The organism is Bacteroides stercorirosoris (genome assembly GCF_900142015.1).
Classification (GTDB): Bacteria; Bacteroidota; Bacteroidia; order Bacteroidales; family Bacteroidaceae; genus Bacteroides; species Bacteroides stercorirosoris.
Map to the genome: position 1 here is coordinate 346029 of NZ_FQZN01000001.1, position 57671 is coordinate 403699.

General features: G+C 46.1%; 37 protein-coding genes and 1 pseudogene (2 of these 38 cut by a window edge). 25 read left to right on the forward strand and 13 right to left on the reverse strand.

The window, feature by feature from the left end; all coding sequences use genetic code 11:
- The 8 genes from BUC01_RS01140 to BUC01_RS01175 all read right to left on the reverse strand — a co-directional run.
- A protein-coding gene (locus BUC01_RS01140; RefSeq protein ID WP_073312450.1) for a RagB/SusD family nutrient uptake outer membrane protein crosses the window boundary here: on the reverse strand, window positions 1-1630 show its 5' portion. It extends 386 nt beyond the left edge of the window; only the first 1630 of its 2016 coding nucleotides appear in the window; its start codon is at window positions 1628-1630; the stop codon falls past the left edge of the window.
- Between the two features lie 24 nt (window positions 1631-1654).
- A complete protein-coding gene (locus tag BUC01_RS01145; protein WP_073312507.1) occupies window positions 1655-4819 on the reverse strand; it encodes a SusC/RagA family TonB-linked outer membrane protein in 3165 nt (1054 codons plus the stop codon).
- Window positions 4820-4989: 170 nt separating this feature from the next.
- Window positions 4990-7422 (reverse strand): glycoside hydrolase family 2 TIM barrel-domain containing protein, encoded by a 2433-nt coding sequence (locus tag BUC01_RS01150; RefSeq protein WP_073312452.1) that lies wholly within the window; start codon window positions 7420-7422, stop codon window positions 4990-4992.
- 154 nt (window positions 7423-7576) lie between these two features.
- Window positions 7577-11506, reverse strand: a complete 3930-nt coding sequence (locus BUC01_RS01155; RefSeq protein ID WP_073312454.1) for a hybrid sensor histidine kinase/response regulator transcription factor — start codon at window positions 11504-11506, stop codon at window positions 7577-7579.
- A gap of 58 nt (window positions 11507-11564) precedes the next feature.
- Window positions 11565-12683 carry a DNA-processing protein DprA gene (gene dprA, locus BUC01_RS01160; protein WP_073312456.1) on the reverse strand — a complete coding sequence of 373 codons (1119 nt, stop codon included), beginning with the start codon at window positions 12681-12683 and terminating at the stop codon, window positions 11565-11567.
- Between the two features lie 93 nt (window positions 12684-12776).
- A complete protein-coding gene (locus tag BUC01_RS01165; protein WP_025830480.1) occupies window positions 12777-13178 on the reverse strand; it encodes an acyl-CoA thioesterase in 402 nt (133 codons plus the stop codon).
- A 121-nt stretch (window positions 13179-13299) separates the two neighbouring features.
- Window positions 13300-14583: a peptidase U32 family protein gene (locus tag BUC01_RS01170; protein WP_025830479.1), complete on the reverse strand. Its 1284-nt coding sequence runs from the start codon at window positions 14581-14583 to the stop codon at window positions 13300-13302.
- Window positions 14584-14634: 51 nt separating this feature from the next.
- Window positions 14635-15099 (reverse strand): DUF2059 domain-containing protein, encoded by a 465-nt coding sequence (locus BUC01_RS01175; protein ID WP_025830478.1) that lies wholly within the window; start codon window positions 15097-15099, stop codon window positions 14635-14637.
- A gap of 90 nt (window positions 15100-15189) precedes the next feature.
- Here BUC01_RS01175 and dusB point away from each other — a divergent pair, with 90 nt between their 5' ends.
- The 6 genes from dusB (at window position 15190) to BUC01_RS01205 (ending at window position 29045) form a co-directional block, all read left to right on the forward strand.
- Window positions 15190-16170: a tRNA dihydrouridine synthase DusB gene (gene dusB / locus BUC01_RS01180; protein WP_073312458.1), complete on the forward strand. Its 981-nt coding sequence runs from the start codon at window positions 15190-15192 to the stop codon at window positions 16168-16170.
- Between the two features lie 131 nt (window positions 16171-16301).
- On the forward strand, window positions 16302-18122 hold the full coding sequence (locus BUC01_RS01185; RefSeq protein ID WP_025830477.1) for an LPP20 family lipoprotein: 1821 nt from the start codon (window positions 16302-16304) through the stop codon (window positions 18120-18122).
- 434 nt (window positions 18123-18556) lie between these two features.
- A complete protein-coding gene (locus tag BUC01_RS01190; RefSeq protein WP_243462202.1) occupies window positions 18557-21166 on the forward strand; it encodes a hypothetical protein in 2610 nt (869 codons plus the stop codon).
- A 7-nt stretch (window positions 21167-21173) separates the two neighbouring features.
- On the forward strand, window positions 21174-25268 hold the full coding sequence (locus tag BUC01_RS01195; RefSeq protein ID WP_244895722.1) for a leucine-rich repeat domain-containing protein: 4095 nt from the start codon (window positions 21174-21176) through the stop codon (window positions 25266-25268).
- Window positions 25269-25345: 77 nt separating this feature from the next.
- Window positions 25346-26725, forward strand: a complete 1380-nt coding sequence (locus tag BUC01_RS01200; protein WP_025830475.1) for a PEGA domain-containing protein — start codon at window positions 25346-25348, stop codon at window positions 26723-26725.
- A gap of 22 nt (window positions 26726-26747) precedes the next feature.
- Entirely contained in the window at window positions 26748-29045 is a 2298-nt protein-coding gene (locus tag BUC01_RS01205) for a hypothetical protein (RefSeq protein WP_025830474.1), read from the forward strand.
- A 284-nt stretch (window positions 29046-29329) separates the two neighbouring features.
- Here the strand turns inward: BUC01_RS01205 and BUC01_RS01210 are convergent, their stop codons facing one another.
- From BUC01_RS01210 to BUC01_RS01220, 3 genes are read right to left on the reverse strand one after another with little or no spacing between them, the layout of a single operon-like run.
- A complete protein-coding gene (locus BUC01_RS01210; RefSeq protein WP_025830473.1) occupies window positions 29330-30295 on the reverse strand; it encodes a phosphatase PAP2 family protein in 966 nt (321 codons plus the stop codon).
- Window positions 30286-31293 carry an NAD-dependent epimerase/dehydratase family protein gene (locus BUC01_RS01215; protein ID WP_073312460.1) on the reverse strand — a complete coding sequence of 336 codons (1008 nt, stop codon included), beginning with the start codon at window positions 31291-31293 and terminating at the stop codon, window positions 30286-30288. Before BUC01_RS01215 ends, BUC01_RS01210 begins: the two co-directional genes overlap by 10 nt.
- Complete coding sequence (locus tag BUC01_RS01220; protein WP_025830472.1) at window positions 31294-32196, reverse strand: cation diffusion facilitator family transporter; 903 nt, start codon at window positions 32194-32196, stop codon at window positions 31294-31296.
- A gap of 72 nt (window positions 32197-32268) precedes the next feature.
- On the opposite strand from BUC01_RS01220, the gene BUC01_RS01225 reads away from it, so the two are divergent.
- The 9 genes from BUC01_RS01225 (at window position 32269) to rnr (ending at window position 47154) form a co-directional block, all read left to right on the forward strand.
- Window positions 32269-32829, forward strand: coding sequence for an RNA polymerase sigma-70 factor (locus tag BUC01_RS01225; RefSeq protein ID WP_243462226.1), 561 nt, complete (start codon window positions 32269-32271; stop codon window positions 32827-32829).
- Between the two features lie 49 nt (window positions 32830-32878).
- Window positions 32879-34027 carry a FecR family protein gene (locus BUC01_RS01230; RefSeq protein ID WP_073312462.1) on the forward strand — a complete coding sequence of 383 codons (1149 nt, stop codon included), beginning with the start codon at window positions 32879-32881 and terminating at the stop codon, window positions 34025-34027.
- A 151-nt stretch (window positions 34028-34178) separates the two neighbouring features.
- The gene (locus tag BUC01_RS01235; protein WP_025830470.1) at window positions 34179-37766 is read left to right on the forward strand and encodes a SusC/RagA family TonB-linked outer membrane protein; all 3588 of its coding nucleotides are present in this window, start codon (window positions 34179-34181) and stop codon (window positions 37764-37766) included.
- A gap of 20 nt (window positions 37767-37786) precedes the next feature.
- A complete protein-coding gene (locus BUC01_RS01240) occupies window positions 37787-39343 on the forward strand; it encodes a RagB/SusD family nutrient uptake outer membrane protein (protein ID WP_073312464.1) in 1557 nt (518 codons plus the stop codon).
- A gap of 14 nt (window positions 39344-39357) precedes the next feature.
- Window positions 39358-40230 (forward strand): zinc-binding metallopeptidase, encoded by an 873-nt coding sequence (locus tag BUC01_RS01245; protein WP_025830469.1) that lies wholly within the window; start codon window positions 39358-39360, stop codon window positions 40228-40230.
- Between the two features lie 13 nt (window positions 40231-40243).
- Window positions 40244-41542, forward strand: coding sequence for a DUF4302 domain-containing protein (locus BUC01_RS01250; RefSeq protein WP_073312465.1), 1299 nt, complete (start codon window positions 40244-40246; stop codon window positions 41540-41542).
- A 45-nt stretch (window positions 41543-41587) separates the two neighbouring features.
- Entirely contained in the window at window positions 41588-43162 is a 1575-nt protein-coding gene (locus BUC01_RS01255) for an SUMF1/EgtB/PvdO family nonheme iron enzyme (RefSeq protein ID WP_025830466.1), read from the forward strand.
- Window positions 43163-43181: 19 nt separating this feature from the next.
- Window positions 43182-44771: an SUMF1/EgtB/PvdO family nonheme iron enzyme gene (locus tag BUC01_RS25715; protein ID WP_025830465.1), complete on the forward strand. Its 1590-nt coding sequence runs from the start codon at window positions 43182-43184 to the stop codon at window positions 44769-44771.
- A gap of 241 nt (window positions 44772-45012) precedes the next feature.
- Window positions 45013-47154, forward strand: a complete 2142-nt coding sequence (gene rnr / locus BUC01_RS01265; protein ID WP_073312467.1) for a ribonuclease R — start codon at window positions 45013-45015, stop codon at window positions 47152-47154.
- A gap of 194 nt (window positions 47155-47348) precedes the next feature.
- Here the strand turns inward: rnr and BUC01_RS01270 are convergent, their stop codons facing one another.
- Complete coding sequence (locus tag BUC01_RS01270) at window positions 47349-48155, reverse strand: AraC family transcriptional regulator (protein ID WP_025830464.1); 807 nt, start codon at window positions 48153-48155, stop codon at window positions 47349-47351.
- Window positions 48156-48593: 438 nt separating this feature from the next.
- On the opposite strand from BUC01_RS01270, the gene BUC01_RS01275 reads away from it, so the two are divergent.
- A complete protein-coding gene (locus tag BUC01_RS01275) occupies window positions 48594-49301 on the forward strand; it encodes a YczE/YyaS/YitT family protein (RefSeq protein WP_025833233.1) in 708 nt (235 codons plus the stop codon).
- A complete protein-coding gene (locus tag BUC01_RS01280) occupies window positions 49264-49740 on the forward strand; it encodes a pyridoxamine 5'-phosphate oxidase family protein (RefSeq protein ID WP_025833231.1) in 477 nt (158 codons plus the stop codon). Before BUC01_RS01275 ends, BUC01_RS01280 begins: the two co-directional genes overlap by 38 nt.
- A gap of 22 nt (window positions 49741-49762) precedes the next feature.
- Here BUC01_RS01280 and BUC01_RS01285 read toward each other — a convergent pair whose 3' ends face one another.
- On the reverse strand, window positions 49763-50485 hold the full coding sequence (locus BUC01_RS01285) for a LexA family transcriptional regulator (protein WP_025833229.1): 723 nt from the start codon (window positions 50483-50485) through the stop codon (window positions 49763-49765).
- A 369-nt stretch (window positions 50486-50854) separates the two neighbouring features.
- On the opposite strand from BUC01_RS01285, the gene BUC01_RS01290 reads away from it, so the two are divergent.
- The 8 genes and pseudogenes from BUC01_RS01290 to BUC01_RS01325 all read left to right on the forward strand — a co-directional run.
- Window positions 50855-51166, forward strand: coding sequence for a hypothetical protein (locus tag BUC01_RS01290; protein WP_025833227.1), 312 nt, complete (start codon window positions 50855-50857; stop codon window positions 51164-51166).
- 139 nt (window positions 51167-51305) lie between these two features.
- Window positions 51306-52295 (forward strand): DUF4373 domain-containing protein, encoded by a 990-nt coding sequence (locus BUC01_RS01295; RefSeq protein ID WP_073312469.1) that lies wholly within the window; start codon window positions 51306-51308, stop codon window positions 52293-52295.
- 156 nt (window positions 52296-52451) lie between these two features.
- Window positions 52452-52949, forward strand: coding sequence for an HU family DNA-binding protein (locus BUC01_RS01300; RefSeq protein ID WP_025833222.1), 498 nt, complete (start codon window positions 52452-52454; stop codon window positions 52947-52949).
- A 159-nt stretch (window positions 52950-53108) separates the two neighbouring features.
- Window positions 53109-53300 (forward strand): annotated as a pseudogene (locus BUC01_RS01305) (N-acetylmuramoyl-L-alanine amidase); the annotation flags it as partial.
- A gap of 80 nt (window positions 53301-53380) precedes the next feature.
- The gene (locus BUC01_RS01310) at window positions 53381-55060 is read left to right on the forward strand and encodes a recombinase family protein (RefSeq protein ID WP_025833221.1); all 1680 of its coding nucleotides are present in this window, start codon (window positions 53381-53383) and stop codon (window positions 55058-55060) included.
- A gap of 61 nt (window positions 55061-55121) precedes the next feature.
- Window positions 55122-56132, forward strand: a complete 1011-nt coding sequence (locus tag BUC01_RS01315) for a hypothetical protein (RefSeq protein ID WP_025833220.1) — start codon at window positions 55122-55124, stop codon at window positions 56130-56132.
- A gap of 218 nt (window positions 56133-56350) precedes the next feature.
- Window positions 56351-57253, forward strand: a complete 903-nt coding sequence (locus BUC01_RS01320) for a ParB N-terminal domain-containing protein (RefSeq protein ID WP_034524481.1) — start codon at window positions 56351-56353, stop codon at window positions 57251-57253.
- 68 nt (window positions 57254-57321) lie between these two features.
- On the forward strand, window positions 57322-57671 hold the 5' portion of the coding sequence (locus BUC01_RS01325) for a hypothetical protein (RefSeq protein ID WP_025833218.1). Its footprint extends 82 nt past the window's final position; the window shows 350 of its 432 coding nt (coding positions 1-350); it begins with the start codon at window positions 57322-57324; the stop codon falls past the right edge of the window.

Here is a 57671-nt window from a genome sequence, read left to right on the forward strand (position 1 = left end):
ACGCAGCATAGCACTCTGCCAGATTCAAGTAAAGCTCAGCCATACGGAGGAACGGACGGCGGATGGCAGTATGCGTCCGTGTGCCGTCTGAACCATAGTAGATGTTAGGGTCGATAAACTTCTTTGTAAGATAGCCGGTTCCTACGCAGTTACGGGCATTGCCTGTATTGAAGCCGTTGGTATTGGTGTTCTTCAAATTCAGCCACAGCGGTCCGCCGTTGTTAATCTTCGGGCTGTACTGCCCACCATCGAACGCAATCCATGCATAGAAGCGGGCTTCGCGCTTGGCATTCAGCTTGATGATGTCGTTCTTCACATCCTCTCCGTCCAACCGGTCGGTAGCCAGTGCCGGGCTTTGAGTGCCTTCGTAGAAGCGGGTGTACCATTCATCTTCGGAAAAGAATTCGGGGTCTTTTGCCGGTAACTTACCGTTTTCGGTATAGAAATGCTGCACGGAGTACAACGTCGGGGCATCACCTGCCCATCCTCCTACAAAGATGCCATTGCTTCTCTTCACTACTTTGTTCGGCAAACGCCATTCGGTAGATTCACCACTGTTGTTTCCGTCAATCGCGATGCGTTGTCCCCAGATGAGTTCCTTATTGTTGTCGCCTTCATTAGCCGAAATCAAATATTGGAACATACGTACACGCTCCTTGAACAAACGATTCTCTTCTGTGTCTTCTTCACGTCCCGGAATAAAGGGAAGACTCAGGTTGTCACGGTCGGCCTTCCTATTGGCTGCATCGATATCGAAGAGTTCGTAACCGGCCTCCTTAGCAGCTGTCAGGGCTTCCTGGCAGGCAGTCAGGGCGCGTGTCCATTTGTCTCGGCTATAGGTGCTGCTTACCAGTTCGTTTCCGTAACCCGGAGTTTCATAGTTTTTGTTCTTCCAGTCCTGGCGGGGGAACGAACCGTTCCACAACGGAGAAGCGGCATACAACAGCACGCGAGCTTTCAGTCCCTTGGCCATGGTAGAGGTGGCCCGTCCCAGATAATTGGTGGGACGTGTTGCAGGAAGCACCCTGGCTGCATCATCCAGTTTTCCCACAATGTAGTCTACGCAATAGTCGAAATGCGAACGTCCGGGGATTTCATCATTCGTGATGCCCGGATCCACCTTTTCGGTAATAAGCGGGCAGGGACCGAAGGCTTGCAACACGCGGAAGTGATAGTAAGCCTCCAAGAAATAACATTCGGCTTTATACTCTGCCTTGTCTTCCGCCGTCACGCCAATGGGTTGCAAGTCGTCTATCAGGCTCAGGAAGTGGTGTACATAACCCAAACTATTATAACTGGGAGTCCAAATGTTCTGGTCATCACCACCCCAACTACTGTAGAATGTCGGAGAGATGGTTCCCCAAGCCATTTGTTGTTGGTAGTTGGAATATTCGTAAGGAGCGGCAGATTCATCCGCCGACAGTTCGAAAGAGTGATACTGGAACGGGGTTGAACGCGGAACATTGATATAACAGGAGTACAAGAAGCTCAACGTGGCTTCCTGGTCTTTCATTGTGTCTTTAAAATCAGCCTGTGCGGGCGGAATGACATCCAGATAATTGCATGATGCCAAGCAACAGGAAGCTATCAGTACCTGTGCTGTTCGGGTTATTTTAGATGTAAGTTTCATATCTCGAAATTGTATTAGATTGTTTTAGAATGTAAATTGAACACCCAGATTAAAGGTGCGTGAGAACGGATAAGCATTCCATGCCAGCTCCGGGTCCCACAACTTGAAAGGGCTGAATACCGCCAGATTGTCTCCGCTGAAGTAAATGCGGCAATAAGGTAAGCGGTAGCCGATTTCCAGTGTCTTGAAGCGGAGGAAGTTTCCGTTGCGCAACCAGAACGTGCTGGACTGAATGTTATTGTTGATGTCCGTCTTGCTGATACCCAGACGCGGATAGGCGGCATTGGGGTTCGGGTTGTCCACCGACCAATGGTCGTTCGCAATCCACTCCATCAGGTTTCTTTCCAGTGTTTCACCTTCTTCACCGTCTCCACCACCCGACAGGAACGGAGCCACACCACTGTTAATCATAATCTTGCGCTTAGCCGAACCATTGAAGAACACGCCGAAATCAAAGTTCTTGTAAACCAAGTTCAGACCAAAACCATACTGAATACGAGGCACATGATTGTAAGGCGAAATCATCACCTGGTCTTCTGAGGTAATCTTGCCGTCACCGTTGACGTCGCGATACTTAATATCACCCGGCATAATGTTAGCACCCAGCTGTGACTGGTCCGCAGAATTAGCGATTTCCTCTTCACTGGCGAAAAGGCCTTCGGCAATGTACCCTTTATGGGTATTCAGCGGCTTGCCGGTATTGGTCTGCCAAACATACGGATAGTCGGGTTCGTCCACATACTTCTGTTCGTTCTGGTTGTAAGTGAAGTTACCACGGAAATCTACCGTCAGGTCTTTCCCGAATTGCTTTGTCCAGTTCACACTCAACTCGACACCCTGATTCACCACCTCGCCAATGTTGCTCCAAGGAGTTGAACCCCAATAGCCCAACATGCCAGGCCAGGATGCACGCGCCATCAGAATACGGTCGCGTACGTCGTGGAAATAGTCGAATGTAATATTCACCTCGTTGAACAGCACCATATCGACGCCGATATCGAATTTCTTCACATGTTCCCATCCGGCATTCTGTACAGCCAATACCCAGAATGCAGGACCTTTCTTATTGGTTTCATTTGACGGAAGGCCGGTCCAGAAATCGGATGCACTGCCAATGCCGATATTATTCTGATAGAGAAAGTGCGGAGCACCACTGGCAAACGCATCACTACCTACAAGACCGTAGGAACCTCTGATCTTGAAATGATTGACATATTTGCTGACCGGCTCCCAGAACTTCTCCGAGCTAACCACCCAACCGGCAGATACAGCCGGGAAGAACTCAAAACGCTGACCGGAAGCCAGACGCTCGGAACCGTTGTAACCGAAGTTGAATTCAATCAGATATTTGTTGGCATAATCATAGGTCACACGTCCCGAATAACCCTGGTTACGGTTCGGCAACTGGTCTTTACGATATTCACGCATCATGTACATGGCCATAGCCGACAGGTTATGGTCGCCGAAACTGCGTCGCCAATCCAGGCGGGCATCAAAATAGAAAGTCTGGTCCGAATTACGACTTATATCAGACTGGCTAAGGAATTGGTCGCCGGTTTGCAACAGTTGCATTTCATAAGTACCGGTCTCAGGATCCCACGAACCGTCCTTCACCTTATACATATTGGATCTGATAGAACGGTTATAAGATGATTCCGACCAGTTTTTGAAGTTCACCAATGCTTTGAAGCTCAATCCTTCGGTAATCACCTTCAGATCCTGATTCAATGCGATGGAAGTATTCAGTGTATTGAAGTTGGTTTCCTTGAAAGAACTCATCATATACTCATAGGGATTTTTTCCAAGGACACCCGGTTTCATTTCCGCTCCACCGAAACGGATGAAACCGTCATCGCCGTCTTGCTGAGGGAAATAGGCGGGGAATGCCACCGGATTGGTACGCATCACCATATTATACAAGTCGGTGGTCTTATAGTTAGGACCTTGCATATTACCTATCTGAGCCATCATACGCATATCAATGGTAGTAGTATTGGTCAACTTATAAGAGATGTTGTTCTGGAAGTTATACTGCCAGTTGTTGATGTTAGGATTATAGTAATAATCCGGTGCATCAAGAAGTCCCGTATCATGGTTGGCCTGAAGGCTCATATAGTAAGTCACACGCGAGCCACCACCCGATACATTGACATTGGCGCGCTGATTGTAATTACCGTCCCTGTAAATCATATCGAACCAGTCCACATCAGGGTATACATAAGGATTGGTACCCAGTTCCGTATTCAGTATCTGCTCTTCACTGAATTTGGGAGACGTAATCGGAGTCAGACTTCTGGACTGCGCCGCTTCATTGTAAGTGCGCATATAAGTGGCACCGTCAGCAAACTTCACCACCTTCGTAGGTTTGAAGTAAGAAGCTTCCAAAGATACGTTGACAATAGCTTTCGTATTCTCCTGGCCTTTCTTAGTGGTCACCAACATTACGCCGTTTGCACCACGGTTACCGTAGATAGCAGTTGCCGAAGCATCTTTCAGCAAAGAAAAGCTTTCAATGGATTCTGCGGGAATACGGTTCAGGTCGGCAGACGAAATCTCAATACCGTCCAACAGAATCAACGGAGACGCAGAACTGCCGAATGTATTGATACCGCGGATATAAAACTCCGAAGTAGAACCCGGCTCACCGCTGTTCACCATAGATACCACACCGGCCAGTTTTCCGGCCAGCGAACCGGTGAGTGAAGAGGAAGGCGCTTTCAAGGTGGCTCCTTTCACTGTGGCGATGGCTCCGGTGACAGATACCTTTTTCTGTGTACCCTGTCCCACGATCACTACTTCGTCCAGCATCTCATTGTCCGATTCCATTTTCACGGTCATCACACCCAAGTCTCCTACCATCAGCGTCTGTGCTTTATAGCCAATGTAAGAGAACTCAAGTTCCGTCTTACTGGTTACGGCAATCTGGAACTGGCCATCGACGTTTGTAATGGTACCCCCTTCTTCGCCCTTCACCTTTACATTCACACCAATCAATGTCTCTCCGGTAGAGGCATCAACTACAGTTCCTGTCAGAGTGCGTTTCTTAGGTGTTGTACTTTGATTCGTTATTTGCACTGAAGAATTATCCGGTTCCGCCATGGCAGAAGATGGATAACTGCAAATAAAACCAGTGCAAAAGAGTAGTCCGGTAATGACCCTCCGATTGTTTTTCAATAATACTGATTTCATCATCTTATTAGATTAAAGTTTTAATAATTAAGTTAGCTTCTTTTATTCTCTTTTTCATTTTTTCATTTGTTCTATGCCATCTGTGTATAATAATATCTATGATAAAGAAATCACAGATACCTGCAAAGGCAGAATACAAACCTTGCTGGGCAGATTGTATATCGCTGAAGTTACTCGGCTTCTATCAGAATGAACGCATCTTCCAGTCCTTCAGCAGAGACTTTCACCTGTATTTCGCCCTTTTCCTCATTGGGTTGGACAATAGCGATAGCTCTTCCACGGAAAGTATCAGGTGTAAGCGAGCGGAAACTCTTCATATCATCATAAGCGGCATTACCACCGGCTATGACACGCCCTTTGCCTGAACATTCAATCTTGACGGGTAGGGAAGTGTCGGGAACTACAACTCCATCCTTGTCCACCAACTCTATCTTCACATAAGAGAGGTCGTTCATGCAGGCTTTGATTTTATTCCGGTCTGCAGTCAGACGAATGGCGGCAGGCTCCCCTGCGGTCTTTAATATGAATTCTTCCTTGCCTTTTGAATTTATGGCTTTCAGAGTTCCCGGCTCATAAGCCACTTCGAAGGTGGCTGTATAATTCTCTTTGCCGGTTTCTTTCTCACCTATCAGTTTGTCATTCAGATAGAGCTTCACTTTCGGGGAACGGCTGTATACATTGACTAACATCGTTTGTCCTTCACGACCTTTCCAGTTCCAGCTCACAAGCTCATTGGGCCAGCCCCAACCGTTTACCACTTCCTGCTTGCCGGGAGCGACGGGAGCATGCACCGCCATGGTGATCGGACGCTCACGCCAAAGCACGTCACGATAGTAGGATTGTGGTTTCTTATCGCCACAAAGGTCAATATCTCCGCACCAACCATTATACCAGGGCCAACCCATGAATTGCGGATTATGTTCACCGGGAGCAAGTTCAAGGGCATGGGCAAGTCCGGCCTCACCGAGATAATCAATGGCAGTCCATACGAAATCACCTATTATATAAGGATGCTTCTCCACAAGATTCCAGTTCTGCGCTGCTTCTTTCGGATAGGATTCACTGCCGTAGATGACACGGTCGGGGTAGGCGACATGGTCACTTTCGTATTTGTGCCACACATAGTTGTAACCTGCCACATCCAGGTTCCGGAAGATCCGGTAAGAGTCTTTATCCCAAGTAAAGTGGCGTCTGTCCCAAAAGTCATTCGAGCCTATAGTGGTGAAACGGGAGGTATCGTATTGACGGATTGTGTTAACCAGTCTTTTGGAAATGAGGTCTCCCTCGGGTTCATCAGCACGTTGTTCCACTTCATTCCCGATGCTCCACATGATGATGGAAGGGTGATTACGGTCACGACGGACAGATGCAGCCAAGTCATAGTCACTCCATTCATCAAAGAATTGGTGATAGTCTTGTTCGCGCTTTGCCCTCTGCCATTGGTCGAAGGTTTCGTGAATCACCAGAATACCATGTTTGTCGCAGGCATCAAGGAAGTGTTCGGAAACCTGGTTGTGCGCACATCTCACGGCATTGTATCCGTTGGCTTTCAGCAACTCCACCTTCCGTTCTTCGGCGCGGTCGATAGCTGCGGCACCCAGCAGTCCGTTGTCATGGTGAATACAACCGCCTTTCAGTTTCATCGGTTTGCCATTCAACAGGAAGCCTTTATCAGCAGAGAAAGAGATGGTCCGGATGCCGAAAGGAACAGTAATCTTGTCGTATTCCTTCCCGTCCGAAGAGAGTGTTATCTCCGCTGTATACAATACGGGAGTATCTACCGACCATAATTGGGGTTTCTTAATGGAAAAAGAGATTGCCGCCGGCGTCTCCGCAGTGAGTTCCACATCCTGTGAAGTAGTGAACACCTCTTCACCGGCGGGTGAATATATTTTAATACCTATTTTGCCTGATTGGCTTTGCAGACCCTCGTTATGTACAATAGTAGAAAGTTTAACGACAGCTTCCCTCTTTTGAAGTTCGGAAGCATCAACAAACGTATCCCATGCGTCCAGATAGAGCTTTTCCGTTTTTATCAACCACACGTGGCGGAAGACTCCCGAACCGGCATACCAACGGCTGTTACGTCCGGCATTTACCACCTTCACGGCAATTATGTTCGGAGTGCCGGGAGCATTCAGATAAGGAGTGATGTCTACCCGATAAGAAGTATAGCCGTAAGCGTTGAAGTTGGCTTTCTTGCCGTTTATCCAAAGTTCGGATTGATTGTATGCTCCCTCAAAATAGAGAACAGTGCGTTTATCAGCATCGCCTGCGGAAAAGGTGAATGATTTGCGATACCATCCTTCGCCACCCATAGTCTGGCCGGTATCAACGTCACCTGGGCTCATACGCGAGAAGGGACCTACGGTAATGCCCTCTCTTTGCATAGGAAGCGGTTCCACGCTCCAGTCGTGCGGAAGATCGAGCACGCGCCAGTTATTATCGTTATATTCCGGTTGTTCGGCATTGGCAACAATACCCCGATGGAACTTCCAGTTTTTATCGAAAAGGATTTTACGGTCGGATGCATGAATCAAGACATCCGGCAGTAATGCGAATAGCATCACGCAACATAAAAGTAATCTGCTCGTAGTTCTCATAATATATGATTCCAAAGTTTATTTATCCACAGGCAAAGTAAGGCATATGGAATAAAACTGAGGTCCAAAATAAGACTACTGAGGGGATAAAAATCTTTCATGACACGATTGAATACCCTGATGAATGATTTTTATCCCCCCGACGTTCCAGACGCTACTGGTCACTCTTTTGCAAATACTCGCTCGGTGTGACTCCAAATTCTTCCTTAAAGCATTTAGTAAAGTATTTCGGGCTATTAAATCCCAAGGCGTACGCCACTTCCGATATATTCTGCTGACGGCTGAGCAACATCATACAGGCACGCTTCATCTTGACGTTCCGTATCAGATCCAGAGCCGACATTCCGGTCATCGTTTTTATCTTGCGATAAAGTGTAGACTTGGACATATTCATCTCCGTCGAGAGTTGTTCTATATCATAGTCCGACTCAGCGAGATGCTGCTCTATATTGTCAATGATAGATTGCAGGAACTTCTTGTCTGCCGAAGGATATGCCAGACTTTCCAGACTGACATTCTCTTCTTTACGGAAAGCTGCCTGACGCATCTTCGAAGCCTTGATAAGATTGTCCACCCGCGCGAAAAGTATCTTCATCTCAAACGGCTTGGCTATATAAGCGTCCGCACCCGCCTCATAACTGGCCACACGGTCGTCGATGCCATTACGGGCGGTGAGTATAATAACCGGGATATGATTGAAACGCAAATCGCCCTTTATACGGGTACAAAGTTCCCATCCGTTCACATCGGGCAGCATCACGTCGCAGATAATCATATCCACTTCATTGTTCTTCAGTTTATCCCAGGCTTGTGCCCCATCCACAGCGGTCAGCACGCTATATTTCTCCTTGAACATTTCTTTCATGACAGACAGTAACTCAGTATTGTCGTCAATCAACAGCAAGGTGGACTTTTCCGTATTGTCATCCGCCATGCCGGTTTCCGCATCCGGCTCATCAGCTAAGGCTATTTCCTGCATCTCCGCAGCGTCTTCCGCCAATTCATCGGGTGTGTAACTCTCTTTATCGACAGGCAGTTTCACGGTGAAGCAGGTACCCTGCCCCAATACACTCTCCACAGTAATGTCGCCATGATGCAAACCTACCAGGTCTTTCGTCAGTGAAAGGCCGATTCCATTCGAATCGATACCCCGATTCTTCCTGCTGCTGTAGAAACGGGTGAAAATATGTTCTATTTCTTTAGCCGGAATGCCTACCCCTTCATCCCGTACTTTCACCATCAGCGTTTTATGTTCCGCCTCTTCAATAATCTGCGCGTAAACAATGATCCGTTTGTCCTCCGGCGTATATTTGATGGCATTCGACAGAAGGTTATGCAATATCTTGTCCAGCTTATCGAAATCAACATATCCCTGCATTTCTTCTGTTTCTATATGAGCTTCCAGTTCAATATTCTTTTTCCGGGCAAGCGGCAGGAAGTTTATCCGGCAGATATTCTCGATAAACTCGCGGATATCCCCTTCCGATACATTCAGCCTCAGCTTACCCACATCCATCTTACGGAAGTCGAGCACTTGTTGTATCAGCCTCTTCAGCTTCTCCACATTTGCCTTCAGCATAACGGATTGCTGCCGCACCGTCGGTGCTTTCTGGTCCAGATAATCGGAGATACAGGATATGACGGTTAGCGGAGTCAGCAATTCATGTGACACATTGGTGAAGTAGACCAGCTTTGTCCGCGTCAGTTCTTCCTGCAACTTCATCTCACTCTTCAGTTTGATGCGACGCATATAGAGCCTGACTACCGTATAGAAACATAACGCCACAAGAAGCGTATAAAGAAAATAGGCAAACCAGGTTTCATAGAAAGCAGGCTCTTTCACAATTGTCAGCAACACTTTAGCCTCCGTCCACTTGCCCCGTTCATGTTCCAGCTTCACATAGAACTTATAGGTTCCCTTCGGCAAATGGTTATAAAAAGCGGAAGACTTGCCATAATCCAGATAAATCCAGTCCCGGTCTGCTCCTTCCATCCGGTAAGCCACACGGTATTTGGCATTCAGCGAATACAGAAGCGGAGAAAAAGAAAGTTCTATGTTACGGTCACCCGGATTCAGATGGATTCGGTGTATCGTATTCTTTTCCGAGGCATCATCAAAGAAGACACTCTTATCTTCTACCCTCACGTCAGTGACATGCAACTGCGGCCTGACTTTGCTTGCCGGAGGCATACCGCCGGAACGGATATGTACAAATCCGCGATGTCCGCCTACATAGAGCCCGCCTTGTCCGTCCGTACTGATGGCTTTATTTCTGAAGACATCTATCCCGATATTCTCGTCGGCGGTAGAATAAGTGAGGAAAGTCTGCGTCCTGAGATTATATTGAAGTACTTTCTTGTTGGTAACAATCCATACTTTCTCTTCGTCGGAAATCAGTCCCAACACAGTACAATCATCCAATGCGTTATCCAACGGTACGCTCGCAAACGTCTTTACCGTCTCGTCCGATCTGAAAATCCTTCCCCAGGAAGTGTACAGCCACATACAGCCTTTTCCATCGATACAAATGCCATTTACCGCTTCTTTATCCGAAAGTGCTGGAATACTGTCTTTCGATTCACATACAATCTGTCCGTCGACATACTTTAAGCGATTGATGAGCTTGCCACCGGAGATGCCCCACACTCCTCCTTTTGCATCTTTCACCAATGAAGTCATTCCGGGAAAGCCCTCACTCGAAACGACCAGTCCATCATTGTCCGGACGCTTCACCTGTACATTCCACCAGGTAGATATCCACAGGTTACCGTCTTTATCTTCTACCAGATCCGCTACTCCGCCTACGTTGATATCCTCCTCCACCTGCATTTTCATATCACGCTGTGTCACCCGCATCACATGCGGAGAATAGTTGGAGTTGACCCACACACCCGGTTTATGAAGTGACTCCTTTATGATATTGACTTCTCCCAACCCGCTGTCCGCAAAGCGGTCCCGCGATAAATCGTACAGGCACAGCCCGTATCTGTCCTGCCTGAACCACATAATGCTGTCCCGGCTCTGGCAGAGATTCAGGATGTTGGCATCCCAGCCCATCTGTTCCTTGAGTTGGGGCAAGAGATAATTGTCTACATTGGAGTTATCAAAGAAGATAGTATAGGCCATATCATAAGAAGGCAGCCACAGGTTACCCTCCCGGTCTTCGCAGATTCGGGTATACATCATGTGTGTATCTACCAGATCATGTATATCCACTTTTTCCAATATCCCTTTATCAGTATATCTGAACACATGAAGTCCGGCATAAGAGAGCATCCACAGATAGCCGAACGTATCATCCTGTTCTATACTGAAAACGACCATTTCGGAACCACTCTTGCCTATCTCGCGTCTCTTATAGTACCCTCCCCCTTTCAAAGCGTCCGGAAAGAACTGCCACAGCCCTTCTCCCCAGGTTCCTATCCAGTAGTTTCCACTTCTGTCCTGATGCATGACGTAGGCCGAATGTCCGTTTCCGAGCGGCGGATAGCGGAAGAAGGAATCACTTTCCGGTTCATAGCGGTATATACCGCACGAGCCCACCGCCCAAAGGCGTTTCGAATGGTCTGTATAGATAGAACTAATGGCATATCCTGTCCCGGGATCACCAAGCTCGTATTCTCTTATAATATGTGCAGTAGAGTCACACCGGTATACCTTGTTGCCGGAACTGACCCACATCTCTTCATGCTCACCGTTTGCTATGGCATCAATGCCTCTACCCCCGAATTCCTCTTCGGGAGCAGGTATAATGCGGCAGGTTTGTTTATCAAAGAGATTCAATCCCCTCCAAGTGCCAATCCATACATAAAGATTATTATCGCCTATAAAGGAGATATTATTATCCATCAGAAGATTCGGATTCTTATAGCCGGAACGAAAAGTGCGCAACTGGGTTTCATCATAGCGGGCCAAGCCATTCGTCGTACTAATCCAAAAGTAACCTTCCCGGTCCTGATGAAGATTAAAAATCTCATTGGAGGAAAGCTGGTTGAAGAATGGAAACGGCTTGGAGAACATGTGCTGTGCATTGGCAGACAGTACTCCCAAAAACAAAAATAGACAGGAAAGCAGATATCTCATAGCACCTTGACTGGTTATGGCTACAAAGATATGAAAAAAAACTCTTTCTGCCGGTAGTCTACATTAACAAATGATACATTCCCCCTACCATTGCCTTTACCACTCCTTTCATCTCCAACTCAAAAAGCAAGCTCGTCATCCGGTTCACAGGAATGTCAGCCTCTACCACCAGGGCATTGACATGCAAATCTCCCTGACGGGTGAGAATACGGACAATACTTTCTTCTTCCTCGGATAACTCCGGGAAAAGGTTACGCTGAATACCTTCCGGTTTGGCGGACTGTCTTTCGGCACTCCAGCCCATAGACTGCATGAAATCTTCGGCAGACTGGATGAGGGCTGCTTTGCTGTCGCGTATCAGCAAATTGCAACCTTTTGAAGAAGCATCGGTGATGCGTCCCGGAACGGCAAAGCAATCACGCTGGTAGCCTACAGCCAGGTCAGCGGTGATGAGGGAACCGCCTTTGTCGGCAGATTCAACAACAATGGTTGCGTCACTCATACCTGCCACAATGCGGTTGCGGCTTACAAAGTTATGTCGGTCGGGATTGGTTCCGGTAAGAAATTCGGTAAGCAACCCGCCATTTTCCAACATGTCGATGGCTGTTTTGCGGTGTACATAGGGATAAATACGATCCAGCCCGTGGGCAAGGACGGCTACGGTGGAAAGGTTATTGGCTAAAGCGGCACGATGGGCATGGATGTCGATGCCATAAGCCAGACCACTGACAACTAACACATCAGGGCAAAGGGCAGATAGGTCGCGCAGGAAATCAGCACAAAACTGTTTGCCGTATTCCGTAGCATTACGGGTGCCGACCACATCAATCACACGGAGACGGTTGAAATCGACATTACCTTTGAAAAAGAGCATCACCGGGGCATCTTCACATTCACGAAGGCGGGAAGGATAGGCTTCGTCTTTCAAGGTGAGACAAGTCAGGCGGTTCTTTTCCACGAAATCCATCTCGCGTTCGGCACGCAAAAAGGCGGCCGGATTATCAAGTGCCGCAACTACGGCAGGAGCTACACCGGGAAGAAGTTCGGGCAGCTCATGGCGCCGGCAAAAGACTTCGGCGGCACTACCCATGCCCTCTATCAAACGCTTTGCCCCGATATGTCCAATACCGGGGCAAAGTGTAAGGGCTATACTGCAAATTCGTTCGTCGTTATTCATGGTTGTACTTATTCAAGTCACCACAGATTACACAGATTAACACAGATGCTTCTTCTTGATCTGTATTAATCTGTGTAATCTGTGGTGAAAGTATTAGAGGTATGCCTCAAATATCTCATCAAAAAGCTGACTGTCACTTAGTCGTCCATTCACCAGACACACTGTTTCGACGGTTGCTTTTATGACCACTTTATCGTCACTCTTCCGAAAGATGTCCTGATAGAAAACATACTTGATGCCTTCCTTCTTCATATAGAGTTTGGAAACGAATTCATCGCCACTTTTCAAAGGAGTCTTAAACGCCATATTGATGCGCGCCACTACCGGGTCTACTCCCTGCTCGTGCAATCCGGCAAAACTGACACCGGTAGATAGCAGAAACTCATGACGGGTATGCTCCAGATAGTGCTGGTAATTTGCGTTATTCACAATGCCTTGCAGGTCGCACTCGTAATCGCGCACCTTCATCTCCAACTCATAGATATACTTTTCCATAATAAAACTTAAATGACACACTTATGACACACTTTCTTTGAAAATGATACACTTGTGACACACTCTATCTGAATTATTTTACAGGTATAGCTTTGCAATTATAAAGTGTGCCAGAAGTGTGTCATCCCCGCTTCTTTTCAATATCCAGTCCCTTAAACTTCTTCAATTCCTCCGTAGAAACCAGCTTGTACAACTTGTCGCTGGGGCGTATTTTATCCGCTTTCATCGAGAAATGCTGTCCTTTCTTCACCGTTTGCACCGGTTCCAGGTTGACGCGGGCTTCGTCGAGCGTCATAAACACCGCACCCGTAGTAGGTCCCGTAATCAAAATCTTGTCTCCCACATTCAGTTCGGCAGCTTCTACCAGGAACTCGGCAACACCGATATTGGAGAAATACCTGATGCCTTTGCCTACATAGATTTTCCGTTCCGTAGCTGCCGAGCCATAATTCTTCGTCCATTCGCCCAAGCGCTGTCCCAGATAATATCCATCCCAGAAACCACGGTTGAAGACCGTCTTCAGACGTTCATCCCAAGCAGCAATCTTTTCATCGGTAAACGTACCGTCCAGATAGGAGCGGATGGCATCTTTGTAGCACTCCACTACCGTACGTACGTACTCAGGTCCGCGGGCACGCCCTTCTATCTTGAACACACGCACACCTGCGTCCAGCATCTTGTTCATGAAGTGAATGGTTTTCAGGTCTTTGGGCGACATGATATACTGGTTGTCCACTTCCAGCTCCACATCCGTCTCCTTATCGCGCACGATGTAAGAGCGGCGACACACCTGCATACAAGCTCCCCGGTTGGCCGAGTGATTCATCTCATGCAATGAAAGATAGCACTTTCCGGACACCGCCATGCAGAGCGCACCGTGACAGAACATCTCGATACGGATAGGTTCACCACTGGGGCCGCAAATATTCTCTTCGCAGATATGGCGGTAAATCTCCGCTACCTGTTCCAGATTCAACTCGCGCGCCAGCACTACCACATCGGCAAATTGCGCGTAGAAGCGCAGGGCCTCCACGTTAGAGATATTCAGCTGGGTACTGAGATGCACTTCCTGGCCAATCTGCCGTGCATAACTCATCACAGCCACGTCTGCCGCAATCACGGCGGAGATGCCGGCAGCCTTTGCCGCATCCACGATGGTGCGCATCAACGCAAGGTCCTGGTCGTAAATAATGGTATTGACGGTAAGATAGCTTTTCATCCCGTGCTCATCACACGTCCGCGCAATTTCCCGTAAGTCTTCGACAGTGAAAGTATTCGCCGAACGGGCGCGCATATTCAGATTCTCGATACCGAAATAGATAGAGTCAGCTCCCGCCTGGATGGCCGCCGCGAGTGATTCGCGCGAGCCGACGGGGGCCATGATTTCAAAATCCTTTAAATCCATAAATCAATCATATAGTTTATAACTGTGCAGAAATGAAGCGAATGCTAACCATTACTTATTTCCCTGTGCCTGCAATTCCTGTTGCAGTTCCGTAGCAATTTCCATACCCAGCTTTTGCCCGATTTGCATACCCTCGGCCATCATGGCGGGAGTAGAAGCACCCAGTTTCTTTCCGACGGGTGACTCATAGAAAGCAACGATCTTCTTCAAATCATCCAATGTCAGATATTTCTGATAAACAGGAGCGTAAAGTTCCGCTAATTTATTTCCAAACTTTCCTTCCCACTTTTTCTGGAAACCATCCCAGAAAGAAGCCGAAGCCGAAGGTGACTGTTGTTTCAACATAGCAATCATCTGCGGCACCATAGCCTTTGCCGATGCCATAGAACCGGATAGTTCCAGCATTTTCTCCAATGTAGCCTTGTACTCGTCACTTGGCGCCTGTGCCGATACCGAAGGTGCGGCAGCAAACAGCATAGCCACACACATCACAACTAAAACCAAACCTTTTTTCATAATTCCATATCAGTTAAATAAATGAATGATACAAAGGTAGGCTTTTTTCCGTATTTTTGCAGCGAAATAACCATTTAGTTCAATTTGTCCATGAAGATAGGCCACATAGACCTGGGCGAACGCCCTATATTTTTAGCTCCGATGGAGGACGTCACCGACCCGGCATTCCGGCTGATGTGCAAGAAGTTCGGTGCCGACATGGTGTATACGGAATTCGTATCCGCCGACGCCCTGATACGCTCCGTCAGCAAGACCGAGCAGAAACTGAATATCAGCGACGAGGAACGTCCCGTAGCCATACAGATATACGGAAAAGATACGGAAACCATGGTGGAAGCCGCACGCATTGTGGAAGAAGCCCGTCCGGACATTCTCGACATCAACTTCGGCTGCCCCGTAAAGCGCGTGGCAGGCAAAGGTGCAGGCGCGGGTATGTTGCAGAATATACCCAAGATGCTGGAAATCACCCGTGCCGTGGTGGATGCCGTGAAGATTCCCGTCACCGTAAAGACCCGCCTGGGCTGGGACGCCAACAACAAAATCATCGTAGAACTTGCCGAACAACTGCAGGATTGCGGCATTGCCGCCCTCACCATCCACGGCCGCACCCGTGCGCAGATGTACACCGGCGAAGCGGACTGGACGCTTATCGGCGAAGTGAAAAAGAACCCGCGAATGCACATTCCCATCATCGGGAACGGAGACGTCACCACCCCCCAAAGGGCAAAAGAGTGCTTCGACCTTTACGGAGTGGATGCCATCATGATAGGCCGTGCCAGCTTCGGCCGCCCGTGGATATTCAAGGAAGTGAGACACTATCTTGAAACCGGCGAGGAACTTCCTCCGTTGAGCGCCGAATGGAGACTGAACGTGCTGCGCCAGGAAGTGGAAGACAGCGTCAACCTGCTGGATGAAAGAAGAGGAATACTGCATGTGCGCCGCCATCTGGCAGCAAGCCCACTATTTAAAGGAATACCTAATTTCCGGGAAACACGCATCGCCATGCTGCGTGCGGAGACGAAAGAGGAGTTGTTCCGCATATTCGGAACAATTGAAGAATACTTGTTTTAATCCAGCTTGCGACGCACAAACGGAAAAGACTTTCTACAATCAGAACAAAAAAATAGTTGTCCGAAAAGTTGCATTACAGAAAAAAACTCTACTTTTGCAAGGAATTAAACAATTGGAAAACATACAACAACATGAAAAGGAGCGCATTTGCTATTATCACATTCTTATTTATCGCTTTTGCCGCAAAGGGACAATCCATCGAGGAGATACAAACGAGCAAAGACTACATCTGGGGTACGGGCAACGCCTCCACCCTTAAGAAAGCCGATAATGAGGCACTCGCCGCACTTATCAGTCAGATTTCCACCAACGTATCCTCCAAGTTCGAGCAACTGACCGAGGGCGGAACAAACGGCGACCAGGCAACCGTCGACGAAACCTTCAAGTCCGTCATCAACACCTACTCGCGTGCAACGCTGAACAATACCCGCCGCATCGTGATTCAAAACGAACCGGAAGCCGTTGTCATGCGCTACATCAAAGTGGCTGAAATACAACGCATCTTCGACGGACGCAAGACAAAGATACTCGACTTCGCCCAAGAAGCCACCCGCGCCGAGAAGAAAGCGCAAGTAGCCGACGCCCTGCGCTACTATTACTGGGCGCTCGTCCTGCTGCAAAGCTATCCCGACGGCAACTTCCTCACCCTGAAAGACGAAGACGGCAAAGACCTGCTGCTTTCCACCTGGATACCCAAACAGATGAATGACATCTTCTCCAACCTGAAAGTAAGCATGGAGAGCACACATCTGGACGGCGACCTGAAAACCATCAACCTCCGGGTGCTCTATAAAGGACAGCCCGCCCGCAACTACGACTATACCTACTTCGACGGTCGCGACTGGTCCAACATCTTCTCCGCCAAAGACGGCACCGGCATCGTGGAACTGCCCGTACTTGCTAACGCCCGCAACCTGCAACTCCGCACAGAGTATATGTTTGAAGGCGAAGCCAATATCGACAACGAACTGGCAGAAGTGATGGGAACCGTCAACCCCATCTCCATGCGCAACTGCGCCTTGAAGCTGGAGGGCGAAGAGCCCAAACCCGGCGAAGAGAAAACCGAAGATGTGCAACTGGCAAATGCCGACAGTGCCGCCACAACGAACAGCGGCATGCGTTTCCTTTCAGCGATGGAATCGGCAGCCTACGAAGACGCCATGAAGAAAGTGGAAAGCGCCATCCGCACACGCAACTACGACGGCATACAATCCCTCTGCACCGAAAGCGGTTACGATATGTTCAACCGCCTTATCAAGTACGGACAAGCCAAAATCGTCAGCGAACCGCAGTTCAAGTTCCTGGAATGCAACGGTGAAGTGACTTGCCGCAGCCTGCCCATGAGCTTCAAGTTCAAGAGCAACCAGCGCACCTTTGTAGAAGATGTCGTCTTCACCCTGAACAAGGAAGGCAAGATAGACTGCCTCTCTTTCGGCCTCAACAAACCTGCCGTGGACGACATCATGAACCAAACTTCCTGGAACGACACCGTGCGCAACGTGCTCATCAACTTCCTGGAAAGCTACAAGACCGCTTACGCCTTGAAACGGTACGAATACATCAACAGCATCTTCTCGGATGACGCGCTGATTATCACCGGTTCGGTACTGAAACACACCGCCGCCAACGAGGGACAGCCCATGAGTAAACAAGCCGTGAAATATACCCGCCAGACAAAATCGGAATACATGAAGAAGTTGCAGCACATCTTCCGCAGTTCGGAGTTCATCAACCTGCGATTTGCTGACAACCAGGTTCGTAAGTCAGGCGTAGGCGGCGAAATATACGGCATCCAGATCAAGCAGGATTACTTCTCATCCAGCTACGGAGATACGGGATATCTGTTCCTGATGGTGGATTTAAACAACCCCAAAGAACCTGTAATCCATGTACGTACCTGGCAACCGGAAAAAGACCCGAACTTCGGGCTGATAGACTTAAGCCACTTCTAAACAGCCCCTTTAGACGGACACGTAGCACCTATATATCCAACGTGAAGGATATATAGATGCTGCGCGTCCGATATATATATCCTGCACGTCCCATCTATATATCCTGCACATCCCATCTATATACCCGCCGACAGACAAAGTATGCAGGTACGTTTTGCAAGTGCCCAACCTACTAAGCCACTACCTGCCTCTTCGTTTTTTTTATTTCACTATAAGGAAGCAATAAAATAGTTGGACAAGACAATCTTGTCACGGAAAACAGTGACAAATAAAAGAATTTACTAACATCTTTTAATTATTAGGATGAAAAAAGAATAACAGGACAAAAATTATATATATATTTGTAACGAAGAACGTTAAACAACATTTTACACACTTAATTTATGGGTCAACAATACGCATTTGGGCATGCGCATGTATTAAGACATGTATGTATGCTATTGTTCTTGTTGCCGTTTGTGATGGGTTGTGAAGAGGACAAAGAGCCTTCTGTCTATTCGCCGACACTGACTACTAACAGTGTTACGGGTTTAAGCCGTTTCGGAGCCACCTTCCAGGGCACGGTTACGAAACACCCCGATAGTACCGGGGATTTGGCAATAGGCTTTCTCTATTCTACCTCGACCAGCCTGAGCAACGCACAAGAAGTGAACGCTACCCCGGTAGACGGCAACAACTATACTGCCGCAGTCGTAGGACTGACACCCGGAGAAAAGTATTACTATTGCATCTTTGCCCGCAGCGGTAAATCCGTTGTCAAGGGAAAGACCAGCAGCTTCAACACCGAAGACGCCATTCCGCCTTCACTAAGCATTGCCGAAGCCACCGAGGTGACCGAAAGCGGCGCCACCCTCACAGCCACCATCCTGGATAATGGCGGCTACGAACCTACGGTACGTGGGTTTGCCTATGCCATGTATGTGGAGAATGCCGGCGATCCAACCCTCGACGACAACACCAAACTGGTGATTGGCGATAAGTTTGAAATAACGTTATCGGATCTGGCAGCCAACACTACCTACATCGTTCGTCCTTATGCCACCAATGATGCAGGGACAGGCTACGGTGAGTCGGTAAAGTTCACCACCAGCCAACAGAAAATCCCAATGGTCATTGCCAACGGCTCGGGCAGTCTTGCCAACAAGCCGGTGGAGGTCGTTGCATACGAAGCCGTCTGCATGGGCGCAGTCACGGAAGACCACGGTTTTACGGTTACTGAATATGGTTTCTGCTACAGCACCGAAAGCCGCCAGCCTACCATCGAAAGCAGCCAGCATATAAAGGCACAAGACGGTGCCAAAGGATTCTCCGCTACTCTGAAAGGGTTGACAGCCAGTACCAAATACTACATGCGGGCGTATGCCAAAAGCGAGAAAGGCGTAGGCTACAGTGCAACGGTAGAGTTCACCACCGACAAAGAACAGGTGGTATCACTTACACAGGCTACTGTCACAGACCGTACTTCTTCTTCAGTTACTATTACTGCACAGATGGCTTATGAGTCTTTCAGTACGATAAAAGAAAAAGGCATTTGCTACGGGCAAACAGCGAATCCATCAGTAGACGGAACCAAAATTTCGGACAGCAGTACGGAACATAAGGTAACCGCCACCATCACCGGTCTGAAAGAAGGAGATACCTACCATGCCCGCGCGTATGCCATCACCCGCGACGGTACTTTCTACAGTGGCGACATTGCGTTCACTACCGAAACCACGTATGCTCCTTCCGTCAGCAAGCCTTCGGTATACGATAAAACGGAAACAGGTGCTAAAGTACGCGCAAGCATCCGCACCAATGGCGGACTGGAAGTGACAGCAAAAGGTATCTGTTACAGCAGCACGAATGCCAAGCCGACACTGGAGGACCTGGTAGCCATATCTACGGAAGCTGATAACAGCATTCTTGTCAGCCTCAGCGATTTGCAGGGTGGTGTTACTTATTATGTCCGTTCGTATGCCACCAATGCCAAAGGCACGGGATACAGCGAAGAAGTGGAACAATTCACCACGACGAAGCACACCGAACCTACGCTGAACGGACTGAATGTCATGAATATCAAGGATGACAATGCAGAGGCAAGCGCTTCCATCGCCAATATCGGTGGAGAAGGAGAGACAATTGAAGAACGGGGCTTTGTGGTTTCCACTTCCGGCGATCCTACAATTGACGGCTATAATACTACCAAGTTCGTTTCATCAAGCACAGAAGACGCATTCAGTACTAAATTAACAGGGCTTAGATATAATACATTATATTATATACGTGCGTATGCCGTAAATAAAGTAGGCACGGGTTATAGTAAGACACTCTCTTTCGAGACCGGAAGCAGTGAAAGAGCCACATTGGGCGAACTGAAATGCACCAAGACGGAAGCACACAGCCTCAGTTTCTCTTTTGAAGTTACAAGTACCGGAGGTGCGGAACTGACATCACAAGGCTTTATGTGGAGAAAGTCGGGCGAAAGCGAATATACGAATGTATCAGGCAAACTAACCGGAAACACGGTAACAGGAACAATTACGGGATTGACGGAGAACACCGGATATTATGTATATGGGTATGTAGAGAATAAGAATGGAGAAACAAGCACCGGATATAATACCTTCAATACGGCTAAACTCCCTCCGGGCGAAGGCGATAATCCGACACCGGGAGATGATGACGGAACCAAGAAGCCGACAGTAGGCTATACAAACGTATCCGAAATATACGCAACAACAGCCTGGCTCAGTGCCAACATTGAAAGTGATGGCAAACTGACCATTACCGAGAAAGGCTTCCTTTGGATGGTAGATGACGGAACAGAACTCACAATCGAGAACGGGACAAAAATCATCGTCACTTCCGGAAGCACATCCATGCGCCACAAGTTGACCGGACTGACAGGTAAAACCCGTTATCGCGTGCGTGCCTATGCCATCAATGCCAAAGGTATCAGTTATGGCGGCTACAGTACTTTCACGACTGAAGATGCGGATAAACCAAATCCGGGAGAAGGTGACAACCCGACACCGGGACCAAATACCCGCAGCAATAAATAAACTTCCAATGAAAAATAATAATAAAAAATATACGACTATGAAGCTGAAACATTTCTATGTAAGTGTATGCATGGTGCTGGCAAATATTCTTAGCATTCACGCTACTGTAAAGAATATTACTCTAACTGAAGCCGGAACTCTTTCTGTTCAAATACCAGAAAGTGAACAAGAACAAGTTACAGAACTAACCATAACAGGTCCGCTAAACGGTGCTGATATCTTAACCATTCGTACAATGGCAGGTAATCTGAAAATACTTGATTTGAAAAATGCCAATATTATAGAAGACAAGAAGACCAGCTACTACGGAACAGGGTCTAATGCAAACTATACCCAAAACAATGTTATCGGCGACCGCATGTTTTATGGTATGGCAGCATTGACGAAGATAGTACTTCCCAAAAATGTATGGAGTATCGGTACTTGGACGGAAGATAATCCGTGGAATACGGACAAGACAAAAGTAAATGGCAACCCGAAAAGCGACTATGCCAGCAGTGATGATGATACAAGTTATCCCGGATGCTCTTCTTTTGCCCGTTGTGTGAACCTAAAAGAAATAGAGTTCCCTACTACTTTATTGTGGATTGGCCCCAAAGCATTTAGCTATTGTATTAAACTAACCACCATTATCATCCCTGAAGGAGTAGAGGGCATGGGGGCTTATACTTTCAATCACTGTCAGGAACTGACCAATGTATCAATTCCTGCAAGTTTGGGAATCGGCAATAAGTTAACATGGTATTATCTCTCTGCTGATGGTAGTAATTACAACAGTAACAGCAATTATTTAGGTTATAACTTTTATGACTGCACAAAATTATCCAATATAACCATTTCTGAAGGTATCAAACGTCTCGCACCTTTCATGTTCAATAAATGTACCGGTTTAACCACTATTACATTACCTGCCGGTATATTACGGCTAAATAGTGCTTTTTACAACTGTTCCGGACTAACCACATTGACGTTACCGGAAAGCTTAACTGAAACAGGAAGTTTCAGTGGATGTAGCGCACTCACTTCTATAGTGATACCTAACGGAGTCAGTGACTTTAATAATTTAAGTTTTAACAACTGTACTTCGCTTAAATCTATCACATTACCCAACCAAATAGCTATTATACCAAGAAGCTTTTTCCTAAATTGTACAGCTCTCACATCTGTCATTATTCCCAATACTGTAACGGAAATAGGAGAATCCGCATTTCAGAACTGCAAAAATTTAACCCAAGTAACTCTTTCCACAGAAACTGGAAGCATTGGCAATAATGCATTTATGGATTGTACATCTCTTAAATCCATTAGTTTACCTAATAAGCTAATCATTATTGGACAATATGCTTTTGCCAACACGCCTTTAAAGAGCGTACAGCTTCCGCGAAGTTTAGCAGAAATCAATGCTTATGCTTTCCAAAATTGTGTGGAAATGGAAAGTATCAATTTCCCTCCTAATGTCACGGATATCCGTTCTTATACATTCCAAAACTGTAAAAAGCTGAAAGACATTGTTCTTCCCAGCGGCCTCATGACTATACAGAATTATGCATTCGATGGATGTAGCTCTTTAGGAAAAGTTACAATCCCCGGTGGTGTACAAACAATCAACGAAGGAGCATTCCAAAACAGCGGTCTGACAGAAGTTATCCTAAGCGATGGCGTTGTCAGCCTTAGCAATAATTCTTTCAAAGGTTGTAATCTATTAAAAACCGTTACTTTCCCGCCAAGCATGAAAACCATTGGTGGCTTCAGCAATACCGGTGTTAAGAATATACTCTTTGCAGAAGGAGCTGCACCGGAAGCTATCAGCGAGGGCGCTTTTGCTAATTGCGACAGTCTATTAACTGTAACCCTGCCCAATACTATTAAGAAAATCGGTAAAAAAGCATTCTACAGCTGCGATACTTTGCAAAGCATCACCCTGCCCACTGCTATAGACTCTATCCTTACTTCTACATTCTACGGATGTAGATCATTAAAAAGTATTTCCATCCCTTCGGGTGTGAAAGGTATTCAAAGCGGCGCCTTTGCCCGTTGCACCAAATTAAAAACCGTAACATTGCCTTCTACCCTCTCCTATATTGGAGATAACAGTTTCCGTGAAACGGGTATTACATCTATCAATTTGCCCGAAGGACTGAAAGAACTACATTTTGGGACATTTGCTAATTGCGACAGTTTAGTAAGCATTAAACTGCCCAACTCCTTGACTCAAATAATTAATACAGTGCAAAACAGCTTTAATCTTGAAGGGCAGTATTATGACAGTGCAGCAAGAGGTGTGTTCTACAATTGTAACAAGTTAGAAAGCATTGACATGGGCAAAGCTGCTCTGACAGCACTCGGCTTCTGTACATTCTATGAATGTCAAAAACTACGTAATATAGATTTATCAAATTGTAAGTTTGAGGAAATTCCTGATTATGCTTTCTATGATTGCGATAGCTTACGCAACGTTAAGTTCCCTGCCACCTTAAAGACTATCAGCAATTATGCCTTTGCAGAGAATTATTCATTGGCTTCATTAACCCTGCCTGCGGGTTTCAATACAATTAAAGATAATGCTTTCTCCAATTGCAGAAAAATAAAAAGTATCGACCTTTCCGCCACTTCACTAACTACTATCAAAAACTGGTTTGCAGATACTGATAGTTTGTATACTGTCAAACTACCCGAGACAATAACTTCATTAGAAGACGAGGCTTTCAGAAACTGCCCCATCCGGGAAATCAATCTACCGGCAGCTCTGACTTCCATAGGTAGAAATGCTTTAAACAAAAGTCAGATCAACAATCTGACAATACCATCTAAAGTGACCAGCATTGGAGAATCCGCTTTCTATTATGGAACCTATAATCAGGTAGTGATACCAAGCAACGTAACTTCCATAGGCAATAGTGCATTTTATAACGCTAACATAAAAAGCTCTCTGGAAATAACTCCTGCTGAAAGTATACAACTCGGGAACTCTGCTTTCCGTTGTTATGGCAGTTATTATGAAAATGGAAGTAACATCTATTATCATTTATCCAACGTTTATTGGAATTCTTCCGCACAGTTCCCCAAAGATAAATTCGGCCAGATAGACAACCTCTATTTACCGGCAGACGGAACTGTAAGTAGTAAAGACAACATAGGATATATCTTCTTCAATGGCATGACGGATTCTATCGCCATTGCTTACTCAAACAACCGTTATTCTGTTAACAAGGCAATGAAAACGAAGAAAGTCACTTATACCAGAGACTTCAATCAGACAAGTGGCTACGGTGAAGCTGCCGGTTGGCAAACAATTGTGTTACCTTTTGATGTCAAAGAAATCACCTACTCCAGACGATATAGTCAGGAACAGGAAACCATTTCACTGGCACCCTTCGGAAGCGCAGCTTTAGAAACAGCCGGAACATTACCTTTCTGGCTCTACGAATTAGGAACAGATGGCAAGTATAAAGCTGCCACCGAAATTAAAGCGCATCAGGCTTATCTGATCTGTATGCCGAACAATGACAAATACCCCAGTGAAAACAACATCAACGGTGAAGTGAAATTTGCCGCATCCGATGCAACCAACGGTATTACCCTCGGAACAACTCAGGGAGTTTTGAAACGCAGCAAAGGTACTAAATTTGACCTGGTGCCGACCTATGAGGGAGTGCTGCAACACGATACGGTATATGTATTGAATGAAAATAGATGGTATTCCGGTAATGATAAAGAATACCCTGCCGGTAGTGTATTCGTTAAAAATTATAATGATGGCTGGAACACCTATGCCGTCTATCCTTTCCGTGCCTACCTCGTCACCAACGAAGGCAAAACCGCAGCAGCCAGCGCCCCCATGCTCTACAGCATCGGCGGCGGTGACGGCACCATCACCGGCATCGAAGACATTCCATTCGCCACCCCGGACAAAACCACGAAAGCCTACAGCCGTGACGGCGTGCTCTACATCAACACCGATGCCGACCGCACCATCCGCATCTACGACGTCACCGGACGTACCGTACGCATCATCGAAGCCCGCGAAGGCGTGAACGAAGTGCACGGACTGGACAGTGGCATCTACCTGTTGGAAGGTCAGAAAGTGGCTGTCGGACGATAAGCAAGATTAGTCAGAACCAGAATGATTAATCCAGAGAATCAGAAACGGAATAAAAACGTGAATAAACGAACAATAGAATGAAATCAAACAAACTGAAATGCTGGTTGGCAGCGGTTGTGGTAGCAGTGATCTGCTGCCCCGCCGCACTGGCGCAGCAAAGCAAAATAGCCGTCGCATCGTTCAGCCGCATGGAAACGGACATCACGGCACGCGTAACCGCCCCGAAGAAAGACCAGAACGGTGAAATCTGTGCCCTGATCCGCATCGTAACCAACGTAAAGGACCTGACGTTCGAACCGGACGCGCTCGGCATCACGGCACGCGAAAACAAAACCGGAGAAATCTGGCTGTACGTCCCCCGTGGCGCACGCCGTATCTCCATTCTGCACGACCAACTGGGCATCATGCGAAACTACTTCTATCCGGACATCATCGAAAAAGGTACCGTATACGAAATGGTGCTGAACACCGGCGACAGCGAGGACAAGCCCGTTGTGGAAAACAACATGCAGTTCTTCGTACTGCGCCCCGAGCCTGCCAACGCCAACGTATATGTGGACGATGAACAAGTGCCTATCGAAAACGGACTCTTCTCCGCAACCATGCCCAAGGGCGAACATACCTACCGCGTAGAAGCCCCCATGTATCAGCCGGATGCCGGAATCGTCACGCTGGGCAGCGAACAGGTAATAAAGAGCGTCACCCTGAAACCCAAGTTCGGCTACATGGAAATCTTCTCCCTGCCCGAACAGGATGCCGACGTGTATATCGACAGCGTTCTGGTAGGAAAGACCCCCTATCGCAGCGACCGCATGGCCATCAAGGAATATAAGGTACGCATTGAGAAGCAGACTTACTTCCCCATCGACACCCTGCTGAACGTGACCGCCGGAGAAACCGTGCGCCCCACCTTCCACATGGAGTCCACCATCAAGCCTAAAGTGCCGATGAACACCCTCATCATGCTTCAAGCCGGTTACAACCCCAACGGAACCACCTTTGGCGCCATGCTGGGCTTCGGCCGGAAAAACGGTTTCTATGTAGGTTTCCGCAGCGACTTCGGTTCGGCAAGCGGCGAACTGGAATGTAACGGGGACGGTATCGTAGAAGGTGTCGATGCCACGACTCCGCCTTTCTATAAAGAAGGTGTGAAAAACAAATCGCGCATGTCCATCACAGGCGGTTATTTCCGCCAGCTGGGCAAGAAGTTCTACCTCTATGCCGGCGCCGGTTACGGTACACGCACGCTGACTTACGAACTGGCCGCCCCCATGACCATAGGCGAGAAAGAATATGCCGAAGGCACACAGGTGAAAGATATGGATAACTCCGCCACAGGCGTAGCCGGTGAATTGGGCGGCATCCTGCGTTTCGGCAAGTTCTGCATCTCGGCAGGTTTCCACACCGTGAACTTCAAGTATCATGAAGTGACCGGCGGTCTGGGATTTGTATTCTAACCTACTAAACAAGCGAATCACAATGAAAATAAATCAGATAAAGAACGTGGTTCTCCCCTTGCTTCTTCTATTCTGCCTGATAGGTTGCAGCGAGGACAAAGAACCGCAAACATACCCGCCAACGCTGGTGACCAACAGTGCCGCAGACATGACCCGCTTCGAGGCGCTCCTGTCCGGCAGTGTTGTAGAGCACGCCAACAGCATTGCCAAGGTGGAGGTCTTCTTCCTTTTCGCCAAGGGAAATTCGCTGACGGACGCGGAAGAATTTGCAGCCACACCGGACAACACCACGGAGGGCAGATATACCTGCCTCATCGACGGATTAAGTCCGGGAAACGAATATTGTTATAGCATCTGCGCCCGCAGCGGAGGCAGTGTAGCCAAAGGAGAAGTCATCCAGTTTGAAACTCTCTCAAGCACCTCTCCCGTAGTGGCAACCACCGTTGCCACCAACGTCAACGAGAACGGAGCCTTGCTGAGCAGCGACATCACCGACAACGGTGGACAGAATGTTACGCAGCGAGGATTTGCTTACAAGGTTTATCAGGAAGGCATGCCCGAACCTACTACTTACGACAAGACCCGGACAGTCAGCATGGAAGCCGAAAACTTCAGTGCCCAACTTTCCGAGTTGCAGCCTCTGACCAAATATATCGTCAGAGCCTATGCCATCAACAAAGCAGGAACCGGCTACGGCGAAGCGGTAACCTTCACCACCGAAGAGCTGAAGATTCCTCAACTGACCTGTACGATGGGAGACGTCACGGCCTTTGCCGCCACTCCTTCTGCGGCTATCAGTACAAACGGAGGATTCAAGGTGACGGAATACGGTTTCTGCTGGAGCACCGAAAGCCAGGTGCCTACCACCGAAAACCTGAAAACCGTGACCGGCAAAGATGAAACGCCCAACTTCAGTGAAACCATTGAAGACCTGAACCCTGAGACTACTTACTACTTGCGTGCGTATGCCATCAATGAAAAAGGAACAGGGTATAGCAATATCCTCACGTTCACGACTGAAAAGAAGCAAGTCGCCACGCTCACGACTCCCGTAGCAAGCAACATCGAGGTTACTTCCGCCACATTAAGCAGCTCCATAGAGGTTCCTGCAGGCGTAGAAGTGACGGAGAAAGGTATCTGCTACAGCATCTTCTCCACCAAACCCGCAACAGACGGGCCGCACGTCACTGATAAGAACCAGGGAAATACGATTCATGTAAACCTGCAGGATTTGAATGAAGGTGCATCATACTATGCCACTGCTTATGCCGTGACGCGTGACGGTACATTCTACAGCGAAGCCACTCTGTTCACGCTGGGACGTACCTACGAACCCACTGTCACCATCTCCGAAATAACCGGAATAGGTGAGACAGAAGCGACCGTAAATGCCGGTATCACTACCGATGGCGGACGTGAGGTAACGGAGAAAGGTATCTGTTGGAGCAGCACTTCTTCTACCCCTACGTTGGAAGCCGACAGCTGGATGAAATCGGAAAGTAGTGGAAACAACTTCAGCCTGAAACTGACTTCTCTGGAGAAAGGTCAAAAGTACTATGTACGTGCCTACGCCAAGAACGTGAACGGAACAGGTTACAGTCCTGCCTTTGAGTTCACCACGGCGCTGACCAAAGCCCCCGAAGTGGTAAATATGGAGATGACTGCCATCCACGATGACCACTCTACCGCGCAAGCCGTAATTTCCGACAAAGGCGGACTTGAAATCACAGAAAGAGGATTTGTATACTCCACCACTGTTGTCAGCCCCACCATAGGTGCGGCAGGAGTCGTCAAGGTTGCATCCGGTTCTAAGGATGATACGTTCACAGCAGAACTGAAAGGGTTAGCATACCGGACCCGTTACTATATCTGTGCCTATGCCACCAATGCCAAAGGTACCTCTTACAGCTCGCCCACCAACTTCGTCACCTCTTACTCTTCTGCGCCAAGTACTTTCGTCCAGATAGAGGAAAGCACCATAGGCAGCACTACCGCCACCATGAGCGGCAAGATTACCAATGACGGTGGCGACGGAAGCGAGGCAATCGGAATCGATGAGGTAGGTTTCTGCTGGAGCGAAAACAATTCCGAACCGACCATAGAAGAGGATAATCACACCAAGGTGACGCTGAATGCCGATAAGACATTCACCCTCAATGCTACCGGTCTGAAGGCATACACTTACTACTATGTACGTGCTTATGCCAAAAACAAGAATGGTGTAGGATATAGTTATTACACAACTTTCCGCACGCTGCGTACCACACCGGGAGGAGACGATAACGTTCCACCGGGAACTGCTACAAAAAGCGTCAAGTAAGCCTTTGCAACAGGCATATAGACTATTGCTATAAATTATTCAGCCCTTGCTTTATGAGAATAAGGCAAGGGCTGATTTTTTAAAGATAACTCATGAAATAAATGAAGTTTATGTGTGGCTGACAAACCGCTTAGGATGTTCCGCTCTGTTCCACCGCATTGAAACAAAAGATTCTTGCCTAAGGAACTGATGTTTCTTGCCTAAGGAACATCAGTTCCAATACGGTGGAACAAAAGTGTCACTTCTATGAAACAAGATTGGAACTGTAATGTACCGGACAGGGGCTACTTGAACATCGGCTGTGCAAACCATCTCTTGAACATCCACGTCACCACCACATACAAACCGAAAGCTGAAACAAAGCCTACAATCGCATCGATAAGGTAATGCGCCTGGATATACACCGTGGCACCGCAAAGCAACAAATAGAAAGGCAGCAGGAAAGCAAACAACCAACGGCTGCCGCGCCATGCCATAATCATCAATATAGTGGAAATGCCCACATGCGAACTGGGAAAAGCCGCCGTAGGACGCTCGCCGATCTGCTGAGAACCCTCTACCAGATTATAGAAGAATCCGTGATCGTATCCCGGTCCGGGCAGTAATTCCTGATTATGATTGAAGTAATCTCCAATGGCAGGGAACACTCCCTGCGCCACATTATCATCTCCGATAGCCGGGAAATAGAACTGCGGACCTGCCACCGGAACAAAGATATAAATCAGATAGTAAATAAAGAAAGAAGTGACCAGCACGAACGATAACTTCTCGAAGAATTCGAAACGGTAGATGAAGTACCAGACCACCACGATCAATATCATCGGATAATAGAAGAAGTAGCCCATATTGAACGGCTCGCTCACCCACATATGCGGGAAACGGAGGCAGAACCACACCGCCGGCTGACCGCCAAACATCCACTGCTCCACCGAGGCGAAGACGTGGTCGAGATTCGGGAATATCCGGTTAAACTCAAATGTATCGGGATACCAGTAAGAAAGCAGGGACATCTGGATAGCAATACGCACAAAGGCGGAGAACTTACAGGGTGCCAGCCGGTAGAGATACATCAACAGGAAAGTCATGCCGGCAATCATCGCACGGTCAATCAACATCTGTGCAGGATGATCCATTTCCTGGAAAAGGAACAAAATCAAGATAGAAGTCAACAAATTGTATATAAGTGTTATCTTCTCTACTGCAAACAACCCTTTCCGGGTTTCTACTTTTTTAAATAAATCTAAAGCCATCCCTCGTTCTTATACCACGCAATGGTTTCCTTCACACCCCTTTCCAAATCGTACTGGGGCGCAAATCCCAACTCTCGGATAGTCGGGCCGATATCACATTGCCAATTGCGTTGTTTCATTATGTTATACTTATCCGAATTGAGAGTGCTGGGCTTCTTGCTGCGCATCGCCCAGAATTCAGCGAGCAAAGATACAACTTTCAATACAATTAATGGGCATACTACCCGAATTACAAACGGATTACCCAATTCTTTCCTTATCAGATCAGAAAAAGCACGGCTCCGGTAAACCTGTCCGTCCGCCAGGAAATAGGAACGGCGGCATACTTGTTTCTCGATTCCGAGGAACACAGCCTGCACAATATCTTTCACATAGACAAACGTCAGATCCTGCCGGCGGAAGCCTACGGCAAAGTCCGTATGCTGCTTGATGGACTTCGCCATCAGATAATAATCCTTCTCGCGCGGACCGTAAACTCCCGTAGGACGATAAATGACGTAAGGGAAAGCGGGTATGCTCTGCAAGTAGAGTTCAGCCTTGAGTTTGCTCAGCCCGTAAGCGGTATTGGGCAGAGGTGAATCTTTTTCCGTAATAGGCTGGTAAGTCTTCTCCTGCACAGGGCCGAAGACACTCAGCGTACTGATGTAAATAAACTGTTTCGGTATCATGTTCAGTTCGCGGAGGGTATCGACGAAGTACTTCGTCTGCAGATAATTCACCCGGTCGAACTCCCGTTTGTCCGTACACTTGGTGACACCGGCACAATGGATGATGTAATCGAACTTATTGTAGGTTCCCTTATGCCCTGAGAGTTGTGCCCGCAGTTCGTTGGGATGCGCAAAGTCCAGTTCGAGAATGTGTATCTTACGGTTGCGCAGGTATTCACGGCTGCTGCTCGAACGGATACCCGCCCACACACCGAACTTCTGCTTCAACGCTTCTTCCACGATGAAACTTCCGATAAATCCACTGGCTCCTGTAATCAATATACTTTCCATCTATTTCTTGGGTTCTACATGAATATTAATCAGCGTTCCTTCGCCAAGCATTTCTTTTAGTTTATTTTCAATGGCCGTAGCCGTAGTATGAGCTTCTTCCAGCGTAATCCTTCCATCCATGCGCACATGCACCTCGATGGCGCAATAACTTCCGATGCGCCGCGTGCGGAGGTGGTGCGGCTCACTGACTCCGGGGAAAGAGAGCAACGCTTGTTCAATATCTTTCTCCACTTCATCCGGCAGGGACTTTTCGAGCAGCTCGTCAATGCAAGGAACCAGCAATTGGATGGCTACCTTCATTATAAAGAGGCTGACAATGACAGCGGCTATCGGATCGAGTACCCGCCAGTGCTCTCCCAGCAAGATGGCGCCTCCGATACCTACAGCGGTCCCTATAGACGAAAGGGCGTCGCTCCGATGATGCCAGGCATTGGCTACTACCGCCTGTGAATTCAGGTTCTTTCCCTTTATAACCGTGTAACGATACAGTATTTCCTTGCACAAAATAGAAACAAGGGCGGCAATCAAAGCTATCATCCCCGGCGCTTCCAGCTGTTCTCCTTTGATAAATGCGTAAATAGAAGAGACGCCGTTCCACAAAATACCGAAACCGACGAATAATAGCAGTATTCCGATAATAGCCGTAGCCAATGTTTCGTATTTCCCATGTCCATAGTCATGCCCCTTGTCCTGAGGCTTATTGGAAATGCGCACAAACACGATGACAATGACATCCGTCACAAAATCAGATAATGAATGAACTGCATCAGCCAGCATAGCCGCACTATGCCCCAGGACACCTGCCACAAACTTCAGTACAACTAACACAAAATTAACGATGCTGCCGGCAACCGTCACTTTGTATATCCCCTTCTCACGGGAAGAAGCAGTTTTCACATCCATTTAATACTTACTTATTTATTAAGAAAAACCTGCCGCAAATATACTAAAATAAAAGCTATATTGCATTTCTCAATTATTATTTGTTTATTTGCACATCGATTTATTTACTATTCAATACTTTTACGTGTGAAAGATAAAACCGGCATTGATATTCTTTTCAAAGAATATTATCCTCAACTATATTATTATGCTTATCATCTGATAAACGATATAGAGGCTAGTAAAGACATCGTAAGCGATGCTTTCGAGTTTCTGTGGAATAACTATGACAAAGTGAACAAAGCAACGGTCAAGTCCTATTTATATACATACGTGCGCAACAAAAGTATTGATTATCTCCGACATCAAAATGTGCATCAGCAGTTCGTACAATTATATACTGACCTTACCCAAGACTATGTAGAAACCGATTATCAAGAATGGGACGAGAAAATGTTGGCCATTCAGAAAGCAATGCAAAAACTCACTCCACATACCAAACATATTTTAGAAGAATGCTATGTGGAAAAAAAGAAATATCAGGAAGTGGCCGAAGAATTGAATATCAGTGTAAGTGCAGTCAGAAAGCATATCGTGAAAGCACTGCAAGTGATACGTAAAGAATGTTTAATAAATCATAAAGAGGGTGTCTGATTGTAAGGCAAAAACGATATAAAATAATATACCAAAAACCAATGACACTATGAGTAAAGAAATTGATAACATAAAGTTGGAAGCCTCTATTGAGAAGGCAATTGATGCTATGGAGCCTTCTACAGATATCACAGACGAACAATTACAGGAGATGCTTCTGGACGAGGAAAGTAGACAGGCAGCCCAAGATATTCTAGATACCCAGTTTTTTCTGCATACCGGAAAAAAAGGCATGCAACTGAATGTAGAAGCCGAACTTGCCCGCTTCAAAAAAAGACATCAAAAACAAAATATACATACTTTTTGGAAAACAAGTATCAGTATTGCCGCTTCCATTACCCTTTGCATCGGGATTTATCACTACATCAGTCATCAGCAGGAGACAACAAACACAGCGCCCGTTATTGTATTCACTGCCGACAACTCACCCCAACAAGTGATTTTAGATAAAGGAGATGGAGAAAGAATCGTACTGGCAGAACATCAGGCCAATACTCCTCAAAAAGTACAATCCGCCTCTAAAGAACTTAGTTATCCTACCAAAACGAAGGATGTAATATTGCACACACATACCCTCACAGTGCCCAGAGGGGAAACCTTTAAAATTACCTTATGTGACGGTACCGAAGTATGGTTAAATGCCAACACCCATTTCGTTTATCCTACCACCTTCGTAGGAAAAGAACGCACAGTAACCCTAAACGGAGAAGCGTACTTTAAAGTGGCTAAAGATGCAGAGCACCCGTTCATCGTCAAAACGCCTCATGTACAAACCCGGGTATTGGGAACAGAGTTCAATATACGAAGCTACTCACCCGAAGACACCCACATTGTTCTGATTAGCGGAAAAGTGGAAGTAAGCAATACAAAAAATAATGCCTATACACGTCTGGCTCCCGGAGAAGACGCCCATCTGCAACCTGACGGAAATTTCATTATGAATGAAGTGGACTTAGATTCATATATCTATTGGAAAGACGGATTCTTCTATTTCGATGATGTCACTCTAAAAGATATTATGGAAAATATCGGGCGATGGTACAACGTAAACATCGAATTCAGAAATCCGGATGCAATGAAATATAAAATGCATTTCGTTTCTGACCGTACTAAGCAGTTGGAGCATACTTTAAAGTTACTTAATCAAATGAAAAAGGTAACGGCTACTATAAGAAACAATACAATAGTTATAGACTAAAAATACATATCATAAAAACACTCAATAAGGCAATAACCAAACAAAATAATACCTTTTTCTAAAAAAAATCAGCAAAAGGGGTGTCCTTTTTTTATTCTCATACGAACTAATTATATAACGAAAGAGAATTTGTGTTATAAAATTAGAATATATGAGAAGAAAATGGTATTTATTTATCACTTGTATTGCATGTATTTGCCTCTTGTCCCCCCAAGCAAATGCACAAACAACTACAACTAAAACAGAGATTACAATTGAGTTCAATAATGAACGTCTGCCTTCTTTATTGAAACGTTTGGAAAAGGTGTCGGGATATAAAATCCTGTTCACGTATGATGATGTCAAAAAGTATACCGTATCCGGTTCTGTCAAGAATAAAGGTATTAAAGAGGTACTGGAGATTATCTTAAACGACAAGCCTTTGGAGTATCATATCGAAGACCAATTTATCACCATCACTTCCAAGCACTCCAAACAACCTAAAATTTTTGATGTCACAGGAACCGTTATTTCACAAGACGACGGATTACCATTGATCGGTGCAACCATTCTGATTAAAGGAAGCAAAACGGGAGTCCTGACAGACATTGACGGACGATTCCATATAGAGAAAGTAGCCAGCAATTCGGTTCTGCAATTCTCTTATATCGGTATGGTGCCCCAAGAAGTAAAGGCTTCCCCTAAAATGAACATCACACTGGTATCTGACGTACAGACACTGTCGGAAGTAGTAGTTACCGGTATGCAAAAGATGGATAAACGCTTATTTACGGGTGCCGCCACAAAGCTCTCAGCTGAAAACATCAAGCTGGATGGTATACCCGAAATCAGCCGTGCATTGGAAGGACGCGCTGCCGGCGTATCCGTCCAGAACGTATCAGGAACTTTCGGTACCGCCCCTAAAATCCGTGTACGCGGAGCGACTTCCATATACGGTAGTTCCAAACCGTTATGGGTAGTGGATGGAGTCATTATGGAAGATGTAACCGAAGTAGATGCAGATAATTTGTCTTCGGGAGATGCCGTCACACTCATCAGCTCTGCCATTGCCGGATTGAATGCAGATGATATTGAAAGTTTCCAGATATTAAAAGATGGTTCCGCTACCTCTATTTATGGAGCCCGGGCTATGGCCGGGGTAATCGTTGTCACTACCAAAAAAGGAAAAGCCGGAAGCAGCAAAATCACCTATACCGGAGAATACACAATGAGATTAAAGCCCAACTACAGGCATTTCAACATTTTGAATTCGCAAGAGCAGATGGGAGTTTATAAAGAGTTGGATAATGCGGGATATTTGAATCTTGCCGATATGTACCGGGCTTCAAACAGCGGTATATATGGAAAAATGTATCATCTGATCAACGATTACGATGCAAAGACCGATTCATATGGACTGATGAATACAGAAGAGGCGCGTAACCAGTATCTGCAGGAGGCAGAATTCAGAAATACAAACTGGTTCGACCTGCTGTTTAATAACAGTATCTCACAAAACCATGCCATCAGTTTCTCTACCGGTACTGAAAAAGCATCTTACTACACTTCATTAAGCATCATGAATGACCCGGGATGGACTAATAAGAGCGAAGTAAAGCGTTATACCGCTAATGTAAACGCATTATACCATATCAGTAAATCCTTATCACTCAATTTAATCAGCAATGCTTCCTACCGTAAGCAGAAAGCTCCGGGAACATTAAGTTCTTCTGTCGACCCTGTCAGCGGCGAGGTGAAACGTGACTTTGACATTAACCCGTACAGTTACGCCCTGAACACCTCACGCACACTGGACCCTGATGCTTACTATGTGCGCAACTATGCACCTTTCAACATCCTGCATGAGCTGGATAACAATTATATCGACTTAAACGTAACCGATCTTAAATTCCAGGGAGAACTGAAATGGAAACCTATCAATAAAATCGAGTTATCCGCTTTAGGTGCCTACAAAACTTCCATGACCACACAGTCACACACCATCAAAGATTATTCGAATCAGGCATGGGCTTTCCGCGCTATGGACGACGCTACGATGCGTCAGGCCAATCCATGGCTGTATACTGATCCGGAAAATGCCAACACACTGCCTGTATCTGTGCTGCCAGTGGGAGGATTTTACAGAGAGACAAAATACTCAATGGACAGTTATGATTTCCGTGGAACAGCCAGCTACAATGACGTATACAACGAAAATCACATCTTCAATTTCTTCGGTGGTATGGAAGTCAACGCTGTGAATCGTCAAAGGACCTGGTTCAACGGAGTCGGCATGCAATATGAAATGGGGATGCTTCCGGCCTACGAATATCAGTACTTCAAACAAGGCAGTGAAGAAAACGCCCAATACTATACCGTAGAAAGAACCCGTCAACGCGAAGTGTCATTCTTTGGCACGGCAACCTATTCTTACCAAGGCAAATATACCCTGAACGGTACATTACGGTACGAAGGTTCCAACAAACTGGGTAAAAGCAGATCGGCGCGCTGGCTTCCCACCTGGAACTTGTCAGCCGCCTGGAATGCCCATGAAGAGAAGTTCTGGCAGCCTCTGCTCAACTACGTTTCAAACATGACTCTGAAGGCCTCCTACTCTCTGACTGCCGACCGTGGACCGAGTTCGGCCAGTAACTCCCGGGCTATCATTCAGAGTTACAACGCTTGGCGTCCGTTCACTTCCATCAAAGAGTCCGGTCTGAGAGTTGTGAATATAGAGAACCAGGAACTTACTTACGAGAAAAAGCATGAGTTGAACATCGGAGCTGAGATAGGCTTTCTGAATAACCGCATTAATCTGGCTGTAGACTGGTACAAACGTAACAATTACGACCTGATAGGTATCATCAATACTAAAGGAACCGGCGGACAGCTCACCAAACTGGCCAATGTAGCCAGCATGAAATCACATGGTATTGAATTCACCTTGTCTACACAGAACATCAAGAAGAAGGATTTCAGCTGGAATACGGATTTCATCTTCTCAAATACCAAAAATGAAGTAACCGATCTCCAGTCCAATTCTTCGGTAATCGAGATGATCAGTGGAAGCGGATTTGCATTGGAAGGCTATCCTGTCCGTTCTCTGTTCTCCATGGATTTCCGCGGATTGAATGAGAGTGGCTATCCTACCTTCATTAACGAAGATGGGAACTTGACAGTCAGCAACATAAACTTCCAGGAACGAATCAAGAAAGGCCATCTTATTTATGAAGGTCCAACCGACCCGACCATCACCGGAAGTTTCGGAAACAGTTTCAAGTATAAGAACTTCTTGCTGAACCTCTTCATCACATATTCCTTCGGCAATGTAATCAGACTGGATCCGGTATTCCACAACCAGTACAGTGACCTCGATGCTATGCCCAGAGAATTCATAAACCGCTGGACCAAAGGCGGAGACGAGAAGTATACCGATATTCCGGTAATTGCCGATAAACGCGCCAATCAGCAGGATCCCTATCTGAGCTATGCTTATAATGCCTATAACTATTCTACAGCCCGCATAGCCAAAGGAGACTTTATCCGGATGAAAGAAATTTCCCTAACCTACAATTTCCCTAAAAAACTGATAGTTAAAGCAGGAGTCAGTGACTTGTCCCTAAAACTTCAAGCTACGAATGCATTTCTCATCTATTCGGACAAGAAGTTGAACGGACAAGATCCTGAGTTCTTCAATACCGGTGGTGTGGCATCTCCTGTTCCCCAACAGTTCACTTTGACATTAAGATTAGGTATTTAATTTAAAAAAAACGACTCGATATGAATAATATAAGAACATATATATTACTGGCCGGTTCATTATTCGCATTGGCTTCTTGTAACGACTTTCTGGACACTGTACCAGATGACAGAACAGAAATAGATTCCGAACAGAAAATCACCAATATACTGGTATCTGCCTATCCGGAAGTATCAACCATTCTCATCTCCGAACTTGCTTCCGACAATGCCAAGGATAACGGGGCACTGTATGACATCTACGGACAGATACAACGGGACGCTTATTTATGGAATGACATGACTTCCGAGGACACTGACGCCCCCAAATATATATGGGATGCGCATTATAATGCCATCTGTTCGGCCAATCAAGCCCTACAGGCCATCGAACTGATGGGAAACCCGGAAAGTCTGAATCCGCAGAAAGGTGAAGCGCTACTATGCCGCGCATACGCTCACTTCCAGCTTGCCAACCTATTCTGTATGCCTTATAACCCGCAGACTGCAGATCGGGAACTCGGTATACCTTACACCACGGCACCCGAAACAGAAGTGATGCCCGACGGAATAGAACGGGGTACCCTGAGCCAGGTGTACGAAAACATCAACAAAGATATTGAAGAAGGGTTACCCTTGATTAATGATGAAGTATACTCTGTTCCTAAATACCACTTCAACAAACGCGCTTCCTACGCCTTTGCAGCCCGTTTCAACCTTTATTACCTGAAATTTGACAAAGCAATAGAATATGCCAGCACTGTACTTGGCGACAACCCGGCAAATGATGTCCGCAACTGGAAAAGCTTCAGCGAACTTGCAACGGATTTCGAACTCAGATGCAACAGCTACGTCGCACATACCGAACCATGCAACCTGATGTTGGTCACTGCACAGACTTCCTGGCCTTATGTACACGGTCCTTACGGAATAGGGCTGCGCTATGGCAATGCCTATAACATCCTGCTCAATGAAATCTTACCGGGTCCGTGGGGTGCATACAACCAACTCTTCATGTCAAACGGCATTTGGGGATTTGAACAGAAATATTCTTTCCCAAAGATGAACGGTTACTTTGAATACACCGATAAGACAGCCGGCATCGGCTTTCTGCATCTGGTGAATGTGGCTTTCTCCATTGACGAATTATTATTATGCCGCGCAGAAGCTTATTTGTTAAAACAAGCTCCCGAGGCAGATAAAGCGGTGGCAGACATCAATGTACTGATGAACTCCATGACAGGCATGACTTTCACAAAAGAACAACTGATTAATTATTACGCGGCAAGAAAGTATATGCCCCTGCACCTGAAGTCGGAAGACGATAGAACCATCAAGAAAAAAATCAACCCACAAGGATTTACAATCCCCGACAGTGACACCGAGAATCTGATTCAGTGCCTTCTGCACATGCGCCGTGTCATCACTGTCCACGAAGGCCTTCGCTGGAATGACATAAAACGATACGGAATTGAATTTTCCCACAACAGAGATGGACAAGCAGACGACGTATTGCTGGTGGACGACCTGCGTCGCGCCATTCAAATACCGCAAGAGGTTATTGCTGCCGGTCTGGAAGCCAACCCGAGAAACAACTAAAATAAGGAGGAAACATGAAAAAATATATCTATACTTTATTGTTTGCCGCTTCCATTGTATTGGGAGCATGCAGCGAAGACAAATTGGACAGTCACAGCATTTTCAATACTGAATCTCCCGAACGGGATGCATTCGATACCTGGCTATTGCTCAACTATATCGTCCCGTACAACATTCAGTTCAACTATAAATATATAGACAAAGAATCAGACAATACGTACAATCTGATTCCTGCCGAATACAACAAATGTGTGGCCATGGCCAAACTGACCAAGTATCTCTGGATAGATTCCTATAACGAATTACTCGGAGAGACATTCATCAAGACCTATTGTCCGCGAATGATTCAGCTGATCGGTTCAAAAGCATACAACAGTCAAGGTTCAGTCGTATTGGGAACAGCAGAAGGTGGTTTGAAAATCACTTTGTACAATGTAAACGAACTGGATGTCAACAATCCGAACATTGATTTTCTAAACACCTGGTTCTTTAAAACCATGCATCATGAGTTTGCACATATATTGCATCAGACAAAGAATTATTCCACAGACTTCAACCTGATTTCAACCGATTACCAGGGACCAAGCTGGTTAAATCTGGAGAGTGACGAGGTTGCCAACACGATGGGATTCGTAACCCGTTACGCAAGTTTCTCACCCGATGAAGATTTCGTGGAAATCATTTCCAATTATATAACCCACGATGCCGGTTACTGGCAGAATGTGCTGAATAACGGCGGAGCCCTCGGCAGAATAAAACTGGAGAAAAAGTTTGATATCGTGAGAAAATACCTGAAAGACAGTTGGAGCATTGACATCGACAAATTGCGCGACATCGTACAACGCCGCTCCGGCTCATTGTCTGAAGTTGATTTAGAAAACCTTTAATAATGAATTAAGTATGAAACTGACACATTATATATTATCAATTCTCGCCACCGGATTGTTCTTTTCATGTACACCCAAGATAGATCCGATTTTTGACGATACTTCCGCCAACCGCATTGCGGAAGAAATAGAAACAGTACAAGAAATTCTGCTCAGTTCACCCAACGGCTGGCTAATGGAGTATTACCCCTCTTCTACGCAAAGTTACGGAGGATTCAACGTATTGCTCAACTTCCAGCCCGGTTATCGGGTAACCGTAGCCAGCGAGACCGCAGGTGCAGACAAAACAGCGGTCAGCACCTATACCCTGAAGCAAAGTGCAGGATGCGTACTTTCCTTTGACACTTACAACGAAATACTCCACTTTTTCTCCGACCCCTCCAACAGTCAAGGGATGGGAGACGGTTACGGACTGGAAGGAGACTTTGAATTCACCATACTGCAAGCCGACGAACAAATCATCCGGCTGAAAGGGAAAAAGAGTGGTTCGTACATGACGATGACCCCCATGTCCGCCGCCTTGAAATGGAGCGACTATCTGAAAGATATCAAGCTGAAAGACAAAGAGTTTTCCGAATATTACCGGTTACTCTACCAGGATGAGGAACAGGCTTTCGAAACACGCCTGATAGGGCACACACTTTGTATCTACCGGAAGAAAGGGGAAGAAACCATCACCGATTATCAACCGTTCATCATCACCCTGACAGGATGCAAATTCTACCAGCCCGTACAATTGGGCAATAATGTCATCGAAGGCCTGATCTTAAATCCGGATTTAGGAGAGGATGGTACATTCATCCCCTCCAATGATGCTACGGGTATATTCATCCCTACCTATCCTTCTATCAACGAAATGCTGCTCAGTACTAACTGGTTCTTTACTTACAGCGGATTCAGTCCTTACGGCCAGGCCTTGTGGGATATATCCCGCGAAGCACTCGAAGCCAATAATGACGATATGACTTATTGTTATTTAGGCAACGAGAGGAATATTTTGGGCAATTACTATGCCTTCCAGTTCATCTGTGCCCAGGGACGTGGCTATCTGGCTTTCGATTACGAACTGATCGGAGAAGACAAGATTTCTCTGAAGTTCTCCGAAGAGGGTTCAACCGTCGGAAAGACCTATTATACAGATTTCAAATTCAATGCGCTGATCACACCATTCGGCAATGACATCCAACGTACCTTTACATTGACGTCTGACGACAAGAAATCACCCAACTGGATAAAATTCACCGACGTCGATCATCCGGAAAACTATTTCACAGCATACAGAGCCGTGCAATATTACCCAATGGCTAATTAACTACGATACAAATAACTAATAGTATTAATCAAAATTTCACAAAGTATGAAAGCTTATCATTTGCTCAACACATGCCTGGCTTTGATTGCCGGTTGCATAATGTTCGCTTCTTGTAGTGATGACGACGAGCCGCTAAAAGGCAACATCACACTCAGTACCCAAAACATAACTCTTCCCGAAGGGGCGACTGTAACCTCAAATGGAGTTACCGTAGACGGCAAGGGAGGTTCTTTCTCTATTCCGTTGACCTGTGGCATGGAAGATTACGATCTTGACATTACTTATACGGTTACAGTTCCTGCCAAAGATGCTGCATGGTGTAAAGCTACTATTACCGATAATAAGCTGAACATTGAAGTCAGTGTTTCCAAAGAGGCGCAAGGCCGCTCCACCACTGTAACGCTGACAGCAGTAGCTGCCGGTGCCGAAATCGCTCCACTGGAACTGACAATCAACCAGGGTGCCAAGATTACTCCAAAAGGAGAAGTGATTTTGAAAACAGATCAGATGACTGCACCTGCCAATGCCAAACTGGAAGGAGGCACACTCGACATTTCTTATATCGGCGGTGAGGTGACAATACCGGTAGGTACTACTCTGGAGGATCAGACAATTGATGTAGAATATGCATTAACCGTTCCTGAAGGCGCCAAATGGTTCACCGCCGATTTAACCGGAGGAACACTGAACATCCGGATATCTCCTACTGCTGCCAAATCGGATAATACCGCAGAAATCACCGTTGCAGCAACAGGCAAAACGGAAGAAACAGAAATCTCCTCCCTGCGCCTGAGTGTAAAGCAAGCCAAGCTCAACAGCAGTATGGACATGGTAGTAGTGGAAGGAGGAACCTTTAAGTTCGGAGAAGGAAAAGACTATACCCAAAGCTATACACATGACGTCACCGTGAGCAGTTTCTATATCGCTACGACCGAAATTACGCAAAAGCTGTATGAAGAAATTATGGGTGAAAATCCTTCAGATAAGAAGTTCAGAGGAGACAATTATCCCGTAAACAAAGTAGACTGGTCCAAAGCCTGCGAATTCTGCAATAAACTGAGTGAAAAAGAAGGGCTGACTCCCGCTTACAAGCAAGAAGGTACCATCAGAATAGAAGATATCTGGTTCGGAGGAGTCACAGAAATTCCAAACTACATCTATGACCCGGCTACTGTGTCCAACGGTTACAGAATTCCGACTTCAGCCGAATGGGAATTCGCCGCTAAGGGAGGTAATGAAGGATGCAAGAATCTAACAGTCTTTTCCGGCAGTGACAACTATAGTGAAGTAGGTTGGTGGCAAGATAATTCAACTGTCGCCGGTAGTGCCGCACTGCACGAAGTTGCCAAGCTAAAAGCCAACCAATTAGGAATTTATGATATGAGTGGAAATGTCGGTGAATGGTGCTACGACTACGGTGTACCTTACGGTTATGAATATCCCCTGGATCCGGAAACGGATCCGATTGGCCCTGCCGAGAATCTCAATGATACAAAAATCTACAGGGGTGGCTATTACTCCACATACGACACCAAAGGAAAAGTATATTACACTGATAAGATGGATCCTACAGCAACATATGACACCATCGGTTTCCGCGTAGTAAGAACCATTAAATAACAACTAAAATACACATCTTATGAATTTGAACAAATTTTATTACTTTATTGTCGCGCTATTGTGCAGCATTTCCTTTACCGCCTGTTCCGATGATGACGACAAACAAGCTGTCCCTCAGATAAAGTTAGCAGCCTCGATGTCTTCTTTCGGTGAAGGAATCATATCATTCGATGAAGAAAACGGCATTCTGTCAGTATCTAAAGAAGGTACCCTCACAAGCAACATCACACTCGGCGATGCCGCCGGAGCAGACATGGATGGCATTGCCCTGAAAGCCACCGTTCCGGCTGCCGACAAAATGTGGTGTCTGGCCAATTGCAGCAAAAACCGTCTCTCTTTATCCGTAGCCAAAAACAATGCAGAAAATGCACGCCAGACCACGGTAGAAATATCCGCCCTTTTCGGCGACCAGGTGTTGGATACTTATATGCTCATCATCACCCAGAAAGGTGTAGAGAAAGAGGAAGAACCTGCTGCGGCAGATATCACAGCCTTTATCATTCCAGGACAAGTATCTTCTAAAATAGATTATCCTGTCATTACGGTTACGATGCCGGCCGGTACGGATGTCACCGCACTGAAACCCGTTGTTGTGCCTTCGGAAGGAGCCACTGTGACTCCTGCCAGCGGTACAGTTCAAGATTTCACCGACGCGGTACAGTATACAGTAGTTTCTTCTGACCAAAAGAATGTCAAGACATATATGGCTATCGTCACACTGCAATCCGGTGGTGTCAATCCGCCCAGTGGAGGAGGCGATGAGGAGAATCCCAACTACACTACTTTTGAAATGGTAACCGTAGGAGCCGGTTCATTTATCATCGGCCGCGACTTAAGCGGCACGTACGTAGACAAGGAGAATGCACATAAAGTCAATATCTCAGCATTTGAGATAGGACGTTATGAGGTGACACAACGCGAGTTTAAGGATGTCATGGGCTATAACCCGTCAGTCAACAAGAAAAGCGACCTGTTGCCCGTGCATACCGTGACACTGTATGAAGCCATGCTCTACTGCAATAAGCTGAGCGAACGTAAAGGTTACAAACCGGTGTATACATTCAAGAATGAATTATGGGATGCTACCAATACGGAACTATATGAGGCCGACGTAACCCGCGATAAAACAGCCAACGGCTATCGCCTGCCTACCAGCGCTGAATGGGAATATGCAGCCAAAGGCGGTCCCGACAACGAAAACCAACCATACTACTATGCAGGCAGCAACGACCTCGATGAGGTAGGTTGGTATAGAGAAAACTCAATAGTGGGAGAAGAACCTGTACTCCATGTGGTAGGACTGAAGAAACCCAACTCATTGGGAATCTATGATATGTCAGGCAACGTTGAAGAATACACCGGAGAATGGCTCCTTCAGTTAGGTTATATCAGTGATGCTGAGGAAACTGACCCATGGGGCCCTGAGAAGCCCAGAGATGAGGACCGCCTGGTTTTCTCACGCGGAGGTTGTTTCTCAACTTACGATACGAACTGCTCTAATAGCAATGCACGTCTCTTGGGCGCTCACATCAAGACAGATATGGGTTACCCCGGCGGTGACATATGGTTCGGCAACATTGGTTTCCGTGTCGTACGTTCTTTAAAATGAAAAGATTCTTTGCTCAGTTATTAACTAAATTCTCTCTCTAACACACAAAAGAGGCTACGTCTTTTATGAAGTGCACCCAAAGCCCGGTAAAAAGCTTTGAGGTGCACTTTGCTTTTAATATCTACAACAGAACATTCTTACTTATCTCTATAATGAATCCATCAGAATTTAAATGATTTTCAACCAATCTAACCGATTATTTGTTTACTTTGCAAAATACATTCATAAAGAAAGAAAACTTATGGCTAAGAACAAAGAAAAGAAAGCCGGCAAGCGAATGAAAAAGAAAGAGCTTGTGAGCGCACTGATGGATTTTTTCCATTCGAAACCCGACGAAGTACTGTCCCTGAAATACATATTTGAACAACTCCACCTTACTACGCATCCCCTGAAGATGCTTTGTAAGGACATTCTGAGCGACCTGCTGCTGGACGACTACATCACCGAAGTGGACAAAAGCAAGTACAAGCTGAACAACCACGGCGTAGAGATGGTAGGCACTTTCCAACGCAAGAGCAACGGAAAGAACTCTTTCATCCCCGAAGGTGGAGGCGACCCGATATTCGTTGCCGAGCGTAACTCGGCACACGCCATGAACAACGATAAAGTACGCATCTCCTTCTATGCCAAACGCCGCGGGCGCGAGGCCGAAGGCGAAGTCATCGAGGTGCTGGAACGCGCCAACGACACCTTTGTAGGCACGCTGGAAGTTGCCAGTTCCTACGCCTTCCTGGTGACGGAAAACCGTACGCTTGCCAACGATATCTTCATCCCCAAAGAAAAGCTGAAAGGTGGGAAAACGGGCGACAAAGCCATCGTGAAAGTAGTGGAATGGCCCGACAAAGCCAAGAATCCCATCGGACAAGTAATCGACATCCTGGGCCGGGCGGGCGACAACACCACCGAGATGCACGCCATCCTTGCCGAGTTCGGACTGCCTTACGTCTACCCCTCTTCCGTAGAGAAAGCGGCGGACAAAATCCCTGCTGAAATATCCGATGAAGAGATAGCCAAACGCGAGGACTTCCGCAACGTGACCACTTTCACCATCGACCCCAAGGATGCCAAGGACTTTGACGACGCCCTCTCCATCCGCCGGCTGAAAGAAGGTCTGTGGGAAGTGGGAGTACACATCGCGGATGTCACCCACTACGTCACCGAAGGAAGCATCATCGACAAGGAAGCCGAGAAGCGCGCCACATCCGTCTATCTGGTGGACCGCACCATTCCGATGCTGCCCGAACGCCTCTGCAACTTCATCTGCTCCCTGCGTCCCGATGAAGAGAAACTGGCGTACTCCGTCATCTTCGACATCAATGAGAAGGGAGACGTGAAAGATGCGCGTGTCGTCCACACGGTCATCAAGTCCGACCGCCGCTTCACCTACGAGGAAGCACAGCAGATTATCGAGACCAAAGAGGGTGACTTCAAAGAAGAAGTACTCATGCTGGACACCATCGCCAAAGCATTAAGGCAGAAACGTTTCGTAGCCGGAGCGATCAACTTCGACCGCTATGAAGTGAAATTTGAGATAGACGAAAAGGGCAAGCCCATCAGCGTGTACTTCAAAATGTCCAAAGATGCCAACAAGCTGGTAGAAGAGTTCATGCTCCTTGCCAACCGCACCGTGGCCGAAAAAATCGGCCGTGTACCGAAAAGCAAGAAGCCCAAAGTATTCCCGTACCGTATTCACGACCTGCCCGACCCGGAGAAACTGGACAACCTTGCGCAATTCATCGCCCGCTTCGGCTACAAACTGCGCACCAGCGGAACCAAGACGGACGTCTCCAAATCCATCAACCACCTGCTGGATGACATTCAGGGCAAGAAAGAAGAAAACCTCATCGAAACCGTATCCATCCGTGCCATGCAGAAAGCGCGTTACTCCACGCACAACATCGGGCACTACGGACTTGCGTTCGATTACTACACCCACTTCACCTCGCCCATCCGCCGTTTCCCGGACATGATGGTGCACCGCCTGCTGACCAAATATCTGGATGGCGGACGCAGTGTTTCCGAGAAGAAGTACGAGGACCTTTGCGACCATTCCAGCAACATGGAACAGATTGCAGCCAATGCCGAACGTGCCAGTATCAAGTACAAGCAGGTAGAGTTTATGACAGAACGCCTGGGACAGGTATTCGACGGTGTAATCTCCGGTGTCACGGAGTGGGGCCTGTACGTGGAGCTGAACGAGAACAAGTGCGAAGGTATGATACCTATCCGCGACCTCGACGATGATTACTACGAGTTCGACGAAAAGAACTACTGCCTGCGCGGACGCCGCAAGCACCGCACGTACAGTTTGGGAGATGCCATTACGATTAAAGTGGCACGCGCCAATCTGGAGAAGAAGCAGCTGGACTTTGCGCTGATGTAGTTTAAAATGAAGATTAGAACGCAAATTACATGAATTATTTATTTTCACATCTCTGATAATCAATGCTTATCTGATTTGTAATTCATGTAATTTGCGTTCTTTTATTTTGCTTTGACTTTACCTTTGCATCATCACATTCTCTACTATCAGGCTGGAAAACGCTGGTCAATCGCAGCTTGTAGCTCGTCACTCATTCACTTCATCGCCCTGTAGGCCGTGGGCGACATCCCCGTATGGTGCTTGAAATACCTGCCCAGATACGACTGGTCGGGGAAATTGAACTGGTTGGCTATTTCCTGTATGGAAAGTGCTGTGGAGTGAAGCGTCACTTTGAGTTCAAGTATCACATAATCATCTATCCACTCTTTGGCCGTGCAGCCCACCGTCTGCTGAATCGTCTTACTCAGATGCCGGGTAGTGACACAGAGTTTATCCGCATAGTAATCCACCGAGCGCTCCTCCCTGAACGACTCTATGACCAATGCTATAAACCTGTCCTTCAACCGCCAGCGCAGATGGTTCGACTTCGTCTGCCGGTAAAGCCGTTCCGACCGGTTACAAATCTCATAGAAAAGCATCCGGCAACAATAGATAACCAGTTCGCGCTGATACACATTTCCGTCATCCGCAGACTTCTGTTGCAGAAGCCACAGGTAATGATTGCGTATCCCATCCCATTCTTCTCCCTGAAACGAGCTATAATTATGTTCGCGCAAGAAAGACACTTTGTCCGAAGGCAGCGAATAGAAAATCTCATGCCGGAACTGACTGGAAAAAGCGAAGACCGCCAATTCCAATTCGTCCGCAGCACCGGCATAAAACACAATCTGCCCGGGGAAAACAAGAATCACGCTCCCGGCAGTCAGTGCATACTTCTGCTGGTTGATATAGAGTTGCACTTCACCTTGCAGGCAGAACAGAAACTCTCCGTTTTCCATCCGGCAGGGATAGGAAGGCAGGTCCGCTTTCCGACGAGTATACAACAGGTATTCTCCTTGCATAAAGTTCCGTTTTTGAAGCACAAATATACTCTTTAGGAAATTGCAACACAAAAAAATCCCACTTTTTGAACAATCTGCTTCGAATATTGAACCGTGAGAAGGCAGATGGAAGCCGTAACTTTGCAGCGACTAAGGTAAATGATAATTTACCAGCGTAGCGCTGGAGCAAGGTTCTCCTTCGGCGTGCAAGTAATCTTTCAGACACGGATGACACGGATGACGCGGATTCTTTTTTCCTTCGGTGTGATATGCCGGTATGTATAGCGCAGCTTTAAAAATCCGCGTCATCCGTGTCATCCGCGTCTAAAAGATTAAAGTCCGCGTTCGTCCGCCTTATCCGCGTAGTCCGCGTACCCATTCCCTCGCCGATAAATTATCATTTATCGACTCGTCATTATGTGAACTAATTGTGAACATTTAGGTAAAAAGATTTATAATATGGCAAAAAGAGAACTTACAGCCCGTTATCTGTTTTTCATCGCGGGCTTATTTGTGAATGCATTCGGCATTAGTTTGATTATAAAAGCGAACCTGGGATCATCGCCCATATCAAGCCTCCCCTATACATTGAGTTTAAAATTCCCCGTCACCCTGGGACAATTCACCCTCCTGCTGAACGCCCTGCTGATAGCCGGACAAGTATGCCTGCTGAAAAAAGACTTCAAGAAAGAACAATTCCTGCAAATTCCCGTAGCCCTGCTTTTCAGCTTCTTCATCGACTGCTCCATGGCGTTGCTGGCGGGTTACACTCCCGCAGGATACGCCGCACAGATACTCTCATTGGTGGCAGGCTGCGCCATACTCGGTTTAGGAGTGAGCATGGAAGTAATAGCTAACGTAGTGATGCTATCCGGCGAAGCTTTTGTGAAAGCCATCACCCTGCGCACCGGAAAAGAATTCGGAATCACCAAAATCGGTTTCGACACAACGCTGGCACTCCTCGCCTGTGCCGCATCCCTGTTGCTGGCAGGAACCATAGAGGGAGTGCGTGAAGGCACGATAATCGCCGCACTGATTGTAGGGCTTTTCGCCCGCTTCTTCAACCGCCGTCTGGGCTTTATCAATAAAATGATTACCTTTGCACCGGATAAAACACCCATTCAGCCTTATGAAGACAATCGCAATCACCGAACCGGCGGAAATTGAAGCAATCATCCGCAAATGCCCTTACTGCATGGTGGGCATCACCGACCAGGAGGGTAACCCCTACGTAGTTCCCATGAACTTCGCCTACCGGGATGGAGTAATCTATCTGCACTCCGGACCGGAGGGCAGCAAAGTGGAAATGGTGGAACGCTATCCGCAAGTCTGCATCACCTTCTGCGAAGGGCACGAACTGGTGTATATGCACCGGCAGGTGGCATGCAGCTACAGCATGAAGTCGCGCAGCGTGATGTGCCGGGGCAAGGTCCGTTTCATCGAAGACATGGATGAAAAACGAAACATACTCGACATAGTCATGCAACAATACGTCGAGTATGAATTCAAATACAGCGAACCTGCCGTACGCAACGTGAAGGTATGGGAAGTCAAAGTCGAAAAGATGACTTGCAGGTCCTTCGGCTTGCGCCCGAGCGAAGTATAGCCTCCCGCCCCTCTTTCTACTGCTACATCATCATGTTCTTTCTGATGGAGAATTTGACAATCGCCATCGCCTGTATGCATGCGAGGGGCACGTCCATCGGCTCATGGTGCGGATTGTAACTCACCAGTCTGATACAGCCTTCCGCATCAGAACGGTTCACGTACTTCACCGACAGGTATTCGTCGCCGTCGATGTTGAACGAAACCAGGTACATCTCCCCGTAAATCACGCTACTGAAGTTGCTGATTTCCTTAAAGCCCACGATATCCCCCGATTTCAGAATGGGGTACATACTGTCTCCACTGATATAGACCGCGCCGTCGCAGACAGGTATGTCGGGTATCTGTATCTTTCCTACCACATACTGGGGCTTGTTGGCAAGTAATGTTTTCAGGTTGGCGGCAGCGTTTATGTTGTATAGCGACACGCTGCGGTCGGCCATCGAATCAGCCGTTTTGGGATTATGAATCATCTCTACTTCGCCCGAAACGATTCCGCCATGACAGTATTTCGATTGATGCATGGGCTGGCCTTTTCCCACCAACAGCCAGTTGTAATCCACCTCTTTCAGTTTTTCAAGCAGCAGCGGAAAGTCGATGCTGTTCCGTGCAATCCAGTTGCTCAACGTGGAGCGCGACACACCCAGGTGGGTCGCCAGCTCGGCATCCGTCTTGAAATTCAGTACTCGCTTGGCGCGTTTCACGATGTCGGCTACATTGAATAATAAATCCTGTTCTTTTTCCATTGTCTTTTATATTGTAAATAATTAAGTATCTATATCCCGCTCATTGATATGCAGTTATACACTTTATGAGAATTAATATCTAAAACTATTTGTTTTTTATACGAAAATCTATCTATATTTGCTCCGACAAAAGTAATCTCTTTGTTTTAGAATAACAAATAAATTGCATGAAATTATGAAAAACAAATGTTTCACCCTCCGAATAAGGGAACCCACAAGAACGGATATATAGATGCAACGTGCAGGATATATAGCTCCTGCGTGTTGAATATATAGATGCAGCACATCCGGTATATAGATGCAGCACGACAGATATATAGATGCAAGAAACAAAATCCGATTATTCAATATACACATATTTATATCATTATGAAACAAACACTTAACCCTCCTATCCGTACCTGCCACTCCTGTTTGCGGGAACTCCCGGCAGAGGCTTTTTATGTCAACCGGAAGACACAGGTTCCGGACTACTGCTGCAAGGAGTGCCGCAGCGCAGCCAGTAAGAAACGCTACATGGATTCACACTCTGTGAATGACACACATATGTATCCCGTGATAACTGATATTCAAGACCGTATACTCCGTATGGAGCTGATCCTCCATGCCCGCCAAGTGGTGAACGAAAGCATGGCAAGAAAACGCAGAAGGCTGCGGGAAACGGTCTGTGAGGAATCATAACTGTATAGAAATGAATTATTTCACCACAGATTACACAGATTAGCACAGAATTAATTTATTAATAATCAGAGATATCTTCCCTAATCTGTGCAAATCTGTGTAATCTGTGGTGCATCAAAACCCTACATAACCAGACACCATGTCCAGAATAAAAAAACGGGGGCTTGACTATTTCCCCCTTGACATAGATTTTATGCAGAACCGCCTGGTGCGCCGCATCATGAAGCGCGAAGGCGATGGCGTCCTTGCCACATTGGTAAGCGCATTTTCCTGCATCTACGGCGGCGAAGGCTACTACGTCCTCACCGACGCATTCTTTTACGAAGACATCTCCGCCAACCTCTACCAGCAGACAGCGGCAGACGTGAAACGCATCCTCACGCTTGCCGCCGAATACGGCATATTCGATGCCACGCTCTTCAGGGAGTGCGGCGTGCTGACCAGTGCCGAAATACAGAAACAATACCTTTTCAGCACCAAACGCCGCAAAACCTCCGCGATAGACAGCCGCTTCAATCTCATCACCGACGAACAAGAGGATGGCGACACCGAAGAGCAGGAGGAGACCGCCGGACCGTTTCCCGAAACTCCCGGCCAATTTCCCGAAAGTGCAGCGAATACGTCCCAAAATGTAACATTTATCCACGAAAATGTAACATCCGGTACACATAGCATAGCACAGAATAGCATAGCACAGCAAAGCATAGAATATCCCCTCCTCAATAGTTCCCCCACGGTGGGAACTCAGGACGCGGACCGGGAGTCCGCGGAGGGAGACGGAGAGGAGGAGTTTTTCCCTTCTTCTGCCGCTACTACGGACACTTTTTCACCGCCAACTCCTTCTTCACCGTCAGCAGCCTCTTCCCGCCAACCCCGCAAAGAGTGGACCGCCGAGGACGTCCGTCGTATGCAACCACCCCAGGACGGAATGAACCGCAACCTTGACGGGCTGCTCTTCAATCTCCGCCAATTCGGGATCTCTCCCCAGGAACAACGCGCCATCATCCTCAAAAGCAATTTCGGCATCATCGGCCACCCCATGTGGAAAGGCTTCTCGACGATACGCGAAAGCTGTGGGAAGATACGTCAGCCGGGGAAGTTCCTGTTGAGTTTATGCAACAAGGGGTGAGTTTACAAACAGTAAATCAAGCAGATGCATTTTATGAGAAAAACGGCATTTTTCATTCTGCCATTCATAATATAAGGCTTATATTTGCAGTGTGATTAAGTTTAAGACACAAAACAAAATCATTCTATTAACTAAACTAAACGACATTATTAAATTATGGCAGTATTATATAAAACAGTCCAATCCATATTGGAAAATAAGGATGGCATAAAAGTATTTTATCCTCGTGTGGTCCTGAAAGGAAATGTTTCCACCGACCAGATTGCCCTGGAAATAGCAGAATACTCTTCTCTGAGCAAGGGTGATACGAAAAACGTTATCGACAACCTGGTGCGTGTGCTGACCACCCACCTGCAATCTTCCGAAAGTGTGACCCTGGACGGCTTCGGCACATTCCGTATGGCCATGAAATCCAACGGCAGAGGTGTGGCAACCGCCGACAAGGTATCGGCTGCACAGGCCACAATGACCGTGCGGTTCCTGCCCTGCTACAAGAAGAACCTCGACCGCACGACTTCAACCCGTTCCATGGTGACCGGTGTGAAATGTATTCCTTACGAAACAAGCCAGACGGGAGGTTCAGGAAGCGGCAGCGGCTCCGATAGCGGTAGCGGTTCCGGCGGCGGCGGTGTGGATGAGAATCCGTTAGGATAGGGAATTGAACACAGAGGCGCGGAGACGCAGAGGGTTTCCCGGGCATCAGATTTAAATAAACACTGTGTGCCTCCGCCACTCTGTCTTCAATCGGAAAAAGGAATCAGAAACTAAACGAAGACTGGCTAAACTATTCATTTTAAAAAATTCATTCAATCCATGAGAAGTATCAATTTGATTGTGGTGCATTGCAGCGCCACCCGGGCAGACCGTGCCCTCACGACAGAAGAACTGGAAATTATCCATCGCCGTCGCGGATTCCGCGGCATCGGCTATCACTATTACATTCGTCGGGACGGCACTGTCGTCAATACCCGCCCGCCGGAACTCATCGGTGCGCACGTGAAAGGACACATATTTCATTAGATATTTTAGATAACTTGTTACGTTTTTAATTAACTTTGCATCATAAAAATCAAAAAGCATTGATAATGAAAGCAATACTATTAGTCAGAGTATCTACAAAGACACAAGACTTTGACGAACAAGAAAGAGCAATATATGAGATGGCGATTAAAGACGGTTATTCACCAGATGATATTATACCTATCTGTGAAAAGGAATCCGGTATCAAGCTATCAGAAGAAGAACGTGCAGGACTTAACAGAATGAAAGAACTGATAGAAACAGACAATGCCATTAACTGTGTCTATTGCTGGGAAGTGTCCCGTATTGCCAGAAGAAAGAAGATTAACTTTAGTGTGCTGGACTATCTAATCAACCATAAGGTGCAGTTGGTAATAAAGGAACCGTCCATACGTTTATTTAAAGATAACGGTGATATTGACGAGGGTGCAGAAATGATATTCACATTGTTCAGTCAGATGGCGGAAAGTGAGATGAGAACCAAGTTAGCTAGATGGAAACGCACCAAGGATGCCAAAAGGAAAGAATCATACTATACCGGAGGCTGGTTATTGTATGGCTATAAAGTGGACGAAAAGACAAGGAAGATTGTGCCGGATGAAAGTGCTGCCGTAGTAGAACAAATATTTAATATGTATCTAACTGGGAAATACAGTTATGGAAGCTTAGCTAAAGAATTGATACACACTGGCATCTTTAATTATAAATTATCTACAGCCAGAAGTATGGTATCACTCATACTTAATAATACAGCCTATGCCGGTCTGCCGTCCAGTAGCAACGGTTACAACAAGCTGCGAACAGAGGGCAATGTTTATCCCGCCATTGTAACTTTAGAAATGATTGAACGTTGTAAAAAAATAGCGGAGGGCAATGTTTACAAGGCAAAGAAGCAATACAATAACTATTATTTTGGCAAAGGCTTGTTAAGATGTCCTTATTGTGGGGGTACTATGGTAGCCAAGAAGAATAATAATACCTATCACTGCCAAAACTGTGACAAAGGATTCTGGATTCAAATAAATTTAGTTGATAGTATATTGTGGTATACTGGTAGTATGATTTATTTAGGAAGGATGACCTCCAATAATGATGAAGTCAGAAAGCAATACCAACAGCAATTGGAGAACTATGACAATAAAATAACCACTTCTGAAAATAGAATAACCGCCATACAAAACAAGATAGATGTAATAGAGCATAGAGCTTATGTGGACGGAACACTTTCTATTAATAAGGCTGATTCGTTCATTAAAGAATTGAACGATAAGATAAGTGAAGAAAACAAGGCTCTCAATAAATGGAAGAATGAGCAATCAGCAGTCAAACAAATGCTGATAGACATTGAATCAAAGGTTACTGGTGTAACACTCGAAACAATCAATAATATAAAGGATGATGAAACCAGATTCAAAATCATACATGAAGTGCTGGATTATGCTTTTATTGACAAACTGGGTGCATACCAATATAATATTTCCATTTATCCTACACTTTCAGAGAAACCGTTACAGTTCCTTTTAGATACAAAAAAGAATAAGGCTTATACTGACCTTAGAAAGGTTAAAGGCATTAACAGATTGCAAGAAATCAACTGTTATGAACAACGCTTTAAGCCAATAAGAGATAAACAGAAGAACAGAGAATATAATGTGAAGTATTGCCAAGAACATAAGGAAGAAAATGCCAGAAGACAAAGGGAATACAGAGCCAGACTAAAGGCACTCAAAGAAGATAAGAAATAAAGTCTTCTGCAATTCGCAGACTTTTCTTTTATTTTGCAGTATAACTAATAATGAATGTATCATGCCAGAAGAAAACCAGATAGCGGAACTTCCAGATTTGAAAGTAAATTGGACTGAAAGCTACAAATGTCTAAATGAACCACTATTAGAATACGTGTGGGAAGTAGCCAATCACTTCCTGCCAGATTATGCGGAAACAGATACGGGAATGATACCCGTAGAATCTTCCGCACCTGCCATATTCGCCAACAGATATGCGGAAAGAAACTTATCCGTTGAAGAAAGATACAAGAGGAGCAAAGAAATGAAAACATTCAAAGGAACTTTGGAAGAATACAAGAAACGGGAATACAGAAAGCTGGATGATTCTTTCAAAGAGAAGTTCCTGACTAATGAAGATTTACAGAATACCATTGAAGCGTATAAGTTGGACGTTAGCAAGTTTTGGTATCTACTTCTGTTCGTATATGACTTTATAGAGGATATTGGCACAAACGCACCTGCATTGAACAAGTCCGTATTAGAAGACTTTAGCCATTTTCATGCTACCCTATTGGAAGCTACCAGTATCACCTTAAAGAAGAACAACAAGAAAAGCTATGTTGTTGAAAGGGAGGACACAATCAGAATCATTCAAGCAGCCTTGCAGCATTTTGTCAATACATATAGCGATATTATACATAGTGAACAAGATAGAGAAACTATGATTAAACAATTAAAGGACATAGGTTTGGAGGGCTTTATCAGAAATGACTTATCGTCAAAAATCAGCTTTGCGGACAAGTCCAGTCTTGACATATCTTATAAGAAGTGGAAATTCACAGATATGTTCCTGTTCTTTATTGAAAGAAGAAAGGCTACCACCATACCCAATAAAAAGGTAAAGGTATCTAAAGACAAGATGATACTTGTTTCAAGGCTAATCTATACCGTAGGCTATGATGGCAAGAGATATAATGAAGAATACGATTCGGAGGGCAACAAGAACAGAATGTTATCCAATCTCCTTAGGAGATACAAGAACGAGAAATTCCCGTCTGTTATAGCTAATAACTACATGGTAGTTTCATAAACGATATACATAAAAACATAGCAGAAATGCGTACTGAAAGGCTTATTCTTTTCGGTACGCATTTTTTTTGCGTACTGGAATGGGCACGTTTTCTACACACATGGGCATTCGGTAGATTCCTTTGCCACCCCTAAATTCCTGCCTAATTTTGCATCATCAAAATAACAAAACGGCGTGCCAGAAGCCAATATAAATCCGTAAGGCAACGGTAATATATTATGAGAAAAGAAATTTTAACATTGAGTGAATTGAATGAAAAAGGAGTAAAAGTAGCAAGATTGGCTGGTAACAGAGATTTGAATGAAAAGGCAGTCAAGGCTAAAATGAAATCAATGAGGGAATACGGTCAGTTAGTACCTGCAATCATTGTGGACGCTTCCACTGCAATTAAAGACGGTTTAAAAGTGATTGATTTTACCACTGGTGAAGAAATCAAGGACGGAAATGATTATGTTGTTCTGTTGGATGCAAACCACCGTTATAGTGCCCATTTAAGACTTCTGGAGGAAAATGCAAAGGTTGAACCGGATAAACAGTACAAAGGAGAGTTCTATTTCGTGTATTCTTTGAATCCGTCTGTTGGCATTGAAAAAGCATTGGCAGAAATCAACATTGCCACTACCCCATGGAAAGGTGCGGATTATGTAAAGGGAGTGAAAATGATGGTTGAAGAAGAATTGCCGACATTGGACTTTGTGTCTGATTTGACTTGTGTGGGCTACTCTCTGGATGCGGCTTCCAAGTGGGCTACATTTGGCAGTAAGATAAACAAGACAGTTCTCGTCAGGGCTATCAACGGCAATATTGATGAAGTACTTAGAAAATCAAACAACATCAACAGAGGAAGAACGCTTGTTGAAGCAGCCAAAAAATCATTCAGTACGGAGTTCTTGAAGAGCCGTACACTCATTGACTGGATTATTGGCAAGTATGAAGATACGGATGATAGCGAAAAAAGTACATTCACTAAAAATATGAGCCACTTTCTAGCTAATGTTCAACGTGAAAATGCGGAAAACATAGAAAAGGCTAAAGGCACAAGAGGTGGAAAAACAAAGGAAACCATCATTTATGAAGAACTGAGCAGACTTTGGAAAAATTACATGGAAGAGAACTATTAATTAATCAATCCTCTGGATAGGGATTTTATGCAGGATATACTTAATAATAACTTTAAATATTTTGAATTATGAGTACAAGAGGTTGTATCATTGAATTAAAGAAAGACGTGTGCAAAATTGGTTATTTACATTATGGTGCAGGTTTCGCTTCTGAATTTATCCAGAAGTATTGTATTGACTCCAAATATCTGGAAAGAATCTTTGAGATGGATAGAGAATGGGAGAAACGAGAAGAATACGAAGGCATTTATTATCAAGAAATAACGGACGCAGAAACTATAGAAAGACTGCATAAGTATGATACGGATGCAATAGATATGGATGCGGAAGTATTCATTTTTATGGAACATAGACCAGCTACAAGCCACTATATAGAATTGTACGATGTGACAATTAGAAGAAGCTGGTCTGTAGAAGA

Excerpts from the sequence above, each read along its gene's own strand:
- BUC01_RS01145 (WP_073312507.1), bottom strand. The coding sequence starts at position 4,819 with ATGAAATCAGTATTATTGAAAAACAATCGGAGGGTCATTACCGGACTA.
- BUC01_RS01150 (WP_073312452.1), bottom strand. The coding sequence starts at position 7,422 with ATGAGAACTACGAGCAGATTACTTTTATGTTGCGTGATGCTATTCGCA.
- BUC01_RS01155 (WP_073312454.1), bottom strand. The coding sequence starts at position 11,506 with ATGAGATATCTGCTTTCCTGTCTATTTTTGTTTTTGGGAGTACTGTCT.
- dprA (WP_073312456.1), bottom strand. The coding sequence starts at position 12,683 with ATGAATAACGACGAACGAATTTGCAGTATAGCCCTTACACTTTGCCCC.
- BUC01_RS01165 (WP_025830480.1), bottom strand. The coding sequence starts at position 13,178 with ATGGAAAAGTATATCTATGAGTTGGAGATGAAGGTGCGCGATTACGAG.
- BUC01_RS01170 (WP_025830479.1), bottom strand. The coding sequence starts at position 14,583 with ATGGATTTAAAGGATTTTGAAATCATGGCCCCCGTCGGCTCGCGCGAA.
- BUC01_RS01175 (WP_025830478.1), bottom strand. The coding sequence starts at position 15,099 with ATGAAAAAAGGTTTGGTTTTAGTTGTGATGTGTGTGGCTATGCTGTTT.
- dusB (WP_073312458.1), top strand. The coding sequence starts at position 15,190 with ATGAAGATAGGCCACATAGACCTGGGCGAACGCCCTATATTTTTAGCT.
- BUC01_RS01185 (WP_025830477.1), top strand. The coding sequence starts at position 16,302 with ATGAAAAGGAGCGCATTTGCTATTATCACATTCTTATTTATCGCTTTT.
- BUC01_RS01190 (WP_243462202.1), top strand. The coding sequence starts at position 18,557 with ATGCTATTGTTCTTGTTGCCGTTTGTGATGGGTTGTGAAGAGGACAAA.
- BUC01_RS01195 (WP_244895722.1), top strand. The coding sequence starts at position 21,174 with ATGAAAAATAATAATAAAAAATATACGACTATGAAGCTGAAACATTTC.
- BUC01_RS01200 (WP_025830475.1), top strand. The coding sequence starts at position 25,346 with ATGAAATCAAACAAACTGAAATGCTGGTTGGCAGCGGTTGTGGTAGCA.
- BUC01_RS01205 (WP_025830474.1), top strand. The coding sequence starts at position 26,748 with ATGAAAATAAATCAGATAAAGAACGTGGTTCTCCCCTTGCTTCTTCTA.
- BUC01_RS01210 (WP_025830473.1), bottom strand. The coding sequence starts at position 30,295 with ATGGCTTTAGATTTATTTAAAAAAGTAGAAACCCGGAAAGGGTTGTTT.
- BUC01_RS01215 (WP_073312460.1), bottom strand. The coding sequence starts at position 31,293 with ATGGAAAGTATATTGATTACAGGAGCCAGTGGATTTATCGGAAGTTTC.
- BUC01_RS01220 (WP_025830472.1), bottom strand. The coding sequence starts at position 32,196 with ATGGATGTGAAAACTGCTTCTTCCCGTGAGAAGGGGATATACAAAGTG.
- BUC01_RS01230 (WP_073312462.1), top strand. The coding sequence starts at position 32,879 with ATGAGTAAAGAAATTGATAACATAAAGTTGGAAGCCTCTATTGAGAAG.
- BUC01_RS01235 (WP_025830470.1), top strand. The coding sequence starts at position 34,179 with ATGAGAAGAAAATGGTATTTATTTATCACTTGTATTGCATGTATTTGC.
- BUC01_RS01240 (WP_073312464.1), top strand. The coding sequence starts at position 37,787 with ATGAATAATATAAGAACATATATATTACTGGCCGGTTCATTATTCGCA.
- BUC01_RS01245 (WP_025830469.1), top strand. The coding sequence starts at position 39,358 with ATGAAAAAATATATCTATACTTTATTGTTTGCCGCTTCCATTGTATTG.
- BUC01_RS01250 (WP_073312465.1), top strand. The coding sequence starts at position 40,244 with ATGAAACTGACACATTATATATTATCAATTCTCGCCACCGGATTGTTC.
- BUC01_RS01255 (WP_025830466.1), top strand. The coding sequence starts at position 41,588 with ATGAAAGCTTATCATTTGCTCAACACATGCCTGGCTTTGATTGCCGGT.
- BUC01_RS25715 (WP_025830465.1), top strand. The coding sequence starts at position 43,182 with ATGAATTTGAACAAATTTTATTACTTTATTGTCGCGCTATTGTGCAGC.
- rnr (WP_073312467.1), top strand. The coding sequence starts at position 45,013 with ATGGCTAAGAACAAAGAAAAGAAAGCCGGCAAGCGAATGAAAAAGAAA.
- BUC01_RS01270 (WP_025830464.1), bottom strand. The coding sequence starts at position 48,155 with ATGCAAGGAGAATACCTGTTGTATACTCGTCGGAAAGCGGACCTGCCT.
- BUC01_RS01275 (WP_025833233.1), top strand. The coding sequence starts at position 48,594 with ATGGCAAAAAGAGAACTTACAGCCCGTTATCTGTTTTTCATCGCGGGC.
- BUC01_RS01280 (WP_025833231.1), top strand. The coding sequence starts at position 49,264 with ATGAAGACAATCGCAATCACCGAACCGGCGGAAATTGAAGCAATCATC.
- BUC01_RS01285 (WP_025833229.1), bottom strand. The coding sequence starts at position 50,485 with ATGGAAAAAGAACAGGATTTATTATTCAATGTAGCCGACATCGTGAAA.
- BUC01_RS01290 (WP_025833227.1), top strand. The coding sequence starts at position 50,855 with ATGAAACAAACACTTAACCCTCCTATCCGTACCTGCCACTCCTGTTTG.
- BUC01_RS01295 (WP_073312469.1), top strand. The coding sequence starts at position 51,306 with ATGTCCAGAATAAAAAAACGGGGGCTTGACTATTTCCCCCTTGACATA.
- BUC01_RS01300 (WP_025833222.1), top strand. The coding sequence starts at position 52,452 with ATGGCAGTATTATATAAAACAGTCCAATCCATATTGGAAAATAAGGAT.
- BUC01_RS01310 (WP_025833221.1), top strand. The coding sequence starts at position 53,381 with ATGAAAGCAATACTATTAGTCAGAGTATCTACAAAGACACAAGACTTT.
- BUC01_RS01315 (WP_025833220.1), top strand. The coding sequence starts at position 55,122 with ATGCCAGAAGAAAACCAGATAGCGGAACTTCCAGATTTGAAAGTAAAT.
- BUC01_RS01320 (WP_034524481.1), top strand. The coding sequence starts at position 56,351 with ATGAGAAAAGAAATTTTAACATTGAGTGAATTGAATGAAAAAGGAGTA.